Below are 56,372 nucleotides of genomic sequence, written 5' to 3'. Positions count from 1 at the left end.
GACGTTAAAGATCAACGCCGTCCAGATCCAGGGAACCAGGGCGCTATGCCCGTGATACCCCTGCAACAAGTATTGTAAAGGTGCCAGATGGACATTGTCGGTATAATATTCTTTAAAAACTTCAGCACCAAACAGCAGCAGGTTGACAAACATGGCATAGGCGATCAGTTCGGCGACCTTGTGAATCGCTTCGTCCTTGATCTTGAACTTGGTGTAATTACGGATCAGCAGAAAGAGGAGGATCATAAATGCCGGCCCGGAACAAAAGGCCGACGCCAGAAAGCGTGGCGCTAAAATTGAGGCGTTCCAAAACGGGCGCGCGCCCAGGCCATTGTAAAGAAACGCGGTGACCGTGTGGATTGAGATTGCGGCCGGAATCGACAGCAGCAGCAGCGGGGTAAGAAAGTTCTTGTTCGGCGTCCGCTTATAATAGGTCTCATAAAGAATATAAACAGCGATGGTCAGGTTGATGATCAGGTAAATATTTAGAACCACCACATCCCAGGCCAACAGCGACTGCGGGAAGTTCAGCAGACCAATCTTGGGAATCAGATGCCAGAAGCGGTCCGGTCGGCCGATGTCGGCGGTGACAAACATCAGACACATGCAGATTGCCGAGATGGCTAGCAATTCACCGAGCACCGCGATCTCTTTAATCGGTTTCCAATGGTAAACGTACGCCGGGATGACCAGCAGTACCGCGGCTGCAGCGACACCGACCAGAAAGGTGAAGTTTGAGATATAGAAACCCCAGGACACCTGATCCTTCATCGAAGTCACAACTAGCCCCTGGTCGAGCTGATACAGATAACCCATAACCCCGAATCCAGCGATCGTCAGCAGCGTAGCCACCCAAATGTAGTAGGCCTTGCTCCCCTTACTCACCAACAGCAAAGTGCCCATAAAAAACGACCAGATATTTCTCATAACATCACTCCAATACGTTAGGTCGCATAGAAATAGTAAAATTTCGGCTGCGTATTCAGCTCTTCCTTAAGGATAAAAACACGCTTATTTTCAATCAGGTAGCGCAGCTCGCCATTCGGATCGAGCAGATTGCCGAACTTGCGTGCGCCGACCGGGCAGATTTCCTCGCAGGCCGGATAGCGTCCAGGCTGCTCGCGCGTCCGCTGAATACAGAAGGTACACTTTTCCACCACCCCCTTCGGCCGCGGCCGATTGCCCAGATAATGCGTATCGGTATTCATGTTTTCAGCCGGCAGCTGCCCCTTGGTCCAGTTAAAGTGACGAGCGCCATAAGGGCAGGCGGCCATACAGTAGCGACAACCGATGCACCAGTTATAGTCAACGACAACGATTCCGTCCTTCTCCTTCCAGGTCGCCTGAACCGGGCAGACCTTGGTACATGGCGGATTTTCGCACTGCTGACACTGGATCGGCATATAGAAATGCCCCTTTTCCGGAACCAGCTCTGGGTTGTAATAATGCTCGGCATATTCCAGCGAGGTGCCTTTTTCTTTATTAAGCTGCACCACTCGAATCCAGTGGATCTGGGGATCGTGGGACTGGTTGTTTTCGCCAACGCAGGCATAAACGCAGCGCCGACAGCCGATACAACGGGACAAGTCCAGGCCATAGCCGTATTTGACGCCTTCGATTGCCGGAGTCGCTTTGACCGTGATCTCCTTGCCGAACTCTTCGCTGTATTCAGAACTCAAGCGCGCCAGCGTCTGCGTCAGCTCTTCTTTGCTAAGTTCGCGAAAGTGTTTTTGAAAAAACGCTTCCCAGACCGAAGCCGACGCATCGCTGGCCGGCATCGCCAAGACACCAAGGCCTGCTACCATGCCATGCAGGGCCTCTCTCCGGGTGATTTCAACAGGGCTGTGCTTGCATTCTTTATGATCCGCCATAGGTCTATCTCCCTAATAAACTGCTGGTAATTAGTGCCGCTCTTCTCCTGGCCGCACTGGCGGCGGGAGGGGCCTTAAAGGTTTGAAACTTGGGTCATGTGGATTGTGACAATGAACGCAAAGCAGAAAAGTCTTGTCACCGTTCCAGTACCCGGTTCGCTTTCCGTGTATCCCAACCTTCCAGTCACGCAACTTATCACCGTGGCACTGCCCACAGAGGAGGTAAGACTCTTCAAAAGGAACGGTCTCACCATTAACCAACCGCAGTACATCGCGATCGTTCGGATTATGGCAATCTAGACACCAGCGCTGCCCTTCAGCGTGATTCAGGATGATATCGGTGTGCATATCTTCAAGTTCCCGGCGCTGCAGATTCGGCTCCATGCCCGAATGACAGTCGCTGCAGGGAAAGATCCCCTCCGAAAAAGGCAGCGCCGGAACCGGAAAGGTCTTTTCGGGTTCTCTGTTTTTCGTATCGTAGACCCGTAACAGATCTGCAGCCGGCTGCTCTGTGACGATCAGCCGACCGGAGCGATCAAAATATTTTTCTTTCGCCGCCTGCACCGGCTCGGTCACTCCGAGACAGATAAAAGACAGCAGCCCAACAAAGATCAAGGCAACCACAGATAATTTTCTTTTCATCGCATCCTCGCCATGTGAAAACAGGACCAACCCTTTGCCGATCAGCAAACAAGCTAACAGCCAGACATCCCGCTAGCCGCCGCCCGGCAACCGCAAAGAGTCGCCAGAATTGCTGCATGCTATTTTAGCCCAAAACTCAAGAACTGGAAACCTCTGAAATAGCCACTTTATTGAGAATATATAGAAAACTGTTTTATATATCAAGGGAACTTTTTGGTATATTTTCAACGTGTTGTTTTTGCTGTATTTTTTTATAAAAAAGTGTTATATTCGCCAAAATAGCTTGCGGAGATTTAAAGCAAGATAAGTATTCAAATGAATACAGGTGCTTACAAAGTTGAAAAAGATCGCCATTACGTCACCATGACCACAGAGTCACAGTTGGCATCTTCAGCCACAGACTCAATAATCGAAAGCGAGTACCCTGTCACCCATAATCTTTCGCATCTTGCTTGTTCTTTGCCGCGTCAGCGACGTTCCGATTTCAGCTGTTTAGCTACGGCCAGGCAACAGAAATCGCGCCTTGCTGACACGTCAAAGCCCTGCGCAATCCCTCGAAATCCTATGGGTTACAGGGTACTAGCCCTTTCCGCCCCGAGAGGTCACCCATGAGCACAGAGCCATCCCCGCTTGAAGCCCGTGTTGAACAACTGGAACTCCAGCTCCAGCAACTCAGCAAACAGGTTGCTGAACTAGAGCAACGGGGCGCAACTGGAGCCTTCACCAGTCGTTCCCAGGTCACCAAGCCGACCCAAAAAGAAGAACTCATTCCCAATGAAGCGACGCTTCTAGTCGGCAGCAGCTCCCTGCTGCAACACATCTCAACCATCTGCTTCCTGCTGGTTGCCGCCCTTGGCCTGCGCGCGCTGACCGACAACGACATGCTCGACCTGCATATCGGCACCGCCCTGGGCATGGGCTATGCTGCAATTTTAATCGTCGGCGGGTATCTGCTGTACCGTAAACAACAGAGCATGGCACCCATTTTCACCACCACTGGCGGGCTGTTGATGTTCAGCGTGCTGGTCGAGACCTACACCCGCCACTCTGCCATTCCGGTGGAGTTGGTTTACAGTATGCTGGCTATAACCGGGATCTGCATGGCGGTCATCAGTTATACCACGAAAACTGCCCTGCCGATTATAGTCGGCACGTTTGGCATGTGTCTGGCTGCCGTTGCCATTGATTACCCCAACCCCTACTTCCCCTACCTGGGGCTGGTTCTCTGGCTGTCCAACGTTCTGGGCTATTTTGCCAGCCGCCTGAAGCGCTGCTCCTGGTTGCGCTGGATTTTGTTGTTTACCACCCACTTCATGCTGCAGATCTGGGGGATGAAATTGACTGGGTTGCTCAGTCGCGGCAGCGCCGCCGAACACCTGTCGCCTGACTGGTTTATCCCGATTGTTGCTTTGATCGGCGGCACTTTTATGCTGATTTCCTTGTTCGGCATTATCCGCAGCGGCGACGAAAAGATCTCCAGGTTTGATTTTTCGCTCCCGGCTGTCAACGCCGGCTGGTGCTACGTCGCCGGGATTTATGCGCTGAAAGACCCGACCCTGTTCGGGGCGCCGGCGGCAGCAGCGGCAATTATTCACTTTGCTCTGGCTTTCAGACTTTCCGAGCGGCAGCGCCTGCATGCCCCAGGCACCAACACCTTTACTGCCGGTGGCGTTATTTTGGCCGGCTTGTCTCTGCCAGCGATCCTTGGTGACATGCTGCTGCCGCTGCCGGTACTGTCCGTGCTGGCGTTTATCGTCTGTTACTATTCGAACAAATGGTCCAGTGGTGGCATGCGCATGACCGCGTATCTGTTGCAGGGTTATGTCAGCCTGATTCTTGCCGTTGAGCTGATCAGTGCGGAGAGTGCCGTGCGGTCCGGCGTGACCCTGCTGGTAGCAACCTTGTGCGCTTTGTCCGCCCTCTATCATTATCGTTACTGCCGCGAAAATAAACCGCCAGAGCATTCGCGGGCCTTTGAGCGCTTCGATAAACAGGATAAAATGGCTTTACTGCCCTTGTTCGCCGGACTGGTTAACGGTTTCTTTATGATCATGACGATCGTTGCCTACGGCTTGCAGACTTACTATCGCGGTGATTTTGCCACCGCCTTCACTGGTGCCCAGTCAGTGACGATCAATCTGGCTGCGATCCTGCTGATTTTTCTGGCAATCTTCCGTCACAACAAGGAACTGAGAAATGTCGCAATTCTGTTGATGATTATCGGCGGCAGCAAGGTTTTCATCATCGATTTATTCCAGATCAAAGGGACCTGGCTGGTCGCTGGAATCTTCGCCTTCGGCATCGCGGCAGCACTGCAGTCCTTGGTTTTAGCGCGCTGGAAATCGAGTCCGACTGACCATCTACACCCAACACAGGCTCATGTGGAGCCTCTGGACTCTGACCAGCAGAAGATAACCTGATCTCCGCTGCAACAGTGCACGCAAAGGGGCCCGGTTACTTTTCAGACAACCGGGCCCTTTTATTTCACGCTCTCCTGAGTCGCCAACGGTTGCGTTGTGGCAAGCGTCTTGCGGCTTGCATGGAGGAGGTGTTGGCAGATATTACCCGTCGTTCGGGGTTTGCCGCCGGTTAATTTTTTGAATTTGTATCGGGTGGTTTTGGAGTGGCGGGGAGTTAAATAAACTGTCCCCCGATCTTACCCGATCTCCCGATCTTCTGCTTTCCTAATCACCTGATTCGCTCAGTCTCAATAGTCGATGCCCTTCAAAAACGGTAAGTATTTCAATTCGATCACCATTCAATCGGTAGACAATGCGATATCCTCGGTAAATAAGCTCTCGAATATCAGGACTACCTGTTTCTGGCACAGTCCTTCCGCTTCTTGGATTGTCAGCCAAAATTTCTTCAGTATGGTCAATGAGGGCATCAACAATCCGAACAGCGCGCTCTACACTGTCACGTGCAATAAACTCCTCGATATCAACCAGATTTTCACCAGCTTCCTGTGACCATGTTACGCTCATGGATTACCCGCACTTCTTCTGGCTCGCAGGGTTTTTCGTAGTTCGTCTGTAGTTTGTGTACGCCCGCTTTCAACGTCTGTAATCCCTCTCTCAACAGAATCAAGAAAAGATTTTCGGTAAACCAATTCATCGTAATCCGCAGCGGACAACAGTACACCAGCTGGTTTGCTGTTTTGGGTAATGATAAGTGGGTGTCCGGATGTCTGAAGTGTTTTGAACCACTTGGAAATATTGGTTTTAAATTCTGCAATTGGGACAATGTCATTGCTGATTGAAATAGTTCTCATTACTGTACCTCCTTGATTCGAATCTGTTTATGATCAAAATATAGACTAATAAAGCGACTCATGCAAGTGCTCGGTTTCATCCTTCATCCAACGGGGCTGTTCTTTTCGCCCCGTGCCTGTCGGCGTCTCCGTTGTGAATGATGAGTGCTGCATTGAAGCCGCAATGACCGGCAAATCGGTGGTCACAGTAGAAAGCTTTTTGCCACCCGGCAAGAAAATGAAAAAGGTAGAGGATAAAAAGTGAACGCAGCCGAAATCCGCGCGATCTGATCCCGACGGGTTGTGCGAAAATCAGTAATGGTAACGAAGTTGAGCAATAAATACAGCCGCGCCATCAACTTTATAAACGATTCTGTGCTCATCGTTGATTCGTCTGGACCAATAGCCCGACAAACCATGCTTCAGCGCTTCGGGCTTGCCGACGCCAGAAAAAGGTGAACGCTGGATGTCCTGAATCAATGCGTTCACCCGGTTGTGGATTTTACTGTCAGTCTTCAGCCAATACTGGTAATCTTCCCATGCATTTTTGGAAAAAATGGGTTTCACAGAGAAAGCTCCCGCTCAGTGCCGTCCCCTGATTCCAACTGGGCAATCGACTCCAAAAGACGTCGAGCATTTTTCGGGCTTTTGAGTAAATATGCGGTTTCTTCAAGAGCCTGAAAATCTTCAAGAGACATCATAACGACCGAGCTTTCGTTGCGACGCGTAATAATGACGGGGTCATGGTCGGTGCATACTTTTTCCATTGTTTTTGCTAAATTGCTTCGAGCGTTGGTGTACGAAATAGCATCCATGTCAATTCTCCTTTTTAGTACATGTACAGGATACTGTACCATAGGGGGGGACATAACAAACTAAATGTCTTTCGGCGAATCGTCAAAAGCTCTTTTCGCCCTGACCCAGGACGATCAATCATGCTCTTTCACTGCACCCGTAAACTGGCGGTCAAATTACCGACATCGATCAAAGGGAGCTATCTTATGCCACAACGGGCGATGCTGGAGCGGGTCGCGCAGCTGTGATAATGAGATCAAGCCAGATTGAGGTGCACGGCATCGCGGTTGAGATCGTGCGCAAAAAGATCAAAAATCTTCACTTGCGCGTCTCGCCAGCGGCGGGGAGGGTGCGGGTTTCGGCCCCGTTGCGGGTCGATGACGCGGTGGTGCGCGAGCTGGTGAACGCCCGCCTCGACTGGATTCGGGACCATCAGTCGCGGATTGCGGCGCGGCCACTTCGGCCACGGCTGGAGCTGGTCAGTGGCGAGCAGGTCGATTATCTCGAGGATAGTTATTGTCTTAACGTCTGCGCTGTTGCCGGTCGACCGCGAGCCGAGCTGGTTGAGCGGACGCTGCACCTGCTGGTTCCGCCGGGGAGCGACCGCGCACAGCGCATGGCGGTGCTGGAGTGCTGGTATCGTCGCCAGCTGAAAGAACTGATCCCGCCACGGTTGCGGCACTGGGAGAGGGTCCTTGATGTCGAGGCGGCAGAGTGGGGGGTGAAGCGCATGAAAACGCGCTGGGGGACGTGCAATATCGGCGCGCGCCGGATCTGGCTCAACCTGGCGCTGATCCGGCAACCGGCGGTCTGCCTCGACTATATCCTCGTTCATGAACTGACCCATCTGCTCGAACGCGGGCATAATGCGCGCTTTCGCCAGCTGATGGACCGTTTTCTGCCGCAGTGGCGGCACCCTGACGCGCTGTTGCGAAAATGTTCCCTGCGCGATGAGGCGTAGAGAAATCACGCGCTTCGTGCTACGCTGTCAGCAACCTTTATTCTGACAATCACCGGAGGCACTATGGATTATATTATTCTCTGGGCGGTATTCCCTGTTGGTTCCTACATCGTGGCCAAAGATAAAAATCGCAACCCTTACCTGTGGGCCGCTCTCGCTTTACTGATCGGACCCTTTGCCCTGCTGATCATCGCCCTGATACCGAATGGCGAAGGGGATGACCAACCGTATCATTGATCCCCCCGCTCACCTGCTGCGGCTGCGTAAATAAGCCACCAGCCGCCAGACCTGTGCAGCGTCCAGGTGATCGTTCCAGGCGGGCATCACTGATCCCTGCGATTGCCACGGCTCGACCGTTTTTCCAGTGCGGATGCGCCAGAACAGATACGCCGGATCGACATCTTGGTAGAAGGGTGCCGAGAAGTCGGGTGCCGGTGGCTGGAAGAAATCAGCACGCAAGGAGCGCCCTTCACCGGAACGACCGTGGCAGGATGCGCATTTTTGTCTGAACAGTTCCGCCCCGATTTTTATGTTTTGCAGGTTTGCAAAGTTTTCCGGGGGGGTGAGGGCAGGGTACTGCGGTTGCTCGGGGGAGCAGGCAAGGCACATCAGCGTAAGGATAATCGTCAGGTTTTTGAAAAGATCGTTCATGACTGATCCTTAAGGGGAAGCGTTGCGCGCGGCAGGAGTGCTTGCTTACCGCTGCTTCGGTCGCTGCAAATAGGCATCGATAGCTTCGGCGACCAGACGCCCTTCACGCATGGCGAGGATCACCGTTTTCGGCTCATGCACCACATCGCCTGCGGCAAAGACGCCGGCGCGGGTGGTCATGCCGTAGAATGGTTCACTTTCGGTGAGCACGTAGCCGGTTTCGCTGGTCTTGATCCCGGTGGTGGTAGAGACGATGCGCGCAAAAGGTTTTTGCCCGACGGCGATAATGACCTTGTCACACGCAACGCGCTGTTCGGTGCCGGGGAGGGGCACAATGGTGCTTTCGCGCCCCGCCAGACGGCGCTCAAATCGTTGCAGCGTTACCCCGGAGACGGCGGTGTCGCCGTGAATCCGGGTGACACTCGTTTCAAAGCTGAAGGTGACCCCCTCGTGCAGCGCCTCTGCATACTCCTTGTCACTTGAGCGCCGTTCCTTTTCGGGGACGATATCGACCGTCATGACACTGGCCGCGCCGAGGCGCAGGGCGGTGCGGGCGGCGTCGACGGCAACATTGCCGGCACCGATGACCACAACCCGATCGCCGCGAACGACCGGGGCGAGGCTGTCGGTCAGGCTGCCATCCTGAATCAGAGCCACCGTCTCCAGGAAATAGATCGCCTGCATGGCACCACTCAGCTCTTCTCCGGGAATCCCGAGTTTTTTTGCCAGGCCAGTGCCGGTGCCGATGAAGATCGCCTGATAGCCCATGGCGAAGAGCTGATCGATGGTCAGATCGTCGCCGATGACGACCTCGGTCTCCATGCGCACACCGAGATTGCGGATGATTTCGATCTGCTTGTCCACCACCTCATTGGGGAGACGGTATTCAGGTATGCCGTAACGCAGGACCCCGCCCGCCTTGGAGTGGGCTTCAAAGATCGTGACCCGATAGTTCTGTTTGGCGAGAATCGCCGCCACCGACAATCCGGCCGGGCCGGAACCGATAATGGCCACCTTGCCGCGCAGCCGGTTCAGTGCCAGTTCCATCTCCTTCTCGGCGAGGAATCGCTCCAGTTTGCTGATCTGGATTCCCTCTCCCTTGCGGCTGAGGATGCACGACCCTTCACACTGTTCATTGTGCGGACAGACGCGGGCGCAGATGATGGCGAGGTTGCTGTTCCGGTTGATGATATCGATGGCGATGGTGTAATCGCGCGCTTCGATTGCCGCAATAATCTCCGGGATACGATTCTCGATCGGGCAGCCGCCGACACACTGCGGATTCTTGCATTTGAGACAGCGCCGTGCCTCGGCCAGCGCTTCTTCTTCGCTGAACCCTTTTTCCAGTTCGTCAAAATTAAGCATGGGGTTAATCCTGTCTGCTCGTCCGGTCGGTGAGCATTATTTGTCGCGCAACCATTTTATCCAGTCGAGCCAGTGTGTTGCCTGCGCTTTTTTTATCGCTAGCTGCACTTCGCCAATACGTCGATCCACCTCCTCTTCACCACGTTCAACCGCTTGGCCCGAAGTTGAAAAATCGGCCCAGTGCGCCACCCCGTTGTGGGGAGAGAGAACGACGTCGGCGGCTTTAAGCTGTTCGATATTGAGCGCCCGGCGGGCCAGGGCATCGGCGCGCGCAATGATATCAAGCGCATTGCGCGGTTCACCGAAGCCGATCAGCGCGTCACCGACATCGACGGCGATGACAAAATCAGCGCCGAGGCGCCGGGCCGCAGTGATCGGCACCGTTTCCGACCAACCGCCGTCGACCAGCAGGCGTCCGTCCAGTTCCACCGGCCTGAGGACCCCCGGCATGGCGCAGGACGCGGCAATCACCTCGCGCAGGCGCCCGTGATCAAGCGTCATCGATTCGCCGCTTTTCAGATCAAGGGCGACTGCGGCAAAGGGGATACGGGTCTGCTTAACATCGAGATCGTCGAGCAGATAAGCATAGCTTTCTGCTGCGGTTTTTTCGTTGACCAGCGCTGTCTGGGTGATCATTAACGTATTCATGACGCCACGGCGAGCGAATCGACCGACTTCGGCCAGGACCCCGGTGTCATGCGAATCAAGTTCCTTGAAAAAGTTAAATCCTGAATCAGTGAATTCGTCGCTGGCGAGATAGGCGTTGAAACGCTCCCTGACTGCGGTCACATCCAGATGAGTCGCAAACATGGCACCAATCATCGCCCCCATGCTGGTGCCGGTAACGATGTCGACAGTAATGCCATATTTTTCAAGCCCGGCAAGGACGCCGATATGGGAAAAAGCCCGCGCCGCGCCGCCGCCGAGAGCCAGACCGATTTTAAAACGCTTTGCCATTGTCCACTCCTGAATATCCGACCGCCTGCAAGGCGGTTTCTGTATCGTGCATCCTGCACCTGTTGTGGCGTTTGTGCAACCAGTTATCGCATTAATTCTCGCAATCTCCCTCCTTGAAATCAACCTCTAATCTTTGTGGCGATTCCTTCCTGAAGGGGCTTGCTGCGGTTGCATTTACACGGTTGAGGGCTAAAGTATCATCTCAAAGGTAATTAAAGCGACAAGGATGAACTGAAATATGCGACCACAATGGGTGATTGTCAACGACCAGATGCAGCACGGGTACCGTTACCTGCTGAGTGAACCGCCGGGGACCCATTTTGCTCCGGAATTTAGGCCACAGGTGACCCCTGCCGAGATGCTTGCTCTCGGGGTCTTCGGGGGGAAATATATGACCGATTGTCGTGCCGAGTTTCCCGCCTCCTGGTTCAGTCATGCCCGCCTGAGTCCTGAAAAAAGTGATCCTGAGGTCAATTTTTTTGGTGTCATGGCGTCTCAACCACTTTCTTGCTGGCAAGAAAAAGGGTGGATATATCATGAAGATCCGCGCGGCTGGTTTCAGTGGTACTGCCGCTATTATCGCGGGCGTCGCTGCATCGATGACCAGCGGCAGATTAAACGCTGGCGGGCGATGCAGCGGCATGTCGCCCAGTTGCTAAAACACTGCTTGCCGGGAGATCTGAACTGTCGTCGCAAACAACGGCAGGCACTGCTGCAATGGGCCTATGACAGCCGCTTGTTGTAAACTGGTCTTGAGACCCGATAAATGACCAGCGCCGATTGACAGAACTTTCTGGTGGTGTATAGAAATTGTATAGAACAATGTTATAATTCAATCCGTAGTGGTTTCGCGTCGATTTTTCCAATGATAAACTTTTGCAGCGATTGAATTGTTCAGCCATGGTTGCACTGGGGCGGATATCCTTCGCAGCCACTTCCCGGAAGGAGAAAAGATCATGAAAATCACACGACTGATAGCACTGGTTGCGGCGATTTCGCTGCTTATCGGCGGCCTGGCTGTTGCCGGCAAGGATTTTGATGCGGTGAAGAAGAAAGGTTATCTTCAGGTCGGGGTCAACGGCGGGGTGTTCGGTTTCGGCATGCCTGACGCCAAAGGGGTCTGGAAGGGGCTTGATGTTGATACCGCCCGTGCAATCGCGGCGGCGATCTTTGGTGATGCTGACAAGGTCAAATTCACGCCGCTGACCGCCCAGCAGCGCTTTACCGCCCTGCAATCGGGGGAGATTGATGTGCTGACCCGTAACGCGACGCGTACCCTGAGCCGTGAGACCCAGTTGGGACTCAATTTCGTCACCGTCAACTATTATGACGGGCAAGGCTTCATGGTGGCGAAAAAACTCGGGGTCAAGAGCGCCAAAGAGCTTGACGGGGCGACGATTTGTGTCCTCCCTGGCACCACTACCGAGCAGAATGTCGCAGATTACTTCCGCAACAACAAGATCAAATGGAAGCCGGTAGTGATTGAATCGACCACCGAGCTGGCCAAAACGTTCTTTGCCGGCCGCTGCGACGTGTTGACTTCTGACGCGTCCCAGTTAGCGGGAGCCCGATCTGTCGCCCCCAAGCCGGAGAATTACGTGATTCTGCCGGAAATCATCTCCAAAGAGCCGTTGGCACCGGTTGTTCGTCATGGCGATGATCAATTCCGCGACATCGTCGATTTTACCGTGCTGGCGCTGATCAACGCTGAAGAACTGGGGATCACCTCGCAAAATGTTGACGCGATGCTCAAGAGCACGGATCCGGTCGTGCAACGTTTTCTCGGCGTCACCGCCGGTAACGGTGCCGCCCTGGGACTCGATGAAAAATGGGCCTACAATATCGTTAAGCAAGTCGGGAACTATGGTGAGGTGTTTGAACGCAATGTCGGTCCGAATACCGCGCTCGGCATTGAGCGGGGGTTGAATGCGCTGTGGACTGACGGCGGTTTGATGTATTCTCCACCGTTCAAGTAGTGAGGTTCGCCCTGGAGGGGCATTGAGCAATGCCCCTCCAGTTTTACTTTTTCCACGAGAAAGAAAGCCTTTGCCGCGACGACAAAACGACACAACTGCCGCCGATCCTCCGCTGGTGCCATTCTGGCACGATCCCGCCAAACGCGGGATGTTGCTGCAGATCGTCGTTCTGCTGCTGGCCCTGGGCGTTGGTTATGTTCTGGTTGCCAATACCCAGGCCAACTTGCAACGTCAGTCGATAGCCACCGGTTTCGGTTTTATCGAGCACGAAGCCGGGTTTGAAATTGGCGAACCGGCTATCCCCTATTCAGCGGCAGACAGCTACGGTCGGGCATTACTGGTCGGGGCACTCAACACCCTCAGGGTCTCTTTTACCGGGATCATCTTCACACTGATTTTAGGCTCCGTCGTCGGAGTTGCGCGCCTGTCACGCAATTGGCTGATTTCTCATCTGGCCAAGGTGTTTATCGAGGTGATGCAGAATATTCCGCTGCTGTTGCAACTTTTCTTCTGGTACGCCCTTTTTTATGAGGTTTTTCCGTCGCCGCGCGAGGCACTCAATCCGCTGCGCGGCGTCTTCGTATGTAATCGCGGGTTGATTTTCGGGGTGCCGATCGAACACCCGGCCCATGGCTGGATGCTGATTGCACTCCTGGCTGGAATGGTTCTCTGGCGATTGCTGGTGTGGTGGGGGCGCAGACTTCAGGAGAGAACCGGGACGATTGTGCCGGTACACCGCCTGGGGATCGCTCTGTGTCTGTTGTTGCCGCTGCTGGTGTGGCTGGCGGCTGGTGCGCCGACCGCCATGGACATGCCGGTTTTCAAGGGATTTAACTTCCAGGGCGGGATGAGTGTCAGCCCTGAGTTCAGTGCGTTGCTGATCGGCCTGGTCCTCTACACATCGGCCTTTGTCGCCGAAATTGTGCGGGCCGGGATCCAGTCGGTCGCACACGGGCAAGTCGAAGCGGCGATGGCGATCGGCTTACGTCCGGGGCAGGTATTGCATCTGGTTGTTTTCCCTCAGGCGACCCGGGTTATCGTTCCGCCGTTGACAAGCCAGATGCTCAACCTGACCAAGAACAGCTCACTGGCGATCGCTATCGGTTACAGCGATTTTGTTTCGGTTGCCAACACCACGATCAATCAGACCGGCCAGGCGATTGAAGGGGTTGCCCTGATTATGGTGGTCTATCTCTTTTTCAGTCTGTCAACCTCGGCGTTCATGAACTGGTACAACAAAAAGACAGCGCTGGTGGAGCGGTGAAGCGATGATCACAGGATCGAACACAGACGCCGCTCAGATGAAACCACCGCTCCGTAATATCGGGGTCATCGGTTGGCTGCGGGAAAATCTGTTCAACAATATTTTCAACTCCCTGTTGACACTGGTGACTATCTACGGGCTCTGGCTCTTTGTTCCGCCGATGATCCGCTGGGTTTTTATTGACAGCCTCTGGTTTAGCAGTGCTGAAGCGTGTCGCGATATCGAAGGTGCCTGCTGGTCGATCATCCCCAACAACGTCAGCTTTATTTTCTTTGGTTTCTTCCCGGAGGGGGAGCAATGGCGCCCTCTCACGGCGATGTTGCTCCTTTTTGCGTTGGTCTTCTACTCCAAAAATCGCCAACACTGGCGACAGTCGCTTGCCATCTACTGGTTGCTGGGGCTGATTGTGATGGGGGGGCTGATGCACGGCGGGGTGTTCGGCATGCCGGTAGTTGAGACCGCGCAATGGAGTGGCTTCCCGCTGACGCTGATGCTTGCATTGTTCGGCATGGTCGGTGCCTACCCGCTGGGCGTGCTGCTGGCGCTGGGGCGGCGTTCCAAGCTAATTGGCATTAAATCCGTCTGTGTTGTGTATATTGAACTGATTCGCGGTGTGCCGCTCATCAGTCTGCTCTTTATGTCCTCGGTGATGTTCCCGCTCTTTTTGCCCGAGGGTGTCTCGTTTGACAAGGTGTTACGGGCACAGGTGGCGATTATTCTCTTTGCTGCCGCCTACATTGCCGAGGTGGTGCGCGGCGGGTTGCAGGCCATCCCCGCCGGTCAATATGAGGCGGCCAATGCGCTGGGGCTGAGCTACGCCAAAACGATGCGGCTGATTGTCTTGCCGCAAGCCTTGAAAATTGTCATTCCGCCGAGTGTCGGGATCCTCATCTCGGCATTCAAGGATACCTCGCTGGTGGTGATTATCGCACTTTATGACGTTCTCAAAACCACCAAGGTGACGTTATCCAACCCCCAGTGGATGGGGTATTCCAGCGAGGCTTACCTGTTTCTGGCGGTACTTTATTTTGTTTGCTGTTATGCAATGACCAGCTACAGTCGTCGGTTGGAAAAGGAACTGCATGCCGGGCACTGACGCAAAAGGTGAAAGAGCTATGCACGAGCACAACGACATGCTGCAGGAAAATTCGGAGCAACCGATCATTGAAGTGATCGGCATGCACAAGTGGTTCGGTGATTTTCATGTGTTGAAAGATATCAACCTGAAAGTAATAGCGCAGGAAAGGATCGTTATCTGCGGGCCGTCCGGTTCAGGAAAATCAACCATGATCCGTTGTCTCAATCGCCTGGAGGAACACCAGAAGGGGCAGATCATTGTCGATGGAATCGAACTGACCAACGACATCAAGAATATCGAAAAGGTCAGGGCGGAGGTCGGGATGGTCTTTCAGCACTTCAACCTTTTTCCGCATCTGACGATCCTTGAAAATCTGACCCTTGGTCCGATCTGGGTGCGCAAAACCCCGAAGAGAGAGGCCGTAGAAGCGGCAATGCGCTATCTGGAGAAGGTGCGGATTGCCGAGCAGGCTGAAAAGTTTCCCGGTCAACTCTCCGGCGGGCAACAGCAGCGGGTGGCGATTGCCCGCAGCCTGTGCATGAACCCCAAGGTCATGCTTTTTGACGAGCCGACCTCCGCCCTCGATCCCGAGATGATCAAGGAAGTGCTCGATGTGATGATCGATCTCGCCGAAGAAGGGATGACGATGCTGGTGGTGACCCATGAGATGGGGTTTGCCAAGAGCGTCGCCGACCGGGTGATGTTCATGGATGAGGGGCAGATCGTTGAGCAGAACAGTCCGCAGGAGTTTTTCGATCATCCGCAGAATGACCGCACTAAGCTGTTCTTGAGCCAGATTTTGTGATGTAAATTCTTTCACCGTAAGCGACGCCCCTGTGGTAGCATCTCCACCCTTCACATAACAACCAAGCCTTGTCGGACGAAATTTTTGCTTAGCCACTTAATTCTTTTTTGCGAGTGCAACATTGAATATACTCTATGACACTAAGGGAATTATCATGTCTTTTGATTCTCTCGGCCTTTGTGCCGAACTGCTGACTGCGATTTCCGCCCAGGGGTATACCACCCCGACTCCGATTCAGCGGGAGGCAATCCCGGTTATTTTCGAGGGGTGCGATCTGCTCGCGGGGGCGCAGACCGGTACTGGTAAAACAGCGGCGTTTGCTCTGCCGATTGTGCAAAAGCTGAGTGAAAAGGCACCAAAGCGCAGACACCGTCGTCCGCGCGCGCTGGTGCTGGTGCCGACCCGGGAACTGGCGGCGCAGGTCAGTGATCAGCTGCAATATTACGGACGTCGCCTGGCGTTGCGCTCGACCATGATCTACGGCGGGGTGAACATCCGACCGCAGATGCAGCGGCTGGAACGGGGGATTGATATTGTCGTTGCGACACCGGGACGCCTGCTCGATCACGCCGAACGGCGGACCATCAATCTGAGTGAAATCGAGTTTCTGGTGCTGGACGAGGCTGACCGCATGCTCGATCTCGGGTTTATCGACGATATCCTCAGGGTGGCGGAGTACTTGCCTGAACCGTGTCAACACCTGTTATTTTCGGCCACCTATTCACAAAGCATCAAACAGTTGGCCGATGAGCTTCTTGATCAACCGCGGCGGATTGAAGTTGCAAAACCAAATATTGCCGCCACTGCTGTTGACCAGGCCGTGTATCCGGTCGAGCGCAGTCGCAAACGGGAAATGCTTTCCCATCTGATCCGTACCGGGGAGTGGCAACAGGTGCTGGTCTTTACCCGCACCCGCTACGGTGCCGATCAGTTGACGGCGGAATTATTGTTTGACGGCATCAAGGCTGCACCGATTCACAGCAACAAGAGCCAGTCAATCCGCACCCGGACGTTGGCGGAATTCAAACGAGGGGAATTGCGGGTACTGGTGGCGACTGACGTGGCGGCGCGCGGGCTTGATATTCAGCATCTGCCATACGTGGTGAATTACGAATTGCCGCAGGTTGCTGAAGACTATGTGCATCGGATCGGTCGCACCGGGCGGGCCGGAGAAGCTGGCGTCGCGCTCTCCCTCGTTGGCCCGGCCGAGCAACTGCTGTTGCAGGCGATAGAAAAACTGCTCGGCTACGTCATCCCGATCAGGACGGTAGCAGACTTTCCAGAAATTGCCGTCAAACGCGGGATGGTGGTGAAAAAAAGTAAGTCCGCCACAGGTGGATCCATGCCGAAGGCCACTTTGCCCAAGACAGAGAAGGTTGCTCCCAAGCCCAAAAAAGCGGTGAAGAAACAGGTCTCGACCAAGAGCAGAAAACCCGGGGGAAAAAAGACGACGACCGCCAAAGCTTCACCTACGGCAGGTCGCCGTGGGGGGCGAACCAGGTGAAATTAAAAGTGAGTGACATCCTATGAACGACCCTTTGCACGGCGTGACGTTGGAACAGATCGTAATCACCCTGGCCGAACATTATGGTTGGGAGGAGCTGGCGCGAAATATTGAAATCAATTGTTTCATCAGTAACCCCTCGATCAAGTCGAGCCTGAAGTTTCTGCGCCGCACGCCCTGGGCGCGCAAGCGGGTGGAAAAGCTCTATCTCGCTGCGCAACGGAGTGACTGGTGAGTCCTCCGGTTTACATGACCCCCGCCTGCGCGCAGCGCTTACGTGCCGAGCTCAAGGAAACGCTCTACACCTTGCGTCCCGAGATGGTGCAGACCGCCGCCTGGGCGGCGAGTAACGGCGACCGCAGCGAGAATGCCGACTATCATTACGCCAAGCGGAAGTTGCGTCAGTATGACGGGCGGATCCGCTTCCTGACCAAACGGCTCGAAGCGGCGTTGATTGTCGATCCGGTCGCGCAGCAGCCGGTGGCTAACGGCCGGGTGCTGTTCGGTTGTACGGTAACGGTTGAAAATGTTGACGGCGATGAGAAGGTGTACAGTATTGTCGGGGTCGATGAATTTGACCCGGCCTGCGGACGCGTCAGCTGGACGTCGCCGATCGGGCGGGCGTTGCTGGGCAAATCGGCAGGGGACAGTGTGACCTTTGCGACGCCCGGCGGGACTTCGGAACTGGAGATCGTCAAGGTCGAGTATAAGGCGTTGGACTGACGACCCCTTGAAAATATACGCTGTTGCGTTAGAGTGCAGCAATCGATCAATGATCTTAACTGGAGTAACGATGTATGTGGCGGACAATTGCAACGTTAATGCTGTTGTGCCTTGTATCGGCGACGCTGGCTTTTGCAACGGACGGTTTTCATCAGCGGATCGCCGCCTGCATTGAGCGCACGGATGCCGACTGCCGGGAGGTCTGCCGCGATTGCCATGCCGCAGATCGTCCCACGACTGACGGTATGCTCAGCAGCAGCTGCGTCGACTGTCATGATGACATGCAGGCGCAGGACGCAGCGCCGTCCGGCACGGCCGTGCTACACGGCAATCATGGGCAGGTTGCCTGCGTGGACTGTCACGATCCCCATAACGGCGAGTTTGGCTTACTGAAAATATCCAACCGGGGCTCCGCGCTCTGTCTGTCCTGTCACGAGAAATAAACAGTGACAAGTGATAGGTCATAAGAGAGGGGAGCCGTTCGGCTGCCCTCTCGGTGTTTGGAGCGCGTTACAATTTTAGCTCGGCTTCCCCCTGACAGAGGGCGGCGCGTTCCGCGGCAACGCGTGGATCCTCACAGTATTCCTCAAAACGCATTTTACGGTCGATAATCCCCCCCGGTGTAAACTCAATGATGCGGTTGGCGATGGTGGCGACGAATTCGTGGTCGTGGGAGGCGAAGAGCAGCACCTCCTTATAGTCGATCAGGGCATTGTTGAGGGCGGTGATCGATTCGAGATCCAGGTGATTGGTCGGCTCGTCGAAGATCAGCGTGTTGGCGGCGGCCAGCATCATTTTCGAGAGCATGCAGCGCACCCGCTCACCGCCGGAGAGGACCGAGGTCTGTTTGGTCGCCTCTTCGCCGGAAAAGAGCATCTTGCCGAGAAAACCGCGCGCAAAGTTTTCCCCTTCGCCCGGCGCGAACTGACACAACCACTCGATCAGATTCATCTCATTGGCGAAATAGGCGGCATTTTCGCGGGGGAAATAGGCCGGAGTGATGGTGACGCCCCAGCGGAACGTGCCGCTGTCCGGCTTGACTTCTTTGGCCAGGATCTGAAAGAGGGTGGTTTTGGCGAGGCCGTCGCCGCCGACGAAGGCGACCTTGTCACCGGGACCGATATTCAGCGTGAGCTGGTCGAGAATCTGCACGCCATCAATCGTTTTGCTCAGGTCCTTGATCTCCAGCACGATATCGCCGCAGGGGCGCTCCGGTTTGAAGACGACGAAGGGATATTTACGCGAGGAGACCGGCATTTCCTCAACGGTGAGCTTCTCCAGCAACTTTTTTCGTGACGTGGCCTGCTTCGCCTTGGAGGCGTTGGAGGAAAAGCGCTGGATGAACTCCTTGAGCTCATTGGCCTTGTCGGTGACCTTGCGGTTCTCGTCCTGCTTCTGCTTCAGGTTCAGCTGGCTGGCCTGATACCAGAAGTCGTAGTTGCCGACATAGACGGTGATCTTGCTGAAATCGATATCAGCGACGTGGGTGCAGACCTGATTGAGAAAATGGCGATCATGGGAAACGACGATCACCGTATTCTGGAAACGGGAGAGAAATTCGTCGAGCCAGCGAATCGCCTTGAGGTCGAGGTGGTTGGTCGGTTCGTCGAGCAGCAGCACGTCGGGATTGCCGAACAGCGCCTGGGCGAGCAGCACCCGCACCTTGTCACTCCCTTCCAGCGCCTTCATCTGCTTCTGGCGCAGTTCCTCGGGGATGCCGAGACCGTTGAGCAGCACCGCCGCCTCCGCTTCGGCTTCGTAGCCGTTGAGCTCGGCAAACTCCGCTTCCAGTTCCCCGGAACGAACCCCGTCCGCTTCACTGAACTCTTCTTTGGCGTAGATCGCGTTACGTTCGCTCATTACCTGGTAGAGGTGTTCGTGCCCCATGATGACGGTGTCGAACACGGTATGTTCGTCGAAGGCGAAGTGATCCTGGCGAAGTATGGCGATGCGCTGCCCGGAGCCGACGCTGACCGTGCCCTTGTCGGCTTCGAGTTCACCGGCGAGGATTTTCAGGAAGGTCGATTTACCGGCGCCGTTGGCGCCGATGAGGCCGTAGCAGTTGCCGGGGGTGAATTTGATATTGACGTCTTTAAAAATAATTTTCTTGCCGTAGGCGAGAGCGATATTGGTGGCGCTGATCATAATACTGAATGTCCTTTGCTGAAAAAATAAAAGAACCATGGGGCAACCCATGGCTCGCGGAGAGTATTTATAGCACTCTTTGTCGTTTGACAGCAATCCCTTATCGACACTTTATTGCGCCAGCGCGTCTTTTTTACGGTTTTGCGGGCAGATTTGAGGCATAATGCGGCGCGAATAATCTCTATCCCGTCTGTGAGGCTCCGATGGCACAACCCTGGAAAACAATCGACCGTATCGACACCGCCGAGGGGGTGCTGGAATTGCGCCAGCGCGGCGCGCAAGATTTTTTGATTACCGTCGGCGGGCTGGTGCTGATGAACAGCCTGTCGAACCGCTCTGAAGTGGTGCTGGGCGAGCTCGGCTGTCGTCAGCTGCGCGACCATGCTGCCCCGCGCGTGCTGGTCGGCGGACTCGGCATGGGGTTCACACTCAGGGCGGTCCTCGACGGTCTCCCCGTAACGGCCCAGGTGGTCGTCGCCGAGCTCAACCCGGTGGTTGTTCAGTGGTGCCGTGGTCCGTTGGCGCTCCTTACCGACAATGCGGTCAGCGACCCACGCGTGACGGTCGCCGTCGGCGACGTTGCCGAACTGGTGCGCGAGACGGCGCACGGCGCGGGGCAGGGCAGCTACGACGCGGTGGTGTTCGATCTCTACACAGGGCCACATCACAAGACCGACAAGGTGCATGATCCACTCTACGGCAGCCGCGCTATCGCCCATGTGTATGCGGCGCTCAAAGCGGGGGGGCTCTTCACAATCTGGGGAGAAAACTACGACGAAGGGTTTGACAAGCGTTTACGCAACGCGGGATTTTCCACCAGTCATCAGCGACCGGGGCGCGGCGGTTATCGGCATGTGGTTTTCATCGCTGAAAAGCGACAAGGCAAGGCGGCGGTGCGATGACCGAGGCGGAATTTAGCTGCCTGCTCTGCGGGCATTGCTGTCTCAATCTGGTCGATGCCTATCGGGGGTGTGTCAGCGACGCCGATCTCGACTTGTGGCGGCGGGAAGGGCGTGACGATCTGCTCGCCTGGGTCGAAACCCTCGACCTCGGGCATGGGAATTTGCTTCACACCGCCTGGGTCGATCCGGAAACCGGGGACGACGTCGATCGCTGCCCGTGGTTGCAGGAACTGCCGGAACAGCGGGGGTATCTCTGCTCGATCAACGCGGTAAAACCGCAGCACTGTCGCGAATATCCTGAACATCGACGTCACGGACAGCAAACCGGTTGTCCGGCCTGCAAGAAATGAAATTATTTTTGATTACGCTGACCGACGTGTCCCTCCGAGTTTTTTAAATCTCTTTAAAATTAAAGCGATAAACAAAATTCCTGGCGTCATAGAAGTCGAGCGGTTTGCCGCCGACCTCGGCATAGGGGTAGCCGAAGGTGTTGAGCGGCGGGCCGACTTGGGCGGGATTGAGAGTCAGATCGCGGCCGCTGGCGAGTTTGAAGCGATATGCATCGATGCCGCCCCAGAAATAGTCGCGCAGTTCGGTGACACGCGGACTGTCGAGTGTCAGCTTCTCCACCAGTATTGCCTTGAGGACGTCAGCCGGGTCGACCGGCACCCAGCCATGATCGGGGAGAAAAAATTCAGCCCAGCAGTGCTGCCAGCCGGTAATATCCTGTTCACTCTTTTTGCCGAGGCGCAGGCCGAAAACCTCGCGGGCCGGAACTCCCGCCGCACGACTGAGAGCGATGTAAACCGAGGAGATATCGGTGCATTTGCCGCCCGGTTTTTGCAACAGAAAGCAGACATCCCCTTTGCCGCAGCCGACGGTAGTGGCGTCACGGTACATATTTTCAACGGTCCAGTCGTAGATCGCCTTGCTCCGTTCCAGAACGGTCGTCTTGTTGGCAACGATTGTATCGGCCAGTTCCTTGACTGCTCCATCGATCGGGGCAAGACGGGTCGGAGTGAGATACTCGGCGTAATCGGCGCGGTTCCAGGCCGGCTCATGAATCGGCAGTGCACCGCGTCGCAGCTCCTTGCGCTCGACGTCAAAGGTAAGATTCAGCTTGCGACTCTTGCTCCCTTGCGGCCATTCGGCGTAGAGCAGCGGCGTGCCGTTCATCTGGACGGTGTAAACGCCTGTCGCGGCGTAGTCACCGCTGAGGCGAATCGTGCTGACCTGCTGATGCTGATCTGACACCGGGTAGGGGATCCAGAGTTTCACGATTTCGCCGACCGGTTGTGCGCTCAGGTCGAACTCCATGCTGACCTGACCGGCACGGCTTTGTGCCAGTGTGGTCAGCGGAATGAACAGGGACAGAAGAACAAGGGACGTCAATACTCTTTTCATGCTTATTTGCTCCTGACAATACAATCGGGTTTAAAGTTCACCGCATTATCAGCGATTGATATCATCAAATCAAGTCATCCTTTAATCAGTATCAGTAACCGCCAGGCTCAAATCCATCCGCTATTACTGCCACCAATCCTCGTGCGCACCGAATTTGTCCTCCTTTCTTCTTTACAAATCCCTTAAAAATCATTACCTTTATCAACTGCCCTCAGCGCACAGTAAAGGAACCCGATGGATTGCAGCCTGATACGAAATTTTTCGATTATTGCCCATATTGATCACGGTAAATCGACCCTTGCTGACCGCTTGCTGGAAGCAACCGGAACGCTCACCGAGCGTGAAAAAACCAACCAGTTTCTCGATAAGATGGAGCTGGAACGTGAACGCGGAATTACCATCAAAGCGCAGGCGGTACGTCTGAAATACCGGGCTGCCGATGGCAAGAATTATATTCTCAATCTGATCGATACTCCGGGACATGTAGATTTTACCTATGAGGTCAGTCGCTCGCTCAAGGCTTGTGAAGGGGCGCTGCTGGTTGTCGATGCGTCACAAGGGGTTGAGGCGCAAACACTGGCCAATGTTTATCTGGCGATCGATCAAAATCTCGAAGTGCTGCCGGTGCTGAACAAAATTGATCTGCCCAGTGCCGAGCCGGAAAAAGTCAAAGAGGAAATTGAAGAAATCATCGGTCTCGACACCAGTGAGACGATTTCTGCCAGCGCCAAAGAGGGGATCGGGATCGCCGAGATTCTTGAAGCGATCATTCACAAAATTCCTGCCCCCAATGGCAATATCGCCGCTCCGTTGAAGGCTCTGGTGTTTGACTCTTGGTATGACTCTTATCAGGGGGTTATTGTTCTGGTGCGGGTGATTGACGGGACCTTGCTCAAGGGGGAGAGGATCCGGCTGATGGCGACCGGGCGTTGTTATGAGGTGCAGAAAGTCGGTGCCTTTGCTCCCCATCTGGTCGAATTGCCGCAATTGGCTGCGGGCGAGGTTGGTTTCATTATCGCCAGTATCAAGGGGGTCAAGGACGCCAAGGTGGGCGACACGATTACCCATGAAAAACAGGGCGCTACGGTTGCTCTCGAAGGGTTTAAAGAGGTCAAGCCGATGGTTTTTTCTGGGTTTTATCCGATCGACAGCGGTGATTACGATTCCCTGCGTGACGCGATGGAAAAGCTCAGCCTTAACGACGCATCTTTTTCTTTCACGCCGGAAACGTCGCTGGCCCTTGGTTTCGGTTTCCGTTGCGGCTTTCTCGGGCTGCTGCATATGGAGATCATCCAGGAGCGTCTGGAACGTGAATTTGGCGTCGATCTGATTACTACGGCACCGACCGTTGTCTATAAAGTTACCACGGTCAGGGGTGACCAGATGTCCGTTGAAAGTGCCAATAACCTTCCCGAAGTACAGCTTATCGAAAAGATTGAGGAGCCATTTATCCTCGCCTCGATTCATGTGCCGAATGAGTTTGTCGGTGGTGTCCTTGCCCTCTGCGAAGAAAAACGCGGCATCCAGCGCGAAATTAAATATCTTACCGCGACACGGGTGATGGTGGTTTACGAATTGCCGCTCAATGAAGTCGTGATGGATTTCTATGACCGTCTCAAAACAATTACCCGCGGTTATGCTTCCCTTGATTATGAACCGCTCGATTACCGCCGCAGCGAACTGACACGACTCAATATCATGATCAATGGTGAAGTTATTGATGCCCTGTCGCTGATCGTGCACCGCGACAAGGCGCAGTATCGCGGTCGCGAACTGGCGGCAAAAATGAAGGAATTTATTCCGCGCCAGCAGTTCGAAGTGGCGATTCAGGCGGCGATCGGCAACAAGGTGATTGCCCGCGAGACGGTCAAAGCCCTGCGCAAGGACGTGACCGCCAAGTGCTACGGTGGTGATATCAGCCGGAAACGCAAACTACTGGAGAAGCAGAAAGAGGGGAAAAAGCGCATGAAGCAGGTCGGCAGCGTTGAATTGCCTCAGGAAGCATTCCTTGCAATCCTTAAAGTAAAGGAACAAAAATGATAACAAAAGATCCTGCTGTGCAAGAAGAAAACGCTGGAGAAGAACCGACGCCCGCGGTGTCGAAAAAAACGCATAAATCAAAGGTGCGGGAGTGGGTCGAGGCGATTATTGTTGCCGCTTTACTGGCGCTGGTGATTCGTTCGCTGGTTGTTCAGGCGTATAAAATCCCTTCTGGATCGATGGAAGATACGTTGTTGATCGGTGATCATCTGCTGGTCAACAAATTTATTTACGGGACGAAACTTCCTTTTATCGATGAACGTTTTCTGGTGCTTCGTGAGCCGCAGCGTGGTGATGTAGTGGTTTTTGAGTTTCCGGAAGATCGCGATCAATCGTACTTCAAGCGGCGGGATTTTATTAAACGCGTGATCGGTGTCCCCGGCGACAAGATTGAGATAAGTAACAAGCAGGTTTTTGTCAATGGGCAACCATTGGCACTGGAGCAGGCCGTGTTCAAGGAACCGAATGTCCTTCCACAGACCCTCAGCCCGCGCGACAACTTTGGTCCCGTCGTCGTCCCGCCGGAGAGTTTGTTTGTCATGGGGGACAATCGTGATCGTTCTTATGACAGCCGTTTTTGGGGGTTCGTTGCTTATGACGCGCTCAAAGGATTGGCTTTTATCAAATACTGGTCATGGGATGCAGACAAATTTTTCCCTCGTTTCGGGCGCATTGGCCGTCCGATTGACTGATTGCGTAGTGGAGCCTTGGAGATGGAAACAGTCAAAACCGCCATGTTTGAATATCTGATCAGCCTTGCCGAAGAACACCCCGAAGGCGGTTATACCTTCCGTCTTGATGGCAGTGAATACCGGATTGATGATGTGCTGGAAATCAGTTCAATAGCAACGAAGCACGGCTACATCATCATTTACTGAATTCAACCATCAGCTGTTTACCAGGAGTCTGTCCGAGAATGAATGACCGGCTGCAAACCCAGCTGTTTGGCTTATATTTCAGCTCCTTTTTGCCCCATAGCTAGGCTGCAAATGAGCTGAAATCTGCCCTCAAACTTCTGGATTTTCGCTGCGGCCCTTATTCTCGGACAGGCTCCAAGGGCGACGTTGGCACTGGTCGGCTTGCGGGTTGTTCAACCGCCGGACGGTGATAGCGGTGAAGATTCTTCTGCCGCCTGATTGGCGGAGGGTGTGTGTGCACCGATCAGCTTCGCCACAATCTGTTCTTCAATCTTCGGCAGTAATGGACTGCCGCTTAAAAATTTAAAGAGCTGCACCAGTCCCCAAAGGAACAATAACGGGAGCAGGATCGTTTGCAGCAAAAATACCACGATCAATTTAAGAAAACTTTCGATCATGGCAGACGCGGAAGCTTCAATTTTTCTGAAGCGTTTGTTCCACTCAGCAGGGCTGAATACCCCGCTCACAGCATCTTTGGTGCGTTGCCAAAGTCCCCTGTCCCCTTCGGATTCTACCACCAGTTCCTGTTGAAGTGCTTTTAATTGTGCAGCGTTTTGCTCGACTTGCCCGGCGGCAACCTGGTAGTCGCTGTCAAGAAAGAGATGATACGTTTGCGCGTTGACCCAGGCTGTTGCCGGTACGCAAAAACGCACAAACAGTGCAACAAAGAGAAGTCGTCGGGCAACCGGAGCGGCATAGGTGCGTACACCGCACTGTCCCCAAAGGGAAAAAAGAAAAAATCCCAGCGACAAGGGTAAAAGCAGATTGACGGCAACCCACGGGCCGATATTGAGGAGAAATTTCTGCACGCCGATAGACGTCAGACTGACGAGCATGACCCAGGAAAAACGTTCGACCAGATCGTTGAGTGGGTCAAGAATTTCGCCGACCGCAATGGTCACCAGCGGGAGGGAAAGTTCACTGTCCTGAAGCAACGAGAGAACGGCATTTGTGGTGCGAGCGGCAGCAAAAGCCAGTAATGCCTTGTTCAACGAATCATCAAGAAACCCGGTTGCCTGGGCATCAATCGCCTGAAACGACGCGTTGTTATAGATGGGAGTGTTAAGCGGCTGGTAGCAGGTTGCTGTCAGCAAAAACAGGATCACTCCGGTAAGGCCGATTTTTGTGATCTGTCGTCGATTCATGTTTGCATCATAACCTGTTTCTGGACGGGTGCAACGTGTGGATGATTAATAGATTTTGCGTTTTGAAAAAGAAGAACCAATGACGTTGAAGGTATTTTCAACAATAAAAAGCGCATCAGGATCGTGCATGAAAACGATCTCTTCCAGACGCTTGAGCTGAATGTTGTTGATCACCGTCATCAGCACCCGTTGCTGTTTTTTATTGAAGGCGCCGGTGCCTTTCAGGAAGGTCGACCCGATCTTCAGTTTTTCGAGCACCTCGTCGGCGATCTGTTGTGACTGGCGGGAGATCACCAGGGTCATTTTACGTTCGCTGAACATCGCCAGAACCTGATCGACAATTTTGGCGGAGACGAAGGCCATGATCAGCGAGACGATGACCAGATCGGCATCCAGGGTAAAGCAACAAATTGCAAAAAGAACCAGGTTGAGAATCAGATAGAAACGACCAATCCCGAGGTTGAAACGTTGAAACAGGATTACGGCGAGAACATCGATGCCGCCGTTTGAACCGAGCGAACGCAGCACAATGCCGCCCCCCGCACCAGAGAGAGCCCCGCAGCTGACCGCTGCATAGAGCTGGTTGTTGATGACGAAGTTAAACGGCAACAGTGCATAGGAGAGGCCGGTAACGAGCATGGCAAAAAGGCTGTAAAGTAAAAAACGACGGCTGATCATGGTCCAGGCAAGGGCGAACATCGGGAGGTTGAAGATAATATACCAGCTGCCCGCATCAAGCAGGCCGGTGATTTGCAGGATCAGGACAGAGATACCAAAGAGACCGGCAGGAATGAAGTTGTGATTCAATGCAATCCCTTTGATCGCCAGTGCATAGAGCAGGGAACCACAGGTAATCAGGCACAGGTTGTAAAAGACAGAATAGGTGTGCTCGCGGAAATTAAGGGCACGGTTGCATCCTTCAAAGCTGGTTGTTGCATGATACATTGGCGAATGTTGGGTAGTCTACGTGGTGAATGGTAGTGCGTCAAGGATAAGCCGTGGCCGTCGAAGATCGATAGTGGTTGTGCTGTTGAGCAGTGCTTTTGAGCGATTAAAACTTTTTTATCAGAATCGCTCCAATCGCTATCAGGAGTACACCGATAATACGCAGCGGGCTGATGGGATGCACCGGGAAGGCGAGCGCACCGTAGTGATCGTAGATCAGTGAAGCCACCATCTGTCCCGCGAGGACCAGGCTGAGCATGGTGGTTGCCCCTAGTTGCGGGACAAGAAAAATCGTCACGGCGACAAAGAACGCTCCGAGCAAGCCACCGGTCCAGCACCACCAGGGAGCCACCCCAAGCGCAGCCACAGGGAGCGGGATGCGCATAATGACGACATAGAGGAACAGGGCAAGGGAACCGACAATAAAGGAGATCGTGGCGGCAAAGACGGACGATTTTGCATAGGTGGCCAGCTGCGCGTTGATCCCCGATTGGGTGGGGATACAGATCCCCGCAGCAAGGGCGAGAAGGATGAAAAGCACGAAATTGTTCAATGGTCCAAACCTCTCGATTCGAGTGTGGTGAAAGTGAGTATTCATGAAGACAATTCGATATCACAGTGAGATTTATTTGTCACCCTTTCCGCTTGAACGGTGTAAAAAACATTGATCAATGTTGATTGTTATGATACATCAGGAATAATTGATTTATATTTTTTGAAAAGTTGATTTATGGTTAAATTGTTTAAGTCATTGGCGGATGTGACGCGGCTGCGATTGGTCGCGATTTTGGCTCAGGGAGAATTTACCGTAAGCGAATTGACGGATATTCTCGCCATGGGGCAATCGCGTATTTCGCGACACTTAAAGATTTTGCTGGATGCCGGAATCGTCACTGTGCAGCGCCAGGGGACCTGGAGCTATTTTCGCCTCGACGGGAAGAATAACTATTTTCAGCAGTTGTGTCCGACAATCCTAGAATACCTCGCGACCGACGGAGTGCACCCCGCCGATCAACAGGGGATTACCCGTATTCTGGATGAGCGGCAGCGCAAAAGCCGCGATTTTTTTGACCACCATGCGCGCGAGTGGGATCGGCTGGCCAAAGAGATGATTGTCGCGGATCGCTACCAAGGGGTGCTGCTGGAGCAACTGGGGCAGGTCGAAACCGTGGTCGATGTCGGGGTTGGCACCGGCAGTTTGCTGGGCGATTTGTCGTTGCGGGCGCGTCAGGTTATCGGCATCGATCATTCGCCGTCGATGCTCAATGAAGCCCGGACCCGGGTGGAAAATAATCAACTGGTCAATGTCGATTTACGCCTCGGCGAGATGACACATCTTCCTGTCGCCGACCACAGTGCCGATGCCTTGATCCTGAACATGGTACTGCATCACGCGCCCCAGCCGCCGACAGTTTTCAACGAACTACGCCGGGTGCTGCGTCCCGGCGGCAGGGTGCTGATCGCCGAGCTGGAACGACATCAGCTGGAGTGGTTTCGGGATCGTCTGGCCGACCAGTGGCTGGGGTTTACCCGCCAGGAATTGACAGACTGGCTGCAACTCGCCGGTTATCGTCTGGTTAGCCTGAAATTGATGAAAAACAGCAACAAGCTTCCCGCAGTACAGGTGTTGACTGCGGAATTAATCGATCAAGAGGAGCATAATTGATGAGTAACGATTACAAGGTTGCGGACATCTCCCTGGCGGAGTGGGGCCGCAAGGAAATTGCCATTGCCGAGACCGAGATGCCGGGATTGATGTCGATTCGCGAGGAGTTTCGCGGGGCACAACCGCTACAGGGCGCACGGATTACCGGTTCGCTGCACATGACCATTCAGACCGCCGTACTGATTGAAACGCTGGTTGATCTGGGGGCCGAAGTCCGCTGGGCTTCATGCAATATCTTTTCAACCCAGGACCACGCGGCGGCGGCAATCGCGGCAGGCGGGATTCCGGTTTATGCCTGGAAGGGCGAAACGCTTGCTGAATACTGGTGGTGTACCGAGCAGGTGCTCACCTGGCCCGACGGCAAGGGGCCGAACATGATCCTTGACGACGGCGGCGACGCAACGCTGCTGGTGCATAAGGGGGTTGAATTTGAGAAGGCCGGCGCGGTTCCCGAGCCGACCGCCGATGACAGTGACGAGTGGAGCGAAGCGCTTAAGGTGCTGCAAAAGAATTTTGCAGCCAATCCGACCAAATGGACCGAGGCGGCGACCGCGATTCGTGGTGTTACGGAAGAGACGACCACCGGCGTGCATCGCCTCTATCAGATGGAAAAGGCCGGTTCACTCCTTTTCCCGGCGATGAATGTTAACGACTCCGTAACGAAGTCGAAGTTTGATAATCTTTACGGCTGTCGTGAATCACTGATCGACGGGATTAAGCGCGCGACAGATGTGATGATCGCCGGGAAGATTTGTGTTGTCCTCGGCTACGGTGACGTTGGCAAAGGATGCGCTCAGGCGTTCCGCGGGATGGGTGCGACCGTCTGGGTGACCGAGATTGATCCGATCTGCGCCTTGCAGGCGGCGATGGAAGGTTACCGGGTGGTCACAATGCAGGATGCCGCCGCGCAAGGGGATATCTTTGTCACCACCACGGGGAATTTCCATGTGATTGATCATGATGATATGGTGGCGATGAAAGACCAGGTGATCGTCTGCAATATCGGACATTTTGATAATGAAATTAATGTCTCTTCACTGCGCCGCTATGAGTGGATCAACATCAAACCGCAGGTTGACCATATTGTTTTTCCGAACGGCAAGCGCATTATTCTGCTCGCCGAGGGAAGACTGGTTAACCTGGGTTGTGCTACCGGACATCCAAGTTTTGTGATGAGTGCCAGTTTTGCAAATCAGACGATTGCGCAGATCGAGTTGTTCAATGAATATGCTGAATACGAAAAACAGGTCTACGTGTTGCCGAAGATTCTCGATGAGAAGGTGGCCCGTCTGCATCTGGGAAAAGTAGGTGCCAGGTTAACGACATTGACCGCCGCGCAATCCGCCTATATCGATGTTCCGGTCGAAGGGCCTTATAAGCCGGGTCATTACCGATATTGATGATAATGGTTTTTTTCATAAAAAAAGCACCGCCCTTCGGCGGTGCTTTTTTTATGAGATTGATCCATTCAGATACGCCGCCGAAACATCAGGATGATCGCAAGCACGATAAAGCTCAGATTCGCGATCCAGACCGTGAGAAATGGGGGTACTTTACCGGTTGTCCCCAGTGCGGCAGCGGTTGCGTCGACAACGATATAGGTTACGGCCACGGCCACACTGATCGCGATACCGATCCCCATGCCCGAATTGCGCCCACGCTTCAATGCGAAGGGAATGCCGAGCAGAACCATGACGAACGACGCAAACGGGGTCGCGAGGTGCTGATACATGGCCACCCGGTGGCGACCGGGGGCAAATCCTTCCGCCTGCAACCTGGCAACGAATTCACGAAGTTGCTGGTAGGTCATCTCCTCCGGTTTCGGCTCAACATTTTTAAGATCGGTGACCGATTTGCCCAGATCGAAAGTGAGTTTGTCCACTTCGTCAAAGTGAGAGATGTTTTTGCCGTTATTCTCGTAACGATAGATTGTGCACTCTTGTAACAACCAGGTTTGCTCTGCATCGAGATAATTTGCGGACTTTGCATCAATGCGCCGAATCAGGCGGGAACTGTCGTCGAATTGAAAAACCCTGACACTTTGTAACAGCTTCTCCTGCGCGTTGAAGAACTTGGCGTTGATGTAGTTGTTTTCCCGTTTGAACCAGATTTTACCGCGCGTGGTAAAGAGTTCTGCCTTTCCTTTAACCTCCGCACGCAGAATATGATTCGCACTGCGCGTGGCCCACGGAACGACAAACTCGTTACTCAGCAATACCGCTCCCGAGATCAGCATCCCGGCGAGACACAGGGGGAGGACAATCCGCCAGATGCCGACCCCTCCGGCCATCATGGCGGTTAACTCAGCCGTTCGGTTGAATCCGCCGATGGTTAAAAAAACCGCCAGGAGGGTTGCCAGCGGCATCATCTGCGTCAATGCTCCGGGGAACAGGGCCGCAAAGTAGGAAAAGTAGAGATCTCCCGCCGCATGATTTTCAACAAAATCGTCAACTTTGTCTAAAAAATCAACCAGCAGGTAAAGTGATGTGAATGTTGCACTGGTCAACATCAGATAACGAACGAAGGTCCGCAGTGTATAGCGAGTCAAAAGTTTCATGTCATTTTGCCCGTCGCCGCAAAGTGGAGAGCAGGATGTCCATGCCGGTTAATATCCAGGTGAGCAGGAAAAAATGACGTTCATGACACGCCTGTCGGAAAAGAGCGACTCCCAGGACAAGAAAAACAATATTCGGCAGCCACATGCAGAGGATGACGGGAAGGTGGTTTTGTTCGGCCAGTGTCCTGCCGGTTGTCAACAACATGAAATAGGCCAGGGCGATAACGAGGGCAAGAGTAAATCCGCCACCGCGTCCTGAACGACTTGACTGAATCCCCAAAGGAATGCCGATGAGTGAAAACAGCAGCGGAGCAAAGGGGAGAGCCAAACGTTGATTGAATTCCGCCAGACTTGAACGTTGCTGTTCTTGATTCTGGTCGGTTCGCGATTTGTCGAGCAACTGAGCAAGGGTGAGTTCCTTGTTTTTATAGTGCGGCTGCTTTGCTCCGGACGCAGCGCTTGCCAGGGCCAGATCGATCCGATATTCGCCGAACTGAATCAGTTGATATGTTTCTGCGGCTGCTTCGTGTTGCCGTCGATGAATTGAACCCTCCTGCAACTCAAGCTGGAGCGACATTTGTTCGTTGTTTGCGACAATACGTCCAGACGATGCCAGCAGGAGGGGGGCGTTCCCCGTGTTACGTTCATCGGAAATAAAAATATCGTGAAGCTGCCCCTGTTCGTCGATGGCGTTCGCGTAGATAATCAGACCATTAAAATCATCGTTGAAGACAGCCGGTTGCAGCCCTGCGTCAACGTGCTGGTTGGCAATCGCATAGAGTTTTGCGCGGAAGGCCCGGTTTGCCAGAGGTTGGGCATAAAGGGTCGACCATGCAGTGAGTAATGAGGCGATCAGGGCCAGAGCAACGACCGGCCAGAGCATTCGTGAGAGGCCGACTCCGGAGGCCTTGAGAGCAATGATTTCACAATCAGACGAAAGTCGGGTGAAGCCGAGCAGGATGCCAAGCAGGAACGCGAGGGGAACGGTGATCGAAAAGAAGGTCGGCAGAAGGAAGCTCAACAAGTTCAGGATGTCGCTCAATGCGACCCCTTTGGCGACGATCAGTTCGATTATTTTGACGATTCGACCGAGGAGTAAAACCAAAGTGAAAATCGCCAATCCCAGCAGTGCGGGCCACGCGACTTCAGCAGCGATATAACGATCAATTTTGCCTGGTAATTGCATGCCTGATTAATAATATATCGCTACCAGCTTGTAAACCTTATTCAAGCAAAAAATTCTTCATATCTCCTGTTGTTATGTCCCGTTGTTATGCCTTGACAGGGGTTATGGTCTGGTTTAGATTAATGCGTTAATTTTAAACATTAATTTAACGCGAGGTTGATTTTGTCAAAAAAGGAAAAGCTGTTATCTTCAGCTCAAAAATTCCTGCAAAAAGGCCAGATCGCCAAGGCGATCAAGGACTATCAGAAACTGCTGGAAATTGAGCCGAACGATATTCGTTTCAAGCAAAAACTGGCCGAACTTTACAGCCGCAATGATCAGCTTGACGAGGCGCTGGACGGGTATCGGGCGGTCGTGAAGCATTACGTTGCCCAGGGCTTTAATCTCAAGGCGATTGCGGTTTATCGCCAGATGCAAAAACTCAGTCCCGATGAGCCGGAATTTTATCTGGCGCTGGCCAGTTTGAACGAAAGCCAGGGGCTCCTCGGTCAGGCTGTGACCGAATACCAGCAACTGGCAACCGTTTATGAGAGTAAAGGGGAGGTCGGTGCCGCCCTTGATATCCTCAAAAAAATGAAGATTCTGGCCCCCGAGAAGGTCAATATTCCCATCAAGATGGCAGAGCTTTATGCGCGGGCCGGGCTGAAGGAGAAGGCGCGGGAAGATTTTGCTGAAATTATTGCTCCGCTTAAATCACAGGCCGACGCGACCAAACTGCTGAAACTTTACGATATTTTTCTGCCGCTCTTCCCTGATGATCTGGATATGCGTCTTGAGTATGCGTCCGCCCTGATTCGTTGTGACGAATATGAGCGTTGCCTGGAGATGCTCAGAAATTCACTTCAAACTCACGTTGAAAACGTTAAAATACTCCAGCTGCTGGCTGAAACGTATCGACTCAATAAGGATTTTGGTAACGCCAAGCTTACCAGCAAGCATTTGCTTAAACTTGCTCCCGATGTTCCTAAAAGTGTCGCTGAATATCTCTCCGCGTTGGTTCTTTGCGGTGAGCACTCTGCGGCGCTTGATTATTGGCATGAGCGGCGTGATCTCTGGGGGGAAGGGTCGGACGAGATTGCTGCTCTGCGAACAGCCCTTGAGGTTATTCTTGCGGGGGAAAAAGCCGGGAACGCTTTTCTTCACGTATTGAATGGTCAGGATGACGGTGTTGTTGATGACGCCGAGGCTGATCTGGGGGTTCTGGAACAACTTGTCGACGCTGAGCCTTCTTTGCCTCCGCTGGAAGAGCTTGACGAACTGGATGAGCTGGAAGAGCTCGAAGAGGTTGAGGAGCTGGAAGAGCTCGAAGAGGTTGAGGAGCTGGATGAACTGGAGGAACTCGAAGAGGTTGCTGAACACGATGAGGCAGAAAACCTCGAACCGGTCGAAGCGCCGACTGATTTCGCCCCGGAAACGGTTGCCGCGGAAATGTCCCTTGATTTCCTGAGCGAGGCGCTCGCGGATGATTCTTCTGCGGTGTCAGCTGAAGAGTTTGTCCCTGCTCCGTTACCAGATGAAGAAGATGACGATACGGAAGTTGAACTGGAGATCGGTCCTGATGATTTAGTTGCGAACTTGCTCCTTGACGACGATTTTGCGACCGATGAAGTGCTCCTTGATTCTCTGGGCGAAGATTCCAGCCTGATTGATGAGGAGCATGAGGGGTTGATGTCCTTTGATCTGGATGAGATTGAGTCGCCCGTTGCCGAGAGTGTTCAGGATATTGAAGGGCTTTTGGAAGAAGCCGAGTTCTATCTCCAGCAAGGACTCTATGATGATGCGGACGCTGTATGTGCCAAACTGAGTGAAGCTCACCCGCAAGCGGACGCGGTTATTGACAAAATGGCTCAGATCAACGCAGCCCGCAAGGCGCATGAGGTCGACACCAAACCCCCTGTTGCCGCCGGTGGTGCTTTTATGGACCTTGCCGCTGAACTCAATGCCGATGCCGATATTCAGCGATCGATCACTCCGCTTGCTGAAAAGAAAGGGGCGGGGCGTTTTGATGCTGACGATGTTTTGAGTGCATTCCGTCAGGGGGTTGAATCACAGATTGGCGGAGAAGACAGCGAAACCCACTACAATCTGGGGATTGCATATCGTGAAATGGGGCTGCTTGACGATGCTATCGCCTCGCTTGATAAAGCCTCTGCCGATATTACGCGCAAAGCGGATTGTTTGACATTGATCGGGCTTTGCTTTATAGAAAAAGGGGATTATCGGACCTCCGAGGCGGTTTTTAAAGAAGCACTCGATACGCCTGGATTGCCGATCAGTCAACGACTCAGTCTTTTTTACGAACTCGGCCTGATGTATCAGTCCAGTGGCGATCTTGAGTCGGCATTGAACAGTTTTCGTGACGCTGCTCACATTGACAGTTTTTTTCGCGATGTCGGCGCGAAAATCGATGCGTTGCAAAATGAGCTGGGACAAGAAGACGAGTTTGGCGAAATCGCTGATCAAAAGCCAGTTAAAGACCGGATTTCCTTCATTTAACCAGCCATCCGGAGTTTAGAATGGGTTATGTTGAACATTTCGAATTAGAACGGGAACCTTTCTCCAACGCACCCGATGCGCGTTTTTATTTTGACAGCGATCAACACAGCCAGGCTTTGTTGCGCTTGTTATATTCCATCGATTCCAATAAAGGGCTTGCTGTGCTCGTCGGCGGCATCGGTATGGGCAAAACGACCCTTGCACGACGCCTGCTCGATAACCTTCCCGAGAGCAAATATGAATCATCCCTGCTGGTCATGGTCCATTCAGGAATCACCGCTGAATGGATTCTTACCCGCATTGCCATGCAACTGGGGGTTGAGGAACCTGCCTCTGATCGTCTGACGGTTCTGAAGCAGCTGTTCGACCGGCTCAAGGTAATTGATGACAGCGGTCGCCACGCGGTGGTGTTGATTGACGAAGCGCAGATGTTGCAAAGCCGGGAGTTGATGGAGGAGTTTCGCGGGCTGCTCAACCTGGAGTTGCCTGGTAAAAAACTTTTGAATATCGTTTTTTTCGGGCTCTCTGATCTGGATGAATGTTTAAATCTGGATGAGCCGCTGGCGCAACGTGTTGCCGTCAAGTACCATTTGCGATCCTTGACCTCCGCCGCGACTGAACTGTACATCAAACACCGTTTGCAGGTTGCGCGCGCCAAGCGCATGTTGTTCATGCCTGAGGCGGTTTCAGCTATTTACCGTTATACCGGAGGTGTCCCCCGCCTGATCAATACGGTGTGCGACAATGCGCTCTTCGAAGCTTTTCTGCTTAAAATGAGCAGCGTTGATCAGAAGATCATTCACAGTGTTGCCGGAGATCTTGGTTTACTCAAGAATGCGGTCATGACATCGACAGCTGAAGTCAACAGTGACAACGCCGAACTCGACGAAATAGAAAATATGCTTGACCAGCTGGAGCGTAAGGCCTGACAGTTTTCATTGATGAAATTTGCCATTCTACAACGGCCGGTTCTCCGGCCGTTGCTGTTCACATCCAACGGACACCTGTGCAATGCCCCTGAGTAAAAGGAAAATCAATATCCTTCCTGAGCAACTTTGTAACCAGATCGCTGCTGGTGAGGTTGTGGAGCGTCCGGCGTCGGTTGTCAAGGAGTTGATCGAAAATTCCCTCGACGCCGATGCCAGTGAAATTCGGGTCGAGGTCGAAAGCGGGGGGAAAAAGTTGATTCTGGTCGCCGATGACGGTGTCGGAATGGGGCGGGAAGACCTGTTACTGTCTCTGGAACGTCATGCGACGAGCAAAATCAGTTCTGAGTCAGATCTTTTCCGCCTCAGTTCCCTCGGTTTTCGTGGCGAAGCTTTACCCTCAATTGCATCTGTCTCCCGTATGCGCTTGCGCAGTCGCTTGCGCGATGAGCTTGCCGGTCATGAGGTCTATCTCGAAGGGGGAATCGTTAAACGCTGTGAAGAAGTTGGCACGCCGCACGGAACGACGATTGAAATTCGAGATCTGTTTTTCAATACGCCCGCGCGGAGAAAATTTCTGCGTCGCGACGAAACTGAATTGTCGCATATTTCCGATATCATCACGAAGCTGGCGCTGGCCAATCCGGCGGTGCAGTTCCAGTTGGCACACAACGGTCGTGTCGTGCTGGAACTTTATCGCCACCGTCAATTGCGCGAGCGTGTGGTCGCCGTTCTGGGGCGCAAACTGGCCCCCGAACTGCTCGAATTTCAACCTGCTGCTGCCGATAATTTGTGCTTGTCCGGCCTGCTGGCGCGCCCCAATGTTGATCGCTCGAACCCCTCTGCTGTCTACACCTACATCAATGGTCGATTTGTCCAGGACCGAACCGTGCGTCACGCGTTGCTTGAGGGGTATCGCGGATTGCTGATGAAGGGACGGTATCCGGTCGCTGTTATTTTTCTGGACATTGATCCGGCGCTGGTTGATGTGAATGTTCATCCGGCGAAAAGTGAAGTCCGCTTTCGAGATCAGCGTTTGGTCCACGATTTTATCGTCTCTTCAGTTCGTGAGCGTATCCGTGAGGAGCGCACCCCTGCTGCGGTGGTTCATCCCTGGCTCGCTACCGACCCGCCTCACCTGACAGCGTCGGCAGTTCCTTCCCGGCCAGACACGGCCTCTGCGCCAGACCTTGATCGGAGTGCAGCGGTTCAGGAGTCATTGGCCCGTTATGCCCGGCAGATGACGGCCGATGAACAGTGCAACAGATCCGCTTTTTCAGCGCCCCCCGGCCAACCGGCACCACCAGCGGGGCTCTCATCCCCACCACAACAGACGCAACACAATTCGGCAGGGTTCTTTGCCGGACTGAAAATTATCGGACAATATCGCCGCAGTTACCTGCTCTGCGAAGATGCCGGAGATCTGGTGGTCATCGATCAACATGCGGCACATGAACGGATTGGCTTTGAGGCATTGCGCGCACAGTTCAATCGCGGCCAGATTGAACGACAAGGGCTGCTGGTGCCGGTAATGATTGAATTTGACCACAAAGGGGCAGCTTTGTTGAACGAATATCTGCCTGAACTCGAACGGTTCGGCTTTGAAGTTGAACCGTTTGGAGGAACGACCTTTGCTGTCAAGGGGACGCCAAGTATTCTGCATGAGGCGGATTTCGAAAAATTGTTGCTCGACCTGGTTGCCGAACTGGACGAGGTAGGAGGAACGGAGATGTTGATGTCGGCGGTTGAGCAAGTTCTGGTGACGATTGCCTGTCACCGGGTGGTGCGCGCCAATCAAAAGTTGAGTGAAGCGGAAATGCGCGCTTTGCTGCGGCAGCTCGATGAGGTTGATTTCAGTCAGCACTGTCCACATGGGCGACCGGTGATTCATCGTCTGAGTGGTGGTGATGTTGAACGTTTTTTCCGGCGGACGTGAAGGTGGATAGCGCGATAAAAGGACCTGTCATTGCCCTGTGCGGGCCGACCGCCGCAGGTAAAACCGGTCTGGCTCTTGAATTGGCCCGTCATTTCGAGGTTGAAATTGTCTCTGTCGATTCGCGTCAGGTCTATCGTCGGATGGATATCGGCACGGCCAAGCCGACCCGGCAAGAGCGGGCGCAGGTCGCCCATCATCTGATCGATGTCGTTGACCCCGATGAAGATTTTACGGTGTCCGATTTTGTTGCCCAGGCGCGTTGTGCGATTGCCGATATTCACCGGCGTGGACGCTTGCCGTTGCTGGTCGGCGGGACCGGGCTCTATTTACGTGCCCTGCTCAGCGGTTTGATCGACGCACCGCCTGCTGACCAGGCGTTGCGGGCACAGCTGCATCAGCGCGAAAAGGTTGAGGGCCCCGGGACGCTCTATCGTGAGTTGCAACAGGTTGATCCGGCCCAGGCAGAGATTATTCACCCGCATAATCTGGTGCGGATCATCCGTGCCCTTGAAGTTTTTTATTGTGGCGGCGAGCAACTTTCAGCATTGCAACAGAACCATCGTTTTGCCGACCACCCTTATCAGGTGCTCACCGTCGGGGTAAGTTGCGATCGTGACTCACTGGCGACCCGCATCGCGGCACGAACCGCTGAAATGTTACGTACGGGGCTGGTTGCAGAAGTCGAAGGGCTGCTGGCTTCGGGGTATTCGCGGCAACTCAAGGCATTGCGCACCATCGGTTATCGAGAGGTTATCGCGTGTCTGGCGGGAGAACTTCCAGTCACCGCGCTGGAGGAAACGATCCGCCGCGAAACCCGTCGTTACGCCAAGCGGCAGATGACCTGGTACCGGCGAGAGAAATCAATAATTTGGGTTGATTCCTTTCAAGAGTTTGATACAATCCTCGGGTTGATTGAGAATTATAATGAAAATACAAGGAGTGGTTATGGCCAAGACACCGTTTAATATTCAGGATCAGTTTCTTAACCAGGCGCGTAAAGAACACGTCACCGTCAGTATTGCATTGATGTCGGGTGACAAGCTTGAAGGTTTTATTAAATCGTTCGACAGTTTCTGTGTTCTTGTCGAGAGTGGTGGGGATATTTTGCTCTACAAGCATGCTATTACCGCCATTACCTCTGCGGACGGACAGTTTCGGCTCCACGGTGGTCGGGACTAGACGTTATCTGTTATAATGGCCAAAGGGTCCCCGTCGACGCCCAATGTCGTGCGGGGACTTTTGTTTTTTCCGGAGGTCGCTTTTGCTGCCGATTGTTTCTGTCGATGATGAGAGTATTGCCGCTGAGCTTGAACTCGAAGCCGGCGACCAGCTGCTGTATATCAATAATCAGGAAATTGCCGATCTGCTCGATTATCTGCTCTACGAAACGCGGGAAGAATTAACCCTGGAGGTGCGCAAGCCGAGCGGGGAGGTGTGGGTTCAGGAGCTGGAAAAAGATGCCGGAATGCCCCTCGGTCTGCACTTTGAGCATCTGTCGCCGCAACAGTGCGGCAACAATTGTATCTTTTGTTTTGTTCATCAATTGCCGCGAGGCATGCGCCGTTCGCTCTATGTAAAGGATGAGGACTATCGTTTTTCCTATCTTTATGGTTCCTATATTACCCTGAGTAATCTGGATGAAGACGCTGTTAAACGAATTATTGCACAGCGCTTGTCACCTCTTTATGTGTCTGTTCATGCGGTAGATGATCAGCTGCGTAGTCATCTGCTGGGTAAAACTCAGGAACCGATTTTGCCGCTGCTCCAGCGACTGGTCGCTGCGGGGATTGAACTTCACACCCAGATTGTTCTGTGCCCCGGCATTAATGACGGTGAAGTGCTGGCGGAGACAATCAAGGCATTGGCGACGCTGCGACCGGGAGTTCTCAGCCTGGCGGTAGTTCCTCTCGGGATGACCGGATATCGATCCGGATTGCCCGCGCTGCGGATGTTGGCCACCGCTGATGCGGAACAGGTGTTGCAAACGGTGGAAGCCTGGCAGCACGTATTCCTGCATGAAGCGGGGGGACGTTTCGTCTTTGCGGCCGATGAACTCTATTTGCTTGCCGGGCATGAATTTCCACCGCTTGACGATTATGAGGAACTGCCGCAGCTGGAAAACGGGGTGGGGCTGCTACCTCTCTTTCGTGCCGATGCTGAAGCTGTTCTGGAACAGGCCATAGCGCTGCCCGGTGGACCGGTCACCGTCATTAGCGGGGAGTCAGCGGCGACTGATGTCAAACGTTTTTGCGCTCAATTATCAGTAAAAACCGGCGTTAAAATTCAGGTTGTGCCGATCCGTAATGATTTTTTCGGCGGCGGCATTACGGTATCCGGGCTCTTGACCGGGGGGGATATCATGGCCCAGCTCAAGGGGTATGACCTTGGCGTTGCGTTACTGGTTCCCGCCGTTATCTGTCGGGATGGTGATGACACGCTGCTTGATGATGTGACCCTGACTGATCTGGCGGTACAAATCAAAACACCGGTCATCAGGGTTGAGCCCAGCCCCTGGGGAATCCTGGCCGCACTGGAAACATTGTCCGAAGAAATGAATCATAAGGAGAAAAATTGATGAGCGAGTTTGATGCAAATATTGAACGTGGGCGCGAAGCTCTGGAGTCTGGTGAATTTGGTAAAGCTGTCGATCTGTTACGCAAGGCAGTCAAGCTGAACGCTGGCTCCGCTGAGGCTCACCTGCTGCTGGGCGAGGCACTTTCCGAACAGGGGGAGGATGCTGCGGCAATTACCGAGTTTAACAAAGGACTGGAGCTGGATGCGGAGAATGTCGATGCACGCTACGCACTGGGCGATTGTTACTTTGCGACGCATCAGTTCGATGCGGCGCTGTCAACCTATCAGGACATTCTGAAAATCGATCCACAGCAGGCCGATGCCTGGGTTAGTATCGGACTGGTTCACTCCAGTCACGGAAATGCTGAACAGGCACTGGAGGACTATCACAAGGCGTTGCAGATCGATCCTGTTTCGGCCTTTGCCCTTAATTCTCTCGGGGATATTTATTACGGTCTGGGGCACAATGAACAAGCGCTTGCCCAATACCGTAAAGTTCTCGCCCTTGACCCGGATGATGCACAGGCGCACTTCGGTCTGTGCGAACTGCATTATGACCTGGAGGATTACGCGGTCGCCGAGGAGGAAGGTCTTGCTGCGGTGCGCCTTGATCCGGGGCTGACGTACGCCTGGCTGACGTTGGGGAATATCTGCCTGGATGAAGAACGGACGGAGGAGGCACTCAACTATTTTCAGGAATTTCTGGCCTTGGAGAGATCGCCTGACGCAAAAGATATTTGTGCTGAAGTCACAGCCGTCGTCGCCGGTTTGAAGGCAGAACTTGACTGATATCGGGCGCATCATCTAAGGAACTTTGTGTCATGGTACGCGGATTTGCAATCTTGTTACTTTTTCAGTTTCTCGGGGAAGTCTTGTCACGTTCATTGCGTGTTCCGGTGCCGGGAAACGTTATTGGTATGGCACTGTTACTTGTCGCGTTGGGGCGCGGTTGGGTCAGTTTTGCTGACGTTAGCGAGGCCGCAGAACTGCTGCTGTCACACATGGCGCTTTTCTTTATCCCGGCCGGGGTCGGGGTGATGCTTTATTTTGATCTGATTGGTCGCGAGTGGTTGCCGATCGTGGTTGCCTTTTTTGTCAGCAGCTTTGCCGTCATGGCGGCTACCGGCTGGACAGCTCAACTTCTGGACCGATTACAGTGCCAGGGGGATGATGACGATGGGGAGTGATCTGTTGAACACGCCGCTTTTCGGGATTGGGCTGACGTTGGTGATTTTTGAACTGACCCAGCGGATTCACCGGAAGACTGGCAGTATCTGGTTTAATCCGGTGGCCTGGTCGATCGGTCTGATTATTACATTGCTGATCGTTTGCGATATTCCTTACGATGCCTATGCGGTCGGCGGCAAGTATATTCTCTTCCTCCTCGGCCCAACGGTAGTGGCGCTGGCGGTCCCCCTTTATCAGCGTCGAACAGAGATTTTGGCGCGGAAAAAACCGATTTTGATCGGTGTGGTGGTTGGCGCGGTGGTCTCCATAGTATCCGCTTCCGGGACGGCGTGGTTGCTCGGCGGGAGTAAGAATGTGATCCTCTCCCTCGCCCCGAAGTCGGTTACCACACCGATTGCTATCGGGATTACAGAACAGATTGGTGGCATCGTCGAACTGACCGCTGCGCTGGTCGTTATGGCAGGGTGTCTCGGTGCTATCTGCGGGCCGGAATTTTGTCGTTTGATCGGAATTAAAAATAACGCTGCCGTCGGTCTTGCGGTCGGGACGGCGGCACATGGCATCGGGACAGCACGGATGCTGGAGATTGATCGTCTGGGCGGCGCAGTGGCTGGCCTGTCGATTGGATTGAATGGTATGGTGACAGCGTTTTTGCTGCCGCTGATGTTTGTATTGTTTTGGTGAAAGAGGCATCTCTTCCGTGATGTCCAGGTCGGTTGATCACAGTAAGGACATTCCCAATGTTTGATTTTTTCCTTCAACTTGATCCTGTCACCCAAGCCTTCATTGCCACCCTTTTTACTTGGGGTGTCACTGCTGCCGGTGCTTCACTGGTGTTTTTCGCCCGCACCGTAAATCAGAAACTGATGGATTCCATGCTCGGATTTGCCGCCGGCGTCATGATCGCTGCAAGTTTCTGGTCACTTCTTGCTCCTGGAATCGAGATGGCAGAACAGTTGGGTGACACACCGTGGTTGACCGCTGCCATTGGATTTATGGGGGGTGGGCTCTTCATGCGTCTGACCGACAGGCTTCTTCCTCACCTCCATCCTGGTTTGAGCCGCGACAAGACGGAAGGGATCAAAACTTCATGGCAACGCAGCACCTTACTGGTTCTCGCCATCACCTTGCATAATATTCCTGAAGGTCTCGCCGTCGGTGTCGCGTTTGGTGCCGTTGCTGCCGGGCTTCCATCTGCCACTATCGGTGGCGCAATCGCACTGGCGATCGGGATCGGAATTCAGAATTTCCCGGAAGGTACGGCGGTGTCGATGCCGCTGAAAAGGGAGGGGATGAGTGCCGGAAAGAGTTTCCTGATGGGGCAGGCGTCCGGAATTGTTGAGCCACTTGCCGGGGTTGCCGGCGCATACTTTGTGCTGAATATGCTGCATATCCTGCCCTATGCCCTGTGCTTTGCCGCCGGAGCGATGATCTTCGTGGTGGTCGAGGAACTTATCCCTGAATCACAGCGGAATTACAAGCATATTGATATCGTCACGATAGCGACGATGGTTGGTTTCACCGTGATGATGGTGCTTGATGTTGCGCTGGGGTGAATAACTGCTGTTGCCGCAAATACTCACTGCAACAGATACAGAATGAACGTCAGGGTAACTGAACTCAGCAGGGTGGTGATGAAAATCGCACCGGCGACCAGGTCGGGGCGGGTATTAAAGCGGATTGAATAGAGCAGGGGGAGTACTGCTGAGGGGGTACTCGTCTGGAGGATAACCACTGCACGCGCGATGCCGGTAATATCAAGCAGTCCGGTCAACCCCCAGGCCAGCAACGGGGCCAGACAAAGTCTCAGCACCACCGCGAGTGACAGAAATCTGCAATTGACACGCGGATTTGTTTTCGCGAGCTGCATGCCGAGCAGAATGAGCATCAACGGAATGGCCGGTTGTCCCAGCAACTCCAGTGGGCGCAAGATATATGCTGGTGGCATTAATTCCATTTTTATACAGAGCAAAGCCAGCAACACGGCATGAAAAATCGGTATTTTAGTGATGTTGAGCAACGATGTTCGCCAGTCGCCCTTTCCTCCCTGGGCAATATAGATGGCCAGCGTTCCCAGCGGCAGATTGAACAGGACAAACGTCAGGATCGATATATTCAGACCCTTTTCACCAAAGGCGAACCAGGCCAGCGGCAATCCGAAATTGCCGACATTCATCATCGCGGTGCTGAGGATCAGTGCCCGGCGATCATCGTTCCCCAGACCGCAGCTGCGTCCACAGACCACCGCCAGAGTCCACATGGTTAACGTGTAGATGATCATGAACGGCACCAGCTGATGGCTCATGGTGAGGGTGCCGGGAGTTTTAAGGAGTGCCGTGAAGACCAGCGCCGGGGTAAAAATCAGTAGCGCTATGTCGGCCAGTGTCCGCATGTCGAATGAACCGAATTTTGCGAGGAGAAAACCGGTCAGAATAATCAGGAAAACCGGAAGTACGATGTCAATAAAAATCATCTGCTGGCGCCTTTTGATAGCATTTTGCGGGTAATCTATCACGCGTAAACGCAGGCCACAAGTACCGTTGTCAGGACCGTACTAGGTCGTTAACGATGACCGGATTTTTCGAGAATCAGATTGACAAGAGCACTCCAATCCTGCATAAATACCCACGCTTAAATACGCTAAGCCCGTCACAAACCTATCCAAGGAGTATGTCATGAATCCGTTGGCCGCCGAACTGAATGCAATGTTGCAACAAAGCAACCCCTATGTTCTCGACATGTTGTCAGATCTGGGAAAAAACCTGTTCTTCCCCAAGGGGATTTTAACGCAATCGGCTGAGGCCAAGGATAAGGCGCATAAATTTAATGCCACCATCGGGATTGCCACGGAGAATGGCGGACCGATGTATTTGCCCTGTATCCACAAAAAATTGTCCGCCTTTGACCCGAAGGATATCTTCCCCTATGCGCCGCCCGCCGGTCGTGCTGATTTGCGAGCCTTGTGGATTGAGAAGATGTTGCTGGAAAATCCGAGTCAGCAGGGGAAGCACTTCAGTAACCCGATTGTGACCAATGCGTTGACTCACGGGTTGTCGATTGTGGGAGATATGTTCGTCGGTCAGGACGATCATGTCATCGTCCCTGACATGCTGTGGGGTAACTACAACCTGACTTTTGGTACCTGTAACGGTGGTGTGATCAAAAAACACAACACCTTTACCGCTTCGGGCGGTTACGATGTTGCGGCATTCCGTGCTCAATTGCAAGCGACGGCTGCGGAAAAAGGAAAAGCCGTCATCATTCTTAATTTCCCCAATAATCCGAGCGGTTATACGCCGACCGTTGCAGAAGGCAAAGAGATTGTTGCCGCAATGCTGGAGGCTGCTGAAGGGGGTTGTAATCTGGTTGCGGTGACCGATGATGCCTATTTTGGTCTTTTCTATGAAGATTCGATGGTTGAATCGCTGTTCGGTAAACTTGCCAATCTTCACCCGCGTATTTTGGCGATCAAGCTCGACGGCGCGACCAAGGAAGAGTATGTCTGGGGATTTCGGACCGGCTTTATCACCTTTGCCGACGGCAATCAGAAGGCAAACCCGGATGTCCTGACAGCGCTGGAAAAGAAGACGATGGGGGTTATCCGGGCGAAAATATCGAATTGCCCGCATCCCTCTCAAACCTTTGTCGTCGAAGCGTTGAAATCCCCTGATTTTCTTGCCCAGAAGAAAGAAAAATATCTGGTGATGAAGGGGCGCGCGAACAAGGTTAAGGAAGTTCTTGAAGCGGGCTCGTATGACGATGTGTGGAGTTACTATCCGTTTAACTCCGGTTATTTCATGTGCCTGAAACTCAAAAACGTTGATGCAGAAAAATTGCGTATTCATCTGCTCGATAAATATGGCGTCGGTACAATTTCGATCGGTAAAACAGACTTGCGGGTTGCTTTTTCCTGCATTCCCGAAGAAGATATTCAGGAGTTGTTTGACATTATCTGTCAGGCAGCACGTGATTTAAGCTGATTTCTCCCATGTCGGCAAGAAAATGGCTCGCCAGATATTTCTCCTGGCGGGCCTTTTTTGCAGCTGTACGATCCGGGTTTTAATCTTCACCGCGATGATGTAAAGTTGCGCATATGGCAATCCCCGAAAAAAACTTTGTCCCAGCCGATCTGATTTGTCTGCTGTCCGCCATCGGGCTCACCCCGGTTCTGAAGCGTGTTGTTCCGCCGGGGACAAGATTGTGGCTTGCCGGGGGAGCGTTACGCGACGCGTTCCTCGGCAAGCCTCCTGGCGATTTTGATTTTTCCTTATCCGTTCCTCCTGCCGCGATTGCTCATGCTTTCGCAGCTGCGCTGTCAGGACGTTGCTTTATGCTTGATGAGGAACGGTTGCAATATCGCGTTCTCTGGTGGCATGAGGGGGAACGCTTCACCGCCGACTTTGCACCGTTGCGCGGGGCCGATATCCATGCCGATCTGCGTGACCGTGATTTTACATTGAATGCCATGGCGTGGGAGGTGACGGCTGAGGATCACGAACTGCTTGATCCTTTAGGGGGGCTTGAGGCGCTACGGGCGGCGGCGTTACGAATGTGTACTCGCGGCGCCTTTGAAAATGATCCTGTACGTGTTCTGCGTGGTATTCGTCTGGCGACAACACACCGGTTGACGATTGACAACGCGACGTTCGATCAAATGTGCATCTCGGGGAAATATCTGAAATACTCCCCTGGAGAACGGTTGCGCGATGAACTTGTGAAGTTGCTGGCGGTTCGCTGTGGTGACTATCTTGATCAGCTGCGCCGGGCAGGGATTGATGGACTGGTCTTCGGCACCGCTGATGATCAGGGTAAATGGGATGAACGTGCCGCCATCGTGAAGCGATACGAGGCCCAGGTGGATCAATTATCTGCGGACATTTGTCCAACCCTGTCCAGCCTGGGGAGGGCACGTATTCACGATGACATTAAGCGATTGACATTTTTAAAGCTGTGTTGTTTTTATCGGGCAGGAACTCCGCTCCAGAGCGGATGGTTTAGTGAGCGGTTACGCCTCAGCCGACGTAACTGTGAATTGCTGGCACGGTTGACCCGCCTCAAGCCTGACCATGGTGATGCGTGCCGACAGGTTGCGGACAATTGCCGCGCACGCGCTCTCTGGGCGGCCAGTCTGGACAGTGACCCCGCTTCGGCGCTGCTGCTGTTATCTTTATTGAATCCGTCCAGAGATGTTCTTGACGGGCTTGAAAAGGTGGCCACAGACTGGTTGTCTCTGGCCCGCGACGGACATATTGACAGTCTCATGAACGGCGATGATATGCGCCGATTATTTCCGGATATTGACGGGCCACAGACAGGTAAAGCACTGAATTTACTTCGTGAAGCAGAAATTTTCGGATCTGTACATGACGCAGATTCAGCCGCCGAATTTTTAGTCCTGAACCAGGAGAAAGTGTTTGACTTTAATTGAGCGGCCACCCTATAATCACGCCGGTTTGAGCGGGAATAACTCAGTGGTAGAGTGTCAGCTTCCCAAGCTGAAGGTCGCGGGTTCGAATCCCGTTTCCCGCTCCAGTAAAAACAAAGGGTTAGGCTGATTGCCTGGCCCTTTGTTTTTATGTTTGTTGATACTGTGGTATGAACAATGTTCTTTTTGCGATGCAGTAGAGGGTTGGGTGGTAAAGATGTTTTAAAAAATGATGGAAGGCATTTTGGCGATCGGGCCGGGGTGTCTTTTTTTGTTTTGCAACGTGGAGTTAGATATTTATCCCCATAACTCCCAAAGGAAACCAATATTTCAGCAAATCTTTAAAAATATCGACGACGTTCTCTGGAAAGAAGCTGGCTGCTCTTCCGAACTTGACTACACCGAGCAGTCCTCATGGATGCTGTTTCTCAAATATCTGGATGACCTTGAGCGTGAGCGCGCCATGAAGGCTGAACTGGTCGGCAAGTCGTATGGGTTCATCATTGACAGCCAGTTCCAGTGGTCGCAGTGGGCCGCACCGAAGAAGGCGAATGGCGATTTTGATCACGATACCGCCCTGACCGGTGACGATCTGATCAACTTTGTTGATCGCGGTCTGGCCGACCGCAACATCCTCGCCGATCAGGCATTCAATGCCTTCTCCGCCTTTCCCGAAGACGCCCTGGTGCGGATCGCTCCCGATGAGATCCGCAAAAAGGGGCGCGTGCCGAAGAACGGCAGTATCTTTTTCACCATCTTCCAGACCTTCATGTCGGGACAGGACGCCGCGGGGAATCCGGCTCCCAGCTTTGGCGATTACCCCCCGGACTTCTTCGATTTCATCATCATCGACGAATGTCACCGGGGCGGGGCGAATGACGAGAGCAGCTGGTGCGGCATCATGGAATACTTCTCACCCGCCGTGCAGCTGGGCCTGACCGCGACCCCCAAGCGCAAGGGGAACACCGATACCTACGCCTACTTTGGCGATCCGGTCTATATCTACTCGCTCAAGGAGGGGATCAACGACGGCTTCCTGACGCCGTTCAAGGTCAACCAGATCGCCACCACCCTGGACGATTATATCTATACTTCTGACGATCGGGTCCTTGATGGCGAGGTGGAGCCGGGGAAGCTCTACGAAGAGGCCGATTTCAACAAGATCATCGAGATCAAGGAACGCGAAGCTTACCGGGTGAAGCTCTTCATGGGGCATATCGACCAGAAACAGAAGACTCTGGTCTTTTGTGCGACGCAGATCCATGCGCTGGCGGCGCGCGACCTGATCAACCAGATCAAGACGAGCAGCGCTCCCAACTACTGCGTGCGGGTGACGGCCAACGACGGGGCGCTGGGGGAACAGTTTCTGCGCACCTTTCAGGACAACAAAAGAGCATCCCCACCATCCTGACCACTTCGCAGAAACTCTCCACCGGCGTCGATGCCCGCAATATCCGCAATATCGTCCTGATGCGCCCGGTCAACTCGATGATCGAGTTCAAGCAGATCATCGGCCGGGGGACGCGCCTCTGCGACGGCAAGGACTATTTCACCCTCTACGACTTCGTCCAGGCGTACAAGCATTTCAACGATCCCGAGTGGGACGGCGAGCCGATGGAGCCGGACCCCTGCCCGAAGTGCGGTAATCACCCCTGCGCCTGCGTCAAGGAGCCGTGCACGGTCTGCGGCGACTCCCCCTGCATCTGCCCCTGCAGCAACTGCGGCGAGCGCCCCTGTGTCTGCCCCTGCCCCGAGTGCGGCGAGAAGCCGTGCGTCTGTGTCAAAAAGCCGAAGAAGGTCATCGTCAAGCTGGCCGACGGCAAGGAGCGCGTTATCCAGCACCTGATGGCGAGCACCTTCTGGGGTCCTGACGGCAAACCGATGTCCGCCGCCCAGTTCATCGAACGCCTGTTCGGTGACCTCCCGTCGCTGTTTAGGGACGAAGATGAGCTGCGCGCCCTCTGGGGCGTCCCTGACACCCGCAAAGCTCTGCTGGAGGGGCTGGCGGAAAAAGGTTTCGGCGGTGAACAGCTGGCTGAGATCAAGACCATGATCGATGCTGAGAAGAGAGACCTGTTTGATGTCCTCGCCTACATCGGTTTTGCCCTCCCGCCGATCAGCCGGGAAGAACGGGTCAACCTGCACAGAGGCCGGATCTGCCAGAGCTACAACTATAAACAACAGGAGTTTCTGGAGTTCGTCCTCAATCAGTATGTCAAGGAAGGGGTCGGCGAACTGGCTCAAGAGAAACTACCGACCCTGCTGGAGGTGAAGTACAACGTTATCAGCGATGCCGCCGCAAGTCTGGGAAGTATTCCTGAAATTCGGGAGGTTTTCATCGGTTTTCAGCAGTACCTGTATGAATGGCACGTTGGTTGATGATTTGGAAGCCTTCTTGATATTCATCTTGTCAATCAATGAGCACCGGGTGTATCCTCCCGGCTCGCAAATGCCAGACGTAAAAACTGTCACCAACCAATCATTGAATATGCTATGTTTTCCTACATGAACCGCTTTGCTGACCTCTGGACGAGTGTTGTCCAGAATTATAAGCTTTTGCGATTCACTATATTCGGTGCTGACAACTTTGCCCAGCTTCCCGCTCCACACGGATTCGAGCCCTGATAGCTGGTTGCCAGAGCTCTTTGATTTAACTGGAGAAAAATGAGCAATCAACTCACCGTTAACTGTCCGATCTGCCGTAAAAAGGTCCGCTGGGAGAATAACCCTCATCGTCCGTTTTGTTCAGAACGCTGTCGTCTGATGGATCTTGGCCAATGGGCGGATGAGGGGTACCGTATCCCTGGACGCACGCCGATGGCCGATGAACTGGACAATCTGATCAAATTTCCCGGTGTTGATGACCCGGACCCCAAGGAGTAATGACGCATGTATCGATTGAAAATTCAGATCCACTTTGCCTCGGCGCATAATCTGATTAATTATCAGGGGGAATGTGAAAATCTCCACGGGCACAACTGGAAGGTGGAAGTCACCGTTGCTGCGCGTGAACTTGATGTCGCGGGACTGGGGATCGATTTCAGGATTCTCAAACGTGAGAGCGCGGCGGTTGTAAAACTGCTGGATCATAAATATCTCAATCAGATTCCGCCCTTCGACAAAATCAGCCCATCGTCGGAAAATATTGCGCGTTTTCTTTTCGAACAACTCAGTGACTGTCTGAACAGCGACAATGTAACCGTCGAGTTGGTGAACATTTGGGAATCTGACTATGCCTGTGCCAGTTACAGTCTCACCTGATATCCCGCTTATTGAAATATTTTCCTCGTTACAGGGGGAGGGCTTGCAGATCGGCTGCCGACAGGTTTTTATCCGCTTTCCCGGCTGCCAGCTCGACTGCGCTTATTGTGATACCAAATTTGAAGCGCGCGATAATTGCCGCATCGAAACCCTGCCCGGTAATGGCGTTTTTCGTCTTTTGTCGAATCCCCTTTCTCTCTTCTCGGTTATCGATTTGATTGACGACTGGCAGCTGCAACTGCCGCATCAAGCGATCAGTATCACCGGCGGTGAGCCGTTGCTTCATGCCGCGCAGCTGTCGGCCTGGTTGCCCGTTCTGCGGCAACGGCTGCCGATCGTGCTCGAAACAAATGGCTTGTTGACGCCACAACTGATAGAACTCCGGCCATATATCGATTTTATCTCCACGGATATCAAGCTCCCCTCGGTCTCTGGTCAGGCCGATCTGTGGGGTCAGCACGAGGCTTTTTTGCGTGAATTGATTTCCCTTGAGGGGCAGATCAAGGTGGTGGTGTCCGCGCAGACCAATCCGGCGGAAATAAGCCGCGCCGCACAGCTGGCGGGAGCTTGTGCCCCTCATCTACCGTTGATCCTGCAACCGGAAACTCGCGCCGGAGTACCGTCAGTCTCCGGGGAGCGACTCGTTGAATGGCAGTGCCTGGCGAGTTGTTATCATGCTCAGGTCAGGGTTATCCCGCAGATGCACCCCTTGCTCGGCTTGCTTTAGCGTGAAGTAGAAATCCGCAGGGGTGTTTCCACACCAAAGTAAATATCAAACCAAATATCTTGACAGCTTTTTGTTAATTGCTTATATTGATAATCATTTTCATGTGGAGGAGATATGGAAGATGGATTTGAAAAGTTTCGGCGCTACATCTGTGAAAAAGGTTTAAAATCGACCCGGCAACGCGAGATTATTCTTAAAGCGTTTCTGAAATCAACGTCTCACTTGTCGACCGAAGATCTTTATCTCAGTCTGCGTAAAAAACACCCAGGGATCGGTTATGCGACCGTTTATCGGACGCTCAAGTTGTTTGCCGAATGTGGCATTGCTGAAGAACAGAATTTTGGTGACGGCCAGACCCGCTTTGAGCCTTCTCATCAGGAAAATCATCACGATCATCTTGTGTGTACCGCCTGTCACTCCATTATCGAGTTCGAGAATCCGCAAATTGAAAAACTTCAGGAAGAGGTCGCGGCAAATCATGGTTTTACAACAACGCATCACCGCCTCGAACTCTATGGGTTGTGTCAGCAATGTTCATCCTGACACCTGTTTGTTTTTGATTTGAATATGATGTTCATTTTTACAAGGGATAATGATGTCTGATCAACGCGTGGGCGACAATTCCGGGGGGTTGCCTCAAATCCTTCTGGTCGGTAATCCGAATGTAGGCAAGAGCGTCCTCTTTAACGCCCTGACGGGGACGTACACGACCGTTTCCAATTATCCCGGGACCTCCGTTGATGTTTCGCGGGGTACCTGCGAGATTGACGGGCGGCGTTTTGAAGTTCTTGATACGCCCGGTATGTACGCACTCATGCCGATCACAGAAGAGGAGCGCGTGGCCCGCGAAATTTTGCTGGACGAAACAGCGCATCTCGTTTTGCATGTTGTTGACGCCCGCAATCTGGAGCGGATGCTGCCGATGACGTTGCAGTTGGTTGAGGCGGGACTGCCGGTCGTGCTGGTCGTCAATATTCTTGACGAGGCGGAACGCATTGGCATGCAGATTAATCTCGAATTGCTGCAGGAAAAACTCGGCATTCCGGTGATCGGTACGGCGATTGCGCGTAAACGTGGTGTGAAGGAATTGCGCAGTGTCATCGCCGATTATGTGGATAAGCGCACGGCCTGCTTCGGTTACGCTGCCGACCTGGAACGGGATATCGAGAAGGTTGTTGCCACGCTGGAGGGTGAATATCGCATCAAGCCTCGCGCCGTTGCGTTATTGTTGCTGCAAAAAGATGAAGATCTGTTGCGCATCGTCCAGGAGTCCGAAGGGGATCGTTTTGATCACATTGTCGCGACGCTTAACGAAGTAACTTTCGCGCGGCGCAGTGATCTGCACCTGCGAATTAATCTGGAACGCAAACGGGTCTGTCGCGGATTGTTGCAGGGGGTCATTAGTGAGGAGCAGGGGCGACGCCCGCCGTTTGCTGAGCGTCTTTCGGCCTGGACCATGAATCCGGTGAGCGGGGGGGCGCTGCTGCTGATCGTTCTCTATTTTGGTTTTTACAAATTCGTTGGCGGTTTTGGTGCCGGAACGGTGGTCGATTTCCTTGAAGGGACGATTTTTGAAGGGCACCTCAACCCCTGGATGATTACACACGCTGATCAATATATCCCCTGGTACTGGCTGCATGAACTGCTGGTCGGAGAATACGGCATTCTGACGCTGGCGATTCGCTACGCTGTTGCACTGGTGATGCCGATCGTCGGGACTTTCTTTGTTGCTTTTTCCATCATTGAGGATACCGGCTATTTTCCGCGACTGGCGATGCTGGTTGATCGGATTTTTAAACGTATCGGACTCAATGGTCGTGCGGTTATCCCGTTGGTCCTCGGTTTCGGTTGCGACACCATGGCGACGATGGTGACACGTACCCTGGAAACGGTGCGTGAGCGGATTCTCGCCACCGTTCTGCTGGCGCTGGCAATCCCGTGCAGTGCTCAACTCGGCGTTATTCTTGGTCTGCTCGCCGAAGTGCCGGGAGCTTTATTCGTTTGGTCAACCGTGCTGATTGGTGTTTTTATGCTTGTTGGCCTGCTGGCTGCCAGGCTGGTGCCAGGTGAACGTCCGATGTTTTACATGGAAATTCCGCCGTTACGTCTGCCGCAACCGCGCAATGTACTGGTCAAAACCCTGACGCGGATGCAATGGTATTTTTTCGAGATATTCCCTCTTTTCGTTATTGCATCAGTCCTGCTCTGGGCGGGTAAAATGACCGGTGGCCTCGATTATCTGGTGCGTGGCATGAACCCGGTGATGCGCCTGCTAGGGTTGCCAACTGAAGCGTCCGCGGCGTTTATTTTCGGTTTTTTTCGTCGCGATTTTGGTGCCGCCGGGCTTTATGATTTGCAGAATAATGGATTGTTGACAGCAGTACAGCTGACCGTCGCAGCGGTTACTCTGACCCTCTTTGTCCCCTGTGTTGCCCAGTTTCTGGTCATGCGCAAGGAGCGGGGCTGGCGGGTATCGCTGGGGATTTTTACTGTCGTCACCGCACTTGCATTCTCGGTCGGCTTCATCCTCAACCGGTTGCTTTTGACTTCGGGAGTATTAAGCTGATGCAATGCGGCTTTTGCGCACGAGAATTGCCTGAAAAATTATCTGAGACTGCTTGTGGTGCATGTCCTGGCGGATGCCGCAAGATTCATTGTCCCTGGTGTGGTTACGCCAATCCGGCCCCTCCTGAACTGCTGAAAAAAATACTGAATAAAAATATTGACAGTGAGGAGAATACTCAATGAAACTGCCAGAAAATGCGGAAGAAATTCTGGAAGCGTTGTGGATTGCAACCGTTGAAAAAGGCGACAATGCCGCCCCTTTTGATGTGTTGAAAACATCAGCGGATGATGCTGCCCTGGCTGAACTGGTGCGCTTGTCCTATGTCGAGATTAAGGGGGAACGGGTCTATCTGCGCCAGGAAGGTCGTCATGAAGCGATGATGACTGTGCGTCGCCATCGTCTGGCAGAGCGCCTGATGATGGACATCCTTGACATCAAGGGCCGTCAGGGGGATGAAAAGGCGTGTGAATTTGAGCACTTGCTGCATCAAGGCGTCGATACTAAAATATGCACGCTGCTGAATCACCCTGAAACCTGTCCCCATGGCCGTCCGATTCCACCGGGTGAATGTTGTGAGCAGGCGCGTCATTCCGGCGAAGTCGGGGTGGTGGCCCTTACTGAGTTGAAAGCCGGTGAATGCGGCGAAATTGCCTATTTCTCAACCACGGATATGAAAAAGATGCAGAAGCTGATGAGTATGGGTGTGTTACCCGGATGTGAGCTGTTGCTGACCCGTAGCTATCCGTCCTTTATTTTCAAGGTCGGACATTCAGAATTTGCCGTTGATGATGAGCTGGCACGTGAAATTTTTATTCGCAAGTCATGACGCGGCGCACCATTATCTTTGATCTGGAAACGACCGGGTTGTCCCCCCGGCAGGGACATCGTGTGATTGAAGTCGGCGCGGTCGCTCTGCACGGAGGGGAGATCGTTGAGGAGTTTCACTCTTTGATTAATGCCGGGTATCCGATCCCCTGGCAGGCGCAACAGGTGCATGGTATCAGCGATGCGATGTTGAGCGACGCGCCTCAGCCACTAGAGGTCTTTGCTGATTTCCATAACTTTATCGGTTCCGCGCCAATCGTCGCACATAATGCGGCTTTTGATATAAGTTTTTTAACCGCCGAATTTTCGCGCCTTGGCCGCGTGCTTTCAAACCCTGTCTATTGTACACTCAAACTCGGCCGAAAGAAGCTGCCGACCCTCCCGAACCATCGTCTTGAAACAATCTTTTATCACCTTGGGGGAAGAATACCCGCCGGGAATCAACGCCACCGGGCACTGGATGATGCACGTATCACCGCGTTCGTTTGGCGTGAACTGAACGAAATACCCTGATAATTCGAGTTCGTTACTGCCTTGGCAGGCGCAAGTTTGCAACGGTTGTTTCAAAATTGCTGCGAAAGGGATTGATATCGAGTCCCCCCCGGCGGGTGTAGCGCGCGTAGACCGTAAGCTGTTCGGGATGGCAATAGTGCAGCAGGTCACAAAAGATCCGTTCGATACACTGTTCGTGAAATTCATTGTGGCGGCGGAAAGAAATCAGGTAGCGCAACAGTGCTTCAGGGTCAATTCGCGGCCCGTGATAGCGAACCACAATGCTGCCCCAGTCGGGTTGACTGGTGATCAGGCAATTACTGCGTAGCAGGTGGCTGTGAAGGGTTTTGGTAATTATCGCGTCGTGATTAGCGGCTTCCGACAGCAAGGATGGGTTTAGCTCATAGTTGTCAACAGTAATATCGAGATCGTCGATGCAATCACCAGGTAGCTGGTTGGTGAAATGATCCGTTTGCTCATTGACGGTGAACAGTTTTACCTCGACCGGTGCCTCGACAACGGTGCTGAGGTCGTCAGCAAGTGTGCGGCCGACGGTGGCGAAGTCGGCAAAGCAGCTTTGGTTGAGTGAGTTGAGGTAGAGTTTGAGTGATTTCGATTCAATCAGCTTCGGTGATGTACAGGGTACGCGGAACTCGCCCATGGCGACAACCGGTTTGCCTGACGGTGATAACCAGGAGAGTTCGTAAGCGTTCCAGATATCGACACCATCGAATGGCAGATTGTCCGTGAGCCCGAGCTCGTGACGTTTATGATATCGCGGAATCGGGTAGAGCAGGGCCGGGTCGTACTGGTCTGTGTAGGTGGTTTTTTTGCCCAGCGAGAGGGATGGGTCATTGTGGTTCAAGTGTGTGTTCCTTAAATAAGTTGAGTTGTTTTATTCTGGCTTTGGTTCATGGAAAAGTCAACGAACCATTTTTACCGATATCAACGGTGTGCGACGGTGGACATAAGCTGGTTACGAATACGTTTGGTTCTGTTCCATTTTGTGTGGGTAGTCTGACAGCCGTTTACTGAAGTTCAACCACAATATATAGTGCCCTCAGAATCAACTTATCTGAAGGAGGTGTTCCGTGAATTCCGAATCGCTTTTTACTGTGGCTTTGGGCCTCATGCCACCGTGGCAGGTTCTTGATCTTCAATTTGACCTGGAAAAAGGACGCATCGATTTTCAGGTCGGGTTTACCTC

General features: G+C 53.4%; 59 protein-coding genes and 1 tRNA gene (1 of these 60 running past the window's edge). 41 read left to right on the top strand and 19 right to left on the bottom strand.

Features of this window, described 5'->3' with window-relative positions:
• The 3 genes in view from nrfD to K0A93_10135 are tightly spaced (at most 30 nt apart) and all read right to left on the bottom strand, a layout consistent with a single transcriptional unit that may run on beyond the window.
• Positions 1-927, bottom strand: the 5' portion of a protein-coding gene (gene nrfD / locus K0A93_10145; protein ID MBW6512453.1) for a polysulfide reductase NrfD. It extends 366 nt beyond the left edge of the window; the window shows 927 of its 1,293 coding nt (coding positions 1-927); its start codon is at positions 925-927; the stop codon falls past the left edge of the window.
• A 17-nt stretch (positions 928-944) separates the two neighbouring features.
• Positions 945-1,871, bottom strand: coding sequence for a 4Fe-4S dicluster domain-containing protein (locus K0A93_10140; GenBank protein ID MBW6512452.1), 927 nt, complete (start codon positions 1,869-1,871; stop codon positions 945-947).
• Between the two features lie 30 nt (positions 1,872-1,901).
• Complete coding sequence (locus tag K0A93_10135) at positions 1,902-2,513, bottom strand: hypothetical protein (GenBank protein ID MBW6512451.1); 612 nt, start codon at positions 2,511-2,513, stop codon at positions 1,902-1,904.
• Positions 2,514-3,121: 608 nt separating this feature from the next.
• On the opposite strand from K0A93_10135, the gene K0A93_10130 reads away from it, so the two are divergent.
• The gene (locus K0A93_10130; protein ID MBW6512450.1) at positions 3,122-4,933 is read left to right on the top strand and encodes a hypothetical protein; all 1,812 of its coding nucleotides are present in this window, start codon (positions 3,122-3,124) and stop codon (positions 4,931-4,933) included.
• Positions 4,934-5,197: 264 nt separating this feature from the next.
• Here K0A93_10130 and K0A93_10125 read toward each other — a convergent pair whose 3' ends face one another.
• From K0A93_10125 to K0A93_10110, 4 genes are all read right to left on the bottom strand, one after another.
• Positions 5,198-5,497 (bottom strand): type II toxin-antitoxin system RelE/ParE family toxin, encoded by a 300-nt coding sequence (locus tag K0A93_10125; protein ID MBW6512449.1) that lies wholly within the window; start codon positions 5,495-5,497, stop codon positions 5,198-5,200.
• Positions 5,494-5,784 carry a type II toxin-antitoxin system Phd/YefM family antitoxin gene (locus K0A93_10120; protein MBW6512448.1) on the bottom strand — a complete coding sequence of 97 codons (291 nt, stop codon included), beginning with the start codon at positions 5,782-5,784 and terminating at the stop codon, positions 5,494-5,496. The genes K0A93_10125 and K0A93_10120 overlap by 4 nt, the downstream gene beginning before the upstream one ends.
• A 291-nt stretch (positions 5,785-6,075) precedes the next feature.
• Complete coding sequence (locus tag K0A93_10115) at positions 6,076-6,330, bottom strand: Txe/YoeB family addiction module toxin (protein ID MBW6512447.1); 255 nt, start codon at positions 6,328-6,330, stop codon at positions 6,076-6,078.
• Positions 6,327-6,578 (bottom strand): type II toxin-antitoxin system prevent-host-death family antitoxin, encoded by a 252-nt coding sequence (locus tag K0A93_10110; GenBank protein MBW6512446.1) that lies wholly within the window; start codon positions 6,576-6,578, stop codon positions 6,327-6,329. Before K0A93_10110 ends, K0A93_10115 begins: the two co-directional genes overlap by 4 nt.
• A gap of 230 nt (positions 6,579-6,808) precedes the next feature.
• Here K0A93_10110 and K0A93_10105 point away from each other — a divergent pair, with 230 nt between their 5' ends.
• On the top strand, positions 6,809-7,519 hold the full coding sequence (locus tag K0A93_10105) for a M48 family metallopeptidase (GenBank protein MBW6512445.1): 711 nt from the start codon (positions 6,809-6,811) through the stop codon (positions 7,517-7,519).
• A 63-nt stretch (positions 7,520-7,582) separates the two neighbouring features.
• Positions 7,583-7,756 (top strand): hypothetical protein, encoded by a 174-nt coding sequence (locus K0A93_10100; protein ID MBW6512444.1) that lies wholly within the window; start codon positions 7,583-7,585, stop codon positions 7,754-7,756.
• 9 nt (positions 7,757-7,765) lie between these two features.
• Here the strand turns inward: K0A93_10100 and K0A93_10095 are convergent, their stop codons facing one another.
• The 3 genes from K0A93_10095 to K0A93_10085 are packed head-to-tail and all read right to left on the bottom strand — an operon-like array spanning position 7,766 to position 10,492.
• Positions 7,766-8,170: a c-type cytochrome gene (locus K0A93_10095; protein ID MBW6512443.1), complete on the bottom strand. Its 405-nt coding sequence runs from the start codon at positions 8,168-8,170 to the stop codon at positions 7,766-7,768.
• Positions 8,171-8,215: 45 nt separating this feature from the next.
• A complete protein-coding gene (locus tag K0A93_10090) occupies positions 8,216-9,535 on the bottom strand; it encodes an NAD(P)-dependent oxidoreductase (protein ID MBW6512442.1) in 1,320 nt (439 codons plus the stop codon).
• A 36-nt stretch (positions 9,536-9,571) separates the two neighbouring features.
• Complete coding sequence (locus K0A93_10085; GenBank protein ID MBW6512441.1) at positions 9,572-10,492, bottom strand: patatin-like phospholipase family protein; 921 nt, start codon at positions 10,490-10,492, stop codon at positions 9,572-9,574.
• A gap of 238 nt (positions 10,493-10,730) precedes the next feature.
• Between K0A93_10085 and K0A93_10080 the strand changes: the two genes are divergently transcribed.
• From K0A93_10080 to K0A93_10040, 9 genes are all read left to right on the top strand, one after another.
• Positions 10,731-11,237 (top strand): hypothetical protein, encoded by a 507-nt coding sequence (locus K0A93_10080; protein ID MBW6512440.1) that lies wholly within the window; start codon positions 10,731-10,733, stop codon positions 11,235-11,237.
• Between the two features lie 211 nt (positions 11,238-11,448).
• Entirely contained in the window at positions 11,449-12,468 is a 1,020-nt protein-coding gene (locus K0A93_10075; protein ID MBW6512439.1) for an amino acid ABC transporter substrate-binding protein, read from the top strand.
• A 148-nt stretch (positions 12,469-12,616) separates the two neighbouring features.
• Positions 12,617-13,732, top strand: coding sequence for an ABC transporter permease subunit (locus tag K0A93_10070; GenBank protein MBW6512438.1), 1,116 nt, complete (start codon positions 12,617-12,619; stop codon positions 13,730-13,732).
• Positions 13,733-13,736: 4 nt separating this feature from the next.
• Positions 13,737-14,828 (top strand): amino acid ABC transporter permease, encoded by a 1,092-nt coding sequence (locus tag K0A93_10065; protein ID MBW6512437.1) that lies wholly within the window; start codon positions 13,737-13,739, stop codon positions 14,826-14,828.
• 64 nt (positions 14,829-14,892) lie between these two features.
• Positions 14,893-15,615: an amino acid ABC transporter ATP-binding protein gene (locus K0A93_10060; protein ID MBW6512436.1), complete on the top strand. Its 723-nt coding sequence runs from the start codon at positions 14,893-14,895 to the stop codon at positions 15,613-15,615.
• A 154-nt stretch (positions 15,616-15,769) separates the two neighbouring features.
• A complete protein-coding gene (locus K0A93_10055; GenBank protein MBW6512435.1) occupies positions 15,770-17,119 on the top strand; it encodes a DEAD/DEAH box helicase in 1,350 nt (449 codons plus the stop codon).
• Between the two features lie 22 nt (positions 17,120-17,141).
• Positions 17,142-17,354, top strand: a complete 213-nt coding sequence (locus K0A93_10050; protein ID MBW6512434.1) for a VF530 family protein — start codon at positions 17,142-17,144, stop codon at positions 17,352-17,354.
• A gap of 14 nt (positions 17,355-17,368) precedes the next feature.
• Complete coding sequence (gene greB, locus K0A93_10045) at positions 17,369-17,842, top strand: transcription elongation factor GreB (protein MBW6512433.1); 474 nt, start codon at positions 17,369-17,371, stop codon at positions 17,840-17,842.
• A gap of 74 nt (positions 17,843-17,916) precedes the next feature.
• Positions 17,917-18,285 (top strand): cytochrome c3 family protein, encoded by a 369-nt coding sequence (locus K0A93_10040; GenBank protein ID MBW6512432.1) that lies wholly within the window; start codon positions 17,917-17,919, stop codon positions 18,283-18,285.
• A gap of 67 nt (positions 18,286-18,352) precedes the next feature.
• Here the strand turns inward: K0A93_10040 and K0A93_10035 are convergent, their stop codons facing one another.
• Positions 18,353-19,987, bottom strand: coding sequence for an ATP-binding cassette domain-containing protein (locus tag K0A93_10035; GenBank protein MBW6512431.1), 1,635 nt, complete (start codon positions 19,985-19,987; stop codon positions 18,353-18,355).
• Positions 19,988-20,190: 203 nt separating this feature from the next.
• On the opposite strand from K0A93_10035, the gene K0A93_10030 reads away from it, so the two are divergent.
• Together K0A93_10030 and K0A93_10025 are read left to right on the top strand one after the other, a co-directional pair.
• The gene (locus K0A93_10030; protein ID MBW6512430.1) at positions 20,191-20,889 is read left to right on the top strand and encodes a spermidine synthase; all 699 of its coding nucleotides are present in this window, start codon (positions 20,191-20,193) and stop codon (positions 20,887-20,889) included.
• A complete protein-coding gene (locus K0A93_10025; protein ID MBW6512429.1) occupies positions 20,886-21,239 on the top strand; it encodes a YkgJ family cysteine cluster protein in 354 nt (117 codons plus the stop codon). The genes K0A93_10030 and K0A93_10025 overlap by 4 nt, the downstream gene beginning before the upstream one ends.
• A gap of 43 nt (positions 21,240-21,282) precedes the next feature.
• On the opposite strand, the gene K0A93_10020 is transcribed toward K0A93_10025, so the two are convergent.
• Positions 21,283-22,293 (bottom strand): transglutaminase-like domain-containing protein, encoded by a 1,011-nt coding sequence (locus K0A93_10020; GenBank protein MBW6512428.1) that lies wholly within the window; start codon positions 22,291-22,293, stop codon positions 21,283-21,285.
• Positions 22,294-22,527: 234 nt separating this feature from the next.
• Between K0A93_10020 and lepA the strand changes: the two genes are divergently transcribed.
• Genes lepA through K0A93_10005 form a run of 3 tightly spaced genes read left to right on the top strand, consistent with a single transcriptional unit; the run spans position 22,528 to position 25,211 of the window.
• A complete protein-coding gene (lepA, locus tag K0A93_10015; GenBank protein MBW6512427.1) occupies positions 22,528-24,333 on the top strand; it encodes a translation elongation factor 4 in 1,806 nt (601 codons plus the stop codon).
• A complete protein-coding gene (lepB, locus tag K0A93_10010; protein MBW6512426.1) occupies positions 24,330-25,025 on the top strand; it encodes a signal peptidase I in 696 nt (231 codons plus the stop codon). Before lepA ends, lepB begins: the two co-directional genes overlap by 4 nt.
• Positions 25,026-25,046: 21 nt before the next feature.
• Positions 25,047-25,211 (top strand): hypothetical protein, encoded by a 165-nt coding sequence (locus K0A93_10005; GenBank protein ID MBW6512425.1) that lies wholly within the window; start codon positions 25,047-25,049, stop codon positions 25,209-25,211.
• A 212-nt stretch (positions 25,212-25,423) separates the two neighbouring features.
• On the opposite strand, the gene K0A93_10000 is transcribed toward K0A93_10005, so the two are convergent.
• The 3 genes from K0A93_10000 to K0A93_09990 form a co-directional block, all read right to left on the bottom strand.
• A complete protein-coding gene (locus tag K0A93_10000) occupies positions 25,424-26,395 on the bottom strand; it encodes a hypothetical protein (protein MBW6512424.1) in 972 nt (323 codons plus the stop codon).
• A 45-nt stretch (positions 26,396-26,440) separates the two neighbouring features.
• Positions 26,441-27,340: a YitT family protein gene (locus tag K0A93_09995; protein ID MBW6512423.1), complete on the bottom strand. Its 900-nt coding sequence runs from the start codon at positions 27,338-27,340 to the stop codon at positions 26,441-26,443.
• A gap of 106 nt (positions 27,341-27,446) precedes the next feature.
• On the bottom strand, positions 27,447-27,881 hold the full coding sequence (locus K0A93_09990) for a DMT family transporter (protein ID MBW6512422.1): 435 nt from the start codon (positions 27,879-27,881) through the stop codon (positions 27,447-27,449).
• Positions 27,882-28,070: 189 nt separating this feature from the next.
• Here K0A93_09990 and K0A93_09985 point away from each other — a divergent pair, with 189 nt between their 5' ends.
• Positions 28,071-29,006, top strand: a complete 936-nt coding sequence (locus K0A93_09985; GenBank protein MBW6512421.1) for a metalloregulator ArsR/SmtB family transcription factor — start codon at positions 28,071-28,073, stop codon at positions 29,004-29,006.
• Complete coding sequence (ahcY, locus tag K0A93_09980; protein MBW6512420.1) at positions 29,006-30,406, top strand: adenosylhomocysteinase; 1,401 nt, start codon at positions 29,006-29,008, stop codon at positions 30,404-30,406. Before K0A93_09985 ends, ahcY begins: the two co-directional genes overlap by 1 nt.
• A 68-nt stretch (positions 30,407-30,474) precedes the next feature.
• Here ahcY and lptG read toward each other — a convergent pair whose 3' ends face one another.
• The gene (lptG, locus tag K0A93_09975; GenBank protein ID MBW6512419.1) at positions 30,475-31,563 is read right to left on the bottom strand and encodes an LPS export ABC transporter permease LptG; all 1,089 of its coding nucleotides are present in this window, start codon (positions 31,561-31,563) and stop codon (positions 30,475-30,477) included.
• A 1-nt stretch (position 31,564) separates the two neighbouring features.
• The gene (lptF, locus tag K0A93_09970; GenBank protein ID MBW6512418.1) at positions 31,565-32,749 is read right to left on the bottom strand and encodes an LPS export ABC transporter permease LptF; all 1,185 of its coding nucleotides are present in this window, start codon (positions 32,747-32,749) and stop codon (positions 31,565-31,567) included.
• Positions 32,750-32,911: 162 nt separating this feature from the next.
• On the opposite strand from lptF, the gene K0A93_09965 reads away from it, so the two are divergent.
• The 10 genes from K0A93_09965 (at position 32,912) to K0A93_09920 (ending at position 43,425) form a co-directional block, all read left to right on the top strand.
• A complete protein-coding gene (locus K0A93_09965) occupies positions 32,912-35,245 on the top strand; it encodes a tetratricopeptide repeat protein (protein ID MBW6512417.1) in 2,334 nt (777 codons plus the stop codon).
• Between the two features lie 20 nt (positions 35,246-35,265).
• Positions 35,266-36,174: an AAA family ATPase gene (locus K0A93_09960; GenBank protein ID MBW6512416.1), complete on the top strand. Its 909-nt coding sequence runs from the start codon at positions 35,266-35,268 to the stop codon at positions 36,172-36,174.
• 82 nt (positions 36,175-36,256) lie between these two features.
• Positions 36,257-38,107, top strand: a complete 1,851-nt coding sequence (gene mutL / locus K0A93_09955; protein MBW6512415.1) for a DNA mismatch repair endonuclease MutL — start codon at positions 36,257-36,259, stop codon at positions 38,105-38,107.
• Positions 38,108-38,121: 14 nt separating this feature from the next.
• Entirely contained in the window at positions 38,122-39,072 is a 951-nt protein-coding gene (miaA, locus tag K0A93_09950; protein ID MBW6512414.1) for a tRNA (adenosine(37)-N6)-dimethylallyltransferase MiaA, read from the top strand.
• Entirely contained in the window at positions 39,053-39,286 is a 234-nt protein-coding gene (gene hfq, locus K0A93_09945; protein ID MBW6512413.1) for an RNA chaperone Hfq, read from the top strand. The genes miaA and hfq overlap by 20 nt, the downstream gene beginning before the upstream one ends.
• 82 nt (positions 39,287-39,368) lie before the next feature.
• Positions 39,369-40,682: a DUF512 domain-containing protein gene (locus K0A93_09940; GenBank protein MBW6512412.1), complete on the top strand. Its 1,314-nt coding sequence runs from the start codon at positions 39,369-39,371 to the stop codon at positions 40,680-40,682.
• Complete coding sequence (locus tag K0A93_09935; GenBank protein ID MBW6512411.1) at positions 40,682-41,470, top strand: tetratricopeptide repeat protein; 789 nt, start codon at positions 40,682-40,684, stop codon at positions 41,468-41,470. The genes K0A93_09940 and K0A93_09935 overlap by 1 nt, the downstream gene beginning before the upstream one ends.
• Positions 41,471-41,502: 32 nt before the next feature.
• Positions 41,503-41,868 (top strand): CidA/LrgA family protein, encoded by a 366-nt coding sequence (locus K0A93_09930; GenBank protein MBW6512410.1) that lies wholly within the window; start codon positions 41,503-41,505, stop codon positions 41,866-41,868.
• Positions 41,858-42,553 (top strand): LrgB family protein, encoded by a 696-nt coding sequence (locus K0A93_09925; GenBank protein ID MBW6512409.1) that lies wholly within the window; start codon positions 41,858-41,860, stop codon positions 42,551-42,553. Before K0A93_09930 ends, K0A93_09925 begins: the two co-directional genes overlap by 11 nt.
• Before the next feature lie 56 nt (positions 42,554-42,609).
• Positions 42,610-43,425 (top strand): ZIP family metal transporter, encoded by an 816-nt coding sequence (locus K0A93_09920; GenBank protein ID MBW6512408.1) that lies wholly within the window; start codon positions 42,610-42,612, stop codon positions 43,423-43,425.
• Positions 43,426-43,448: 23 nt separating this feature from the next.
• Here K0A93_09920 and K0A93_09915 read toward each other — a convergent pair whose 3' ends face one another.
• Positions 43,449-44,342 carry an AEC family transporter gene (locus K0A93_09915; GenBank protein MBW6512407.1) on the bottom strand — a complete coding sequence of 298 codons (894 nt, stop codon included), beginning with the start codon at positions 44,340-44,342 and terminating at the stop codon, positions 43,449-43,451.
• Between the two features lie 202 nt (positions 44,343-44,544).
• Between K0A93_09915 and K0A93_09910 the strand changes: the two genes are divergently transcribed.
• The 12 genes from K0A93_09910 to K0A93_09855 all read left to right on the top strand — a co-directional run bounded on the left by K0A93_09910 (position 44,545) and on the right by K0A93_09855 (position 55,186).
• A complete protein-coding gene (locus tag K0A93_09910) occupies positions 44,545-45,849 on the top strand; it encodes an aminotransferase class I/II-fold pyridoxal phosphate-dependent enzyme (protein ID MBW6512406.1) in 1,305 nt (434 codons plus the stop codon).
• A gap of 113 nt (positions 45,850-45,962) precedes the next feature.
• A complete protein-coding gene (locus tag K0A93_09905; protein MBW6512405.1) occupies positions 45,963-47,297 on the top strand; it encodes a hypothetical protein in 1,335 nt (444 codons plus the stop codon).
• A gap of 29 nt (positions 47,298-47,326) precedes the next feature.
• Positions 47,327-47,401, top strand: a tRNA-Gly gene (locus K0A93_09900).
• Between the two features lie 311 nt (positions 47,402-47,712).
• A complete protein-coding gene (locus K0A93_09895; GenBank protein ID MBW6512404.1) occupies positions 47,713-48,705 on the top strand; it encodes a DEAD/DEAH box helicase family protein in 993 nt (330 codons plus the stop codon).
• A 59-nt stretch (positions 48,706-48,764) separates the two neighbouring features.
• Positions 48,765-49,673, top strand: coding sequence for a hypothetical protein (locus K0A93_09890; GenBank protein MBW6512403.1), 909 nt, complete (start codon positions 48,765-48,767; stop codon positions 49,671-49,673).
• A 285-nt stretch (positions 49,674-49,958) separates the two neighbouring features.
• Positions 49,959-50,177, top strand: coding sequence for a DNA gyrase inhibitor YacG (gene yacG, locus K0A93_09885; GenBank protein MBW6512402.1), 219 nt, complete (start codon positions 49,959-49,961; stop codon positions 50,175-50,177).
• A 6-nt stretch (positions 50,178-50,183) separates the two neighbouring features.
• The gene (gene queD / locus K0A93_09880; GenBank protein MBW6512401.1) at positions 50,184-50,555 is read left to right on the top strand and encodes a 6-carboxytetrahydropterin synthase QueD; all 372 of its coding nucleotides are present in this window, start codon (positions 50,184-50,186) and stop codon (positions 50,553-50,555) included.
• Complete coding sequence (locus K0A93_09875) at positions 50,527-51,282, top strand: 7-carboxy-7-deazaguanine synthase QueE (GenBank protein ID MBW6512400.1); 756 nt, start codon at positions 50,527-50,529, stop codon at positions 51,280-51,282. Before queD ends, K0A93_09875 begins: the two co-directional genes overlap by 29 nt.
• Before the next feature lie 114 nt (positions 51,283-51,396).
• Positions 51,397-51,825 (top strand): transcriptional repressor, encoded by a 429-nt coding sequence (locus K0A93_09870; GenBank protein ID MBW6512399.1) that lies wholly within the window; start codon positions 51,397-51,399, stop codon positions 51,823-51,825.
• Positions 51,826-51,877: 52 nt separating this feature from the next.
• The gene (feoB, locus tag K0A93_09865; protein MBW6512398.1) at positions 51,878-53,848 is read left to right on the top strand and encodes a ferrous iron transport protein B; all 1,971 of its coding nucleotides are present in this window, start codon (positions 51,878-51,880) and stop codon (positions 53,846-53,848) included.
• 178 nt (positions 53,849-54,026) lie between these two features.
• Entirely contained in the window at positions 54,027-54,674 is a 648-nt protein-coding gene (locus tag K0A93_09860; protein ID MBW6512397.1) for a metal-dependent transcriptional regulator, read from the top strand.
• Positions 54,671-55,186: a 3'-5' exonuclease gene (locus tag K0A93_09855; protein ID MBW6512396.1), complete on the top strand. Its 516-nt coding sequence runs from the start codon at positions 54,671-54,673 to the stop codon at positions 55,184-55,186. The genes K0A93_09860 and K0A93_09855 overlap by 4 nt, the downstream gene beginning before the upstream one ends.
• Before the next feature lie 13 nt (positions 55,187-55,199).
• Here the strand turns inward: K0A93_09855 and queF are convergent, their stop codons facing one another.
• Complete coding sequence (queF, locus tag K0A93_09850; GenBank protein ID MBW6512395.1) at positions 55,200-56,030, bottom strand: NADPH-dependent 7-cyano-7-deazaguanine reductase QueF; 831 nt, start codon at positions 56,028-56,030, stop codon at positions 55,200-55,202.
• Positions 56,031-56,372: the final 342 nt, after the last annotated feature.

Source organism: Desulfuromonadaceae bacterium, assembly GCA_019429445.1.
GTDB lineage: Bacteria > Desulfobacterota > Desulfuromonadia > Desulfuromonadales > JAHYIW01 > JAHYIW01.
The sequence above is the reverse complement of the archived record's forward strand: the minus strand, read 5'-3'. Positions and strand labels throughout refer to the sequence as shown.

What these genes read in the sequence shown, in the direction of transcription:
- K0A93_10035 (MBW6512431.1), bottom strand. Translation starts at nt 19,987, where the DNA reads ATGATCAGCGCCACCAATATCGCTCTCGCCTACGGCAAGAAAATTATT.
- K0A93_10105 (MBW6512445.1), top strand. Translation starts at nt 6,809, where the DNA reads ATGAGATCAAGCCAGATTGAGGTGCACGGCATCGCGGTTGAGATCGTG.
- K0A93_10125 (MBW6512449.1), bottom strand. Translation starts at nt 5,497, where the DNA reads ATGAGCGTAACATGGTCACAGGAAGCTGGTGAAAATCTGGTTGATATC.
- yacG (MBW6512402.1), top strand. Translation starts at nt 49,959, where the DNA reads ATGAGCAATCAACTCACCGTTAACTGTCCGATCTGCCGTAAAAAGGTC.
- mutL (MBW6512415.1), top strand. Translation starts at nt 36,257, where the DNA reads ATGCCCCTGAGTAAAAGGAAAATCAATATCCTTCCTGAGCAACTTTGT.
- lptF (MBW6512418.1), bottom strand. Translation starts at nt 32,749, where the DNA reads ATGCAATTACCAGGCAAAATTGATCGTTATATCGCTGCTGAAGTCGCG.
- K0A93_09925 (MBW6512409.1), top strand. Translation starts at nt 41,858, where the DNA reads ATGGGGAGTGATCTGTTGAACACGCCGCTTTTCGGGATTGGGCTGACG.
- K0A93_09895 (MBW6512404.1), top strand. Translation starts at nt 47,713, where the DNA reads ATGCTGTTTCTCAAATATCTGGATGACCTTGAGCGTGAGCGCGCCATG.
- K0A93_10070 (MBW6512438.1), top strand. Translation starts at nt 12,617, where the DNA reads ATGTTGCTGCAGATCGTCGTTCTGCTGCTGGCCCTGGGCGTTGGTTAT.
- K0A93_09855 (MBW6512396.1), top strand. Translation starts at nt 54,671, where the DNA reads ATGACGCGGCGCACCATTATCTTTGATCTGGAAACGACCGGGTTGTCC.
- K0A93_10000 (MBW6512424.1), bottom strand. Translation starts at nt 26,395, where the DNA reads ATGAATCGACGACAGATCACAAAAATCGGCCTTACCGGAGTGATCCTG.
- K0A93_09890 (MBW6512403.1), top strand. Translation starts at nt 48,765, where the DNA reads ATGCGCCCGGTCAACTCGATGATCGAGTTCAAGCAGATCATCGGCCGG.
- K0A93_09915 (MBW6512407.1), bottom strand. Translation starts at nt 44,342, where the DNA reads ATGATTTTTATTGACATCGTACTTCCGGTTTTCCTGATTATTCTGACC.
- hfq (MBW6512413.1), top strand. Translation starts at nt 39,053, where the DNA reads ATGGCCAAGACACCGTTTAATATTCAGGATCAGTTTCTTAACCAGGCG.
- K0A93_09930 (MBW6512410.1), top strand. Translation starts at nt 41,503, where the DNA reads ATGGTACGCGGATTTGCAATCTTGTTACTTTTTCAGTTTCTCGGGGAA.
- K0A93_10130 (MBW6512450.1), top strand. Translation starts at nt 3,122, where the DNA reads ATGAGCACAGAGCCATCCCCGCTTGAAGCCCGTGTTGAACAACTGGAA.
- K0A93_10080 (MBW6512440.1), top strand. Translation starts at nt 10,731, where the DNA reads ATGCGACCACAATGGGTGATTGTCAACGACCAGATGCAGCACGGGTAC.
- queD (MBW6512401.1), top strand. Translation starts at nt 50,184, where the DNA reads ATGTATCGATTGAAAATTCAGATCCACTTTGCCTCGGCGCATAATCTG.
- K0A93_10120 (MBW6512448.1), bottom strand. Translation starts at nt 5,784, where the DNA reads ATGAGAACTATTTCAATCAGCAATGACATTGTCCCAATTGCAGAATTT.
- K0A93_10110 (MBW6512446.1), bottom strand. Translation starts at nt 6,578, where the DNA reads ATGGATGCTATTTCGTACACCAACGCTCGAAGCAATTTAGCAAAAACA.
- K0A93_09985 (MBW6512421.1), top strand. Translation starts at nt 28,071, where the DNA reads ATGGTTAAATTGTTTAAGTCATTGGCGGATGTGACGCGGCTGCGATTG.
- K0A93_10075 (MBW6512439.1), top strand. Translation starts at nt 11,449, where the DNA reads ATGAAAATCACACGACTGATAGCACTGGTTGCGGCGATTTCGCTGCTT.
- feoB (MBW6512398.1), top strand. Translation starts at nt 51,878, where the DNA reads ATGTCTGATCAACGCGTGGGCGACAATTCCGGGGGGTTGCCTCAAATC.
- K0A93_10025 (MBW6512429.1), top strand. Translation starts at nt 20,886, where the DNA reads ATGACCGAGGCGGAATTTAGCTGCCTGCTCTGCGGGCATTGCTGTCTC.
- lptG (MBW6512419.1), bottom strand. Translation starts at nt 31,563, where the DNA reads ATGAAACTTTTGACTCGCTATACACTGCGGACCTTCGTTCGTTATCTG.
- K0A93_10050 (MBW6512434.1), top strand. Translation starts at nt 17,142, where the DNA reads ATGAACGACCCTTTGCACGGCGTGACGTTGGAACAGATCGTAATCACC.
- ahcY (MBW6512420.1), top strand. Translation starts at nt 29,006, where the DNA reads ATGAGTAACGATTACAAGGTTGCGGACATCTCCCTGGCGGAGTGGGGC.
- K0A93_09860 (MBW6512397.1), top strand. Translation starts at nt 54,027, where the DNA reads ATGAAACTGCCAGAAAATGCGGAAGAAATTCTGGAAGCGTTGTGGATT.
- lepB (MBW6512426.1), top strand. Translation starts at nt 24,330, where the DNA reads ATGATAACAAAAGATCCTGCTGTGCAAGAAGAAAACGCTGGAGAAGAA.
- K0A93_09935 (MBW6512411.1), top strand. Translation starts at nt 40,682, where the DNA reads ATGAGCGAGTTTGATGCAAATATTGAACGTGGGCGCGAAGCTCTGGAG.
- K0A93_10020 (MBW6512428.1), bottom strand. Translation starts at nt 22,293, where the DNA reads ATGAAAAGAGTATTGACGTCCCTTGTTCTTCTGTCCCTGTTCATTCCG.
- K0A93_10055 (MBW6512435.1), top strand. Translation starts at nt 15,770, where the DNA reads ATGTCTTTTGATTCTCTCGGCCTTTGTGCCGAACTGCTGACTGCGATT.
- K0A93_09920 (MBW6512408.1), top strand. Translation starts at nt 42,610, where the DNA reads ATGTTTGATTTTTTCCTTCAACTTGATCCTGTCACCCAAGCCTTCATT.
- K0A93_10100 (MBW6512444.1), top strand. Translation starts at nt 7,583, where the DNA reads ATGGATTATATTATTCTCTGGGCGGTATTCCCTGTTGGTTCCTACATC.
- K0A93_10095 (MBW6512443.1), bottom strand. Translation starts at nt 8,170, where the DNA reads ATGAACGATCTTTTCAAAAACCTGACGATTATCCTTACGCTGATGTGC.
- K0A93_09905 (MBW6512405.1), top strand. Translation starts at nt 45,963, where the DNA reads ATGGCAATCCCCGAAAAAAACTTTGTCCCAGCCGATCTGATTTGTCTG.
- K0A93_10030 (MBW6512430.1), top strand. Translation starts at nt 20,191, where the DNA reads ATGGCACAACCCTGGAAAACAATCGACCGTATCGACACCGCCGAGGGG.
- K0A93_10005 (MBW6512425.1), top strand. Translation starts at nt 25,047, where the DNA reads ATGGAAACAGTCAAAACCGCCATGTTTGAATATCTGATCAGCCTTGCC.
- K0A93_10040 (MBW6512432.1), top strand. Translation starts at nt 17,917, where the DNA reads ATGTGGCGGACAATTGCAACGTTAATGCTGTTGTGCCTTGTATCGGCG.
- greB (MBW6512433.1), top strand. Translation starts at nt 17,369, where the DNA reads ATGACCCCCGCCTGCGCGCAGCGCTTACGTGCCGAGCTCAAGGAAACG.
- K0A93_10085 (MBW6512441.1), bottom strand. Translation starts at nt 10,492, where the DNA reads ATGGCAAAGCGTTTTAAAATCGGTCTGGCTCTCGGCGGCGGCGCGGCG.
- K0A93_10140 (MBW6512452.1), bottom strand. Translation starts at nt 1,871, where the DNA reads ATGGCGGATCATAAAGAATGCAAGCACAGCCCTGTTGAAATCACCCGG.
- K0A93_10090 (MBW6512442.1), bottom strand. Translation starts at nt 9,535, where the DNA reads ATGCTTAATTTTGACGAACTGGAAAAAGGGTTCAGCGAAGAAGAAGCG.
- lepA (MBW6512427.1), top strand. Translation starts at nt 22,528, where the DNA reads ATGGATTGCAGCCTGATACGAAATTTTTCGATTATTGCCCATATTGAT.
- K0A93_09995 (MBW6512423.1), bottom strand. Translation starts at nt 27,340, where the DNA reads ATGTATCATGCAACAACCAGCTTTGAAGGATGCAACCGTGCCCTTAAT.
- K0A93_09910 (MBW6512406.1), top strand. Translation starts at nt 44,545, where the DNA reads ATGAATCCGTTGGCCGCCGAACTGAATGCAATGTTGCAACAAAGCAAC.
- K0A93_10135 (MBW6512451.1), bottom strand. Translation starts at nt 2,513, where the DNA reads ATGAAAAGAAAATTATCTGTGGTTGCCTTGATCTTTGTTGGGCTGCTG.
- K0A93_09875 (MBW6512400.1), top strand. Translation starts at nt 50,527, where the DNA reads ATGCCTGTGCCAGTTACAGTCTCACCTGATATCCCGCTTATTGAAATA.
- K0A93_10065 (MBW6512437.1), top strand. Translation starts at nt 13,737, where the DNA reads ATGATCACAGGATCGAACACAGACGCCGCTCAGATGAAACCACCGCTC.
- K0A93_09960 (MBW6512416.1), top strand. Translation starts at nt 35,266, where the DNA reads ATGGGTTATGTTGAACATTTCGAATTAGAACGGGAACCTTTCTCCAAC.
- K0A93_09870 (MBW6512399.1), top strand. Translation starts at nt 51,397, where the DNA reads ATGGAAGATGGATTTGAAAAGTTTCGGCGCTACATCTGTGAAAAAGGT.